Annotated in this window: 49 protein-coding genes, 2 tRNA genes, 1 pseudogene and 2 riboswitches; of the genes and pseudogenes, 25 read left to right on the top strand and 27 right to left on the bottom strand. The window is 61.3% G+C overall.

Annotation, left to right across the window (positions count from 1 at the left end):
• Positions 1 to 183 (top strand): integrase core domain-containing protein (locus GGQ85_RS10340; protein ID WP_309774431.1); only part of this gene is annotated, 183 nt, incomplete at its 5' end.
• A gap of 307 nt (positions 184 to 490) precedes the next feature.
• On the opposite strand, the gene GGQ85_RS10335 is transcribed toward GGQ85_RS10340, so the two are convergent.
• Positions 491 to 718 (bottom strand): hypothetical protein, encoded by a 228-nt coding sequence (locus GGQ85_RS10335; RefSeq protein WP_309774430.1) that lies wholly within the window; start codon positions 716 to 718, stop codon positions 491 to 493.
• A 162-nt stretch (positions 719 to 880) separates the two neighbouring features.
• Positions 881 to 1,762, bottom strand: a complete 882-nt coding sequence (locus GGQ85_RS10330) for a ferritin-like domain-containing protein (protein WP_309774429.1) — start codon at positions 1,760 to 1,762, stop codon at positions 881 to 883.
• Between the two features lie 392 nt (positions 1,763 to 2,154).
• Here GGQ85_RS10330 and GGQ85_RS10325 point away from each other — a divergent pair, with 392 nt between their 5' ends.
• The 11 genes from GGQ85_RS10325 (at position 2,155) to GGQ85_RS10275 (ending at position 13,029) form a co-directional block, all read left to right on the top strand.
• Positions 2,155 to 4,449 carry a 4Fe-4S binding protein gene (locus GGQ85_RS10325; protein ID WP_374708874.1) on the top strand — a complete coding sequence of 765 codons (2,295 nt, stop codon included), beginning with the start codon at positions 2,155 to 2,157 and terminating at the stop codon, positions 4,447 to 4,449.
• A gap of 22 nt (positions 4,450 to 4,471) precedes the next feature.
• The gene (gene nosZ, locus GGQ85_RS10320) at positions 4,472 to 6,421 is read left to right on the top strand and encodes a TAT-dependent nitrous-oxide reductase (protein WP_309774427.1); all 1,950 of its coding nucleotides are present in this window, start codon (positions 4,472 to 4,474) and stop codon (positions 6,419 to 6,421) included.
• 14 nt (positions 6,422 to 6,435) lie between these two features.
• On the top strand, positions 6,436 to 7,794 hold the full coding sequence (locus GGQ85_RS10315) for a nitrous oxide reductase family maturation protein NosD (RefSeq protein WP_309774426.1): 1,359 nt from the start codon (positions 6,436 to 6,438) through the stop codon (positions 7,792 to 7,794).
• Positions 7,791 to 8,711: an ABC transporter ATP-binding protein gene (locus GGQ85_RS10310; protein ID WP_309774425.1), complete on the top strand. Its 921-nt coding sequence runs from the start codon at positions 7,791 to 7,793 to the stop codon at positions 8,709 to 8,711. Before GGQ85_RS10315 ends, GGQ85_RS10310 begins: the two co-directional genes overlap by 4 nt.
• On the top strand, positions 8,708 to 9,535 hold the full coding sequence (locus tag GGQ85_RS10305) for an ABC transporter permease subunit (RefSeq protein ID WP_309774424.1): 828 nt from the start codon (positions 8,708 to 8,710) through the stop codon (positions 9,533 to 9,535). The genes GGQ85_RS10310 and GGQ85_RS10305 overlap by 4 nt, the downstream gene beginning before the upstream one ends.
• The gene (locus GGQ85_RS10300; RefSeq protein WP_309774423.1) at positions 9,532 to 10,086 is read left to right on the top strand and encodes a nitrous oxide reductase accessory protein NosL; all 555 of its coding nucleotides are present in this window, start codon (positions 9,532 to 9,534) and stop codon (positions 10,084 to 10,086) included. Before GGQ85_RS10305 ends, GGQ85_RS10300 begins: the two co-directional genes overlap by 4 nt.
• Positions 10,087 to 10,095: 9 nt before the next feature.
• Positions 10,096 to 11,091 carry an FAD:protein FMN transferase gene (locus GGQ85_RS10295; RefSeq protein ID WP_309774421.1) on the top strand — a complete coding sequence of 332 codons (996 nt, stop codon included), beginning with the start codon at positions 10,096 to 10,098 and terminating at the stop codon, positions 11,089 to 11,091.
• Positions 11,092 to 11,207: 116 nt separating this feature from the next.
• Positions 11,208 to 11,552 carry a hypothetical protein gene (locus tag GGQ85_RS10290; RefSeq protein WP_309774420.1) on the top strand — a complete coding sequence of 115 codons (345 nt, stop codon included), beginning with the start codon at positions 11,208 to 11,210 and terminating at the stop codon, positions 11,550 to 11,552.
• Between the two features lie 73 nt (positions 11,553 to 11,625).
• Positions 11,626 to 12,318: a glutathione S-transferase C-terminal domain-containing protein gene (locus tag GGQ85_RS10285; protein ID WP_309774419.1), complete on the top strand. Its 693-nt coding sequence runs from the start codon at positions 11,626 to 11,628 to the stop codon at positions 12,316 to 12,318.
• Positions 12,319 to 12,461: 143 nt separating this feature from the next.
• Positions 12,462 to 12,728 carry a hypothetical protein gene (locus GGQ85_RS10280; RefSeq protein WP_309774418.1) on the top strand — a complete coding sequence of 89 codons (267 nt, stop codon included), beginning with the start codon at positions 12,462 to 12,464 and terminating at the stop codon, positions 12,726 to 12,728.
• Positions 12,715 to 13,029: an integrase core domain-containing protein gene (locus GGQ85_RS10275; protein WP_309774417.1), complete on the top strand. Its 315-nt coding sequence runs from the start codon at positions 12,715 to 12,717 to the stop codon at positions 13,027 to 13,029. The genes GGQ85_RS10280 and GGQ85_RS10275 overlap by 14 nt, the downstream gene beginning before the upstream one ends.
• 96 nt (positions 13,030 to 13,125) lie before the next feature.
• Here the strand turns inward: GGQ85_RS10275 and GGQ85_RS10270 are convergent, their stop codons facing one another.
• The 3 genes and pseudogenes from GGQ85_RS10270 to GGQ85_RS10265 form a co-directional block, all read right to left on the bottom strand.
• A complete protein-coding gene (locus GGQ85_RS10270) occupies positions 13,126 to 14,415 on the bottom strand; it encodes a site-specific integrase (protein ID WP_309774416.1) in 1,290 nt (429 codons plus the stop codon).
• Positions 14,416 to 14,487: 72 nt separating this feature from the next.
• A pseudogene (locus GGQ85_RS20835) lies at positions 14,488 to 14,664 on the bottom strand (DUF6538 domain-containing protein); the annotation flags it as partial.
• A 96-nt stretch (positions 14,665 to 14,760) separates the two neighbouring features.
• Positions 14,761 to 14,847, bottom strand: a tRNA-Leu gene (locus tag GGQ85_RS10265).
• 150 nt (positions 14,848 to 14,997) lie between these two features.
• On the opposite strand from GGQ85_RS10265, the gene GGQ85_RS10260 reads away from it, so the two are divergent.
• A complete protein-coding gene (locus tag GGQ85_RS10260) occupies positions 14,998 to 15,966 on the top strand; it encodes a complex I NDUFA9 subunit family protein (protein ID WP_079445239.1) in 969 nt (322 codons plus the stop codon).
• Between the two features lie 98 nt (positions 15,967 to 16,064).
• Here the strand turns inward: GGQ85_RS10260 and GGQ85_RS10255 are convergent, their stop codons facing one another.
• Positions 16,065 to 16,871, bottom strand: a complete 807-nt coding sequence (locus GGQ85_RS10255) for an undecaprenyl-diphosphate phosphatase (RefSeq protein WP_309774415.1) — start codon at positions 16,869 to 16,871, stop codon at positions 16,065 to 16,067.
• Positions 16,872 to 17,088: 217 nt separating this feature from the next.
• Here GGQ85_RS10255 and GGQ85_RS10250 point away from each other — a divergent pair, with 217 nt between their 5' ends.
• Positions 17,089 to 17,781, top strand: coding sequence for a glutathione S-transferase family protein (locus tag GGQ85_RS10250; protein WP_079445241.1), 693 nt, complete (start codon positions 17,089 to 17,091; stop codon positions 17,779 to 17,781).
• A 45-nt stretch (positions 17,782 to 17,826) separates the two neighbouring features.
• Here the strand turns inward: GGQ85_RS10250 and panE are convergent, their stop codons facing one another.
• The 3 genes from panE to ggt all read right to left on the bottom strand — a co-directional run bounded on the left by panE (position 17,827) and on the right by ggt (position 21,340).
• On the bottom strand, positions 17,827 to 18,747 hold the full coding sequence (gene panE / locus GGQ85_RS10245; protein WP_309774414.1) for a 2-dehydropantoate 2-reductase: 921 nt from the start codon (positions 18,745 to 18,747) through the stop codon (positions 17,827 to 17,829).
• Positions 18,748 to 18,868: 121 nt separating this feature from the next.
• Complete coding sequence (locus tag GGQ85_RS10240; protein ID WP_309774413.1) at positions 18,869 to 19,465, bottom strand: DUF2239 family protein; 597 nt, start codon at positions 19,463 to 19,465, stop codon at positions 18,869 to 18,871.
• Between the two features lie 117 nt (positions 19,466 to 19,582).
• A complete protein-coding gene (gene ggt / locus GGQ85_RS10235; protein ID WP_309774412.1) occupies positions 19,583 to 21,340 on the bottom strand; it encodes a gamma-glutamyltransferase in 1,758 nt (585 codons plus the stop codon).
• 106 nt (positions 21,341 to 21,446) lie between these two features.
• On the opposite strand from ggt, the gene GGQ85_RS10230 reads away from it, so the two are divergent.
• A complete protein-coding gene (locus GGQ85_RS10230; RefSeq protein WP_309774438.1) occupies positions 21,447 to 22,835 on the top strand; it encodes an MFS transporter in 1,389 nt (462 codons plus the stop codon).
• A 15-nt stretch (positions 22,836 to 22,850) separates the two neighbouring features.
• Here the strand turns inward: GGQ85_RS10230 and GGQ85_RS10225 are convergent, their stop codons facing one another.
• The 4 genes from GGQ85_RS10225 to GGQ85_RS10210 form a co-directional block, all read right to left on the bottom strand.
• Positions 22,851 to 23,507 (bottom strand): c-type cytochrome, encoded by a 657-nt coding sequence (locus tag GGQ85_RS10225; protein WP_309774411.1) that lies wholly within the window; start codon positions 23,505 to 23,507, stop codon positions 22,851 to 22,853.
• A gap of 156 nt (positions 23,508 to 23,663) precedes the next feature.
• Positions 23,664 to 25,256 carry a bifunctional phosphoribosylaminoimidazolecarboxamide formyltransferase/IMP cyclohydrolase gene (purH, locus tag GGQ85_RS10220; protein WP_309774410.1) on the bottom strand — a complete coding sequence of 531 codons (1,593 nt, stop codon included), beginning with the start codon at positions 25,254 to 25,256 and terminating at the stop codon, positions 23,664 to 23,666.
• 193 nt (positions 25,257 to 25,449) lie between these two features.
• Positions 25,450 to 27,204 carry a heparinase II/III family protein gene (locus tag GGQ85_RS10215; protein ID WP_309774437.1) on the bottom strand — a complete coding sequence of 585 codons (1,755 nt, stop codon included), beginning with the start codon at positions 27,202 to 27,204 and terminating at the stop codon, positions 25,450 to 25,452.
• A 127-nt stretch (positions 27,205 to 27,331) separates the two neighbouring features.
• Complete coding sequence (locus tag GGQ85_RS10210; RefSeq protein ID WP_309774409.1) at positions 27,332 to 28,684, bottom strand: RsmB/NOP family class I SAM-dependent RNA methyltransferase; 1,353 nt, start codon at positions 28,682 to 28,684, stop codon at positions 27,332 to 27,334.
• 190 nt (positions 28,685 to 28,874) lie between these two features.
• Here GGQ85_RS10210 and GGQ85_RS10205 point away from each other — a divergent pair, with 190 nt between their 5' ends.
• Together GGQ85_RS10205 and GGQ85_RS10200 are read left to right on the top strand one after the other, a co-directional pair.
• Positions 28,875 to 29,090, top strand: a complete 216-nt coding sequence (locus GGQ85_RS10205) for a DUF1674 domain-containing protein (protein WP_079445297.1) — start codon at positions 28,875 to 28,877, stop codon at positions 29,088 to 29,090.
• Between the two features lie 73 nt (positions 29,091 to 29,163).
• Positions 29,164 to 29,736, top strand: coding sequence for a thermonuclease family protein (locus GGQ85_RS10200; protein ID WP_309774408.1), 573 nt, complete (start codon positions 29,164 to 29,166; stop codon positions 29,734 to 29,736).
• A gap of 80 nt (positions 29,737 to 29,816) precedes the next feature.
• Here GGQ85_RS10200 and pyrE read toward each other — a convergent pair whose 3' ends face one another.
• The 4 genes from pyrE to GGQ85_RS10180 form a co-directional block, all read right to left on the bottom strand.
• Positions 29,817 to 30,380, bottom strand: coding sequence for an orotate phosphoribosyltransferase (gene pyrE / locus GGQ85_RS10195; protein WP_079445298.1), 564 nt, complete (start codon positions 30,378 to 30,380; stop codon positions 29,817 to 29,819).
• A 152-nt stretch (positions 30,381 to 30,532) separates the two neighbouring features.
• Positions 30,533 to 31,051, bottom strand: a complete 519-nt coding sequence (locus GGQ85_RS10190; RefSeq protein ID WP_374708873.1) for a L,D-transpeptidase — start codon at positions 31,049 to 31,051, stop codon at positions 30,533 to 30,535.
• An 88-nt stretch (positions 31,052 to 31,139) separates the two neighbouring features.
• Complete coding sequence (locus tag GGQ85_RS10185; RefSeq protein ID WP_309774406.1) at positions 31,140 to 32,771, bottom strand: lysine--tRNA ligase; 1,632 nt, start codon at positions 32,769 to 32,771, stop codon at positions 31,140 to 31,142.
• 56 nt (positions 32,772 to 32,827) lie between these two features.
• Positions 32,828 to 33,736 carry a transporter substrate-binding domain-containing protein gene (locus GGQ85_RS10180; protein WP_309774404.1) on the bottom strand — a complete coding sequence of 303 codons (909 nt, stop codon included), beginning with the start codon at positions 33,734 to 33,736 and terminating at the stop codon, positions 32,828 to 32,830.
• Positions 33,737 to 33,784: 48 nt separating this feature from the next.
• On the opposite strand from GGQ85_RS10180, the gene GGQ85_RS10175 reads away from it, so the two are divergent.
• Positions 33,785 to 35,851 (top strand): glycosyltransferase, encoded by a 2,067-nt coding sequence (locus GGQ85_RS10175; RefSeq protein WP_309774402.1) that lies wholly within the window; start codon positions 33,785 to 33,787, stop codon positions 35,849 to 35,851.
• Here the strand turns inward: GGQ85_RS10175 and GGQ85_RS10170 are convergent.
• The gene (locus tag GGQ85_RS10170) at positions 35,842 to 36,438 is read right to left on the bottom strand and encodes an SCO family protein (RefSeq protein WP_309774400.1); all 597 of its coding nucleotides are present in this window, start codon (positions 36,436 to 36,438) and stop codon (positions 35,842 to 35,844) included. The genes GGQ85_RS10175 and GGQ85_RS10170 overlap by 10 nt on opposite strands.
• 361 nt (positions 36,439 to 36,799) lie before the next feature.
• Positions 36,800 to 37,258, bottom strand: a complete 459-nt coding sequence (locus GGQ85_RS10165) for a hypothetical protein (RefSeq protein WP_079445299.1) — start codon at positions 37,256 to 37,258, stop codon at positions 36,800 to 36,802.
• Positions 37,259 to 37,630: 372 nt separating this feature from the next.
• On the opposite strand from GGQ85_RS10165, the gene GGQ85_RS10160 reads away from it, so the two are divergent.
• From GGQ85_RS10160 to GGQ85_RS10150, 3 genes are all read left to right on the top strand, one after another.
• The gene (locus tag GGQ85_RS10160; RefSeq protein WP_309774397.1) at positions 37,631 to 38,323 is read left to right on the top strand and encodes an RNA polymerase sigma factor; all 693 of its coding nucleotides are present in this window, start codon (positions 37,631 to 37,633) and stop codon (positions 38,321 to 38,323) included.
• 95 nt (positions 38,324 to 38,418) lie between these two features.
• A complete protein-coding gene (locus GGQ85_RS10155; RefSeq protein WP_309774395.1) occupies positions 38,419 to 38,940 on the top strand; it encodes a DUF4142 domain-containing protein in 522 nt (173 codons plus the stop codon).
• Positions 38,941 to 38,948: 8 nt separating this feature from the next.
• Positions 38,949 to 39,305 (top strand): cupredoxin domain-containing protein, encoded by a 357-nt coding sequence (locus GGQ85_RS10150; protein ID WP_309774393.1) that lies wholly within the window; start codon positions 38,949 to 38,951, stop codon positions 39,303 to 39,305.
• Between the two features lie 53 nt (positions 39,306 to 39,358).
• Here GGQ85_RS10150 and GGQ85_RS10145 read toward each other — a convergent pair.
• From GGQ85_RS10145 to GGQ85_RS10130, 4 genes are all read right to left on the bottom strand, one after another.
• A tRNA-Gly gene (locus tag GGQ85_RS10145) sits at positions 39,359 to 39,432 on the bottom strand.
• Between the two features lie 103 nt (positions 39,433 to 39,535).
• Positions 39,536 to 39,916 (bottom strand): fluoride efflux transporter CrcB, encoded by a 381-nt coding sequence (gene crcB, locus GGQ85_RS10140; RefSeq protein ID WP_087881084.1) that lies wholly within the window; start codon positions 39,914 to 39,916, stop codon positions 39,536 to 39,538.
• Positions 39,913 to 40,122, bottom strand: a complete 210-nt coding sequence (locus GGQ85_RS10135; RefSeq protein ID WP_079445257.1) for a hypothetical protein — start codon at positions 40,120 to 40,122, stop codon at positions 39,913 to 39,915. The genes crcB and GGQ85_RS10135 overlap by 4 nt, the downstream gene beginning before the upstream one ends.
• Before the next feature lie 56 nt (positions 40,123 to 40,178).
• Positions 40,179 to 40,238, bottom strand: a riboswitch (Fluoride riboswitch).
• A 122-nt stretch (positions 40,239 to 40,360) separates the two neighbouring features.
• On the bottom strand, positions 40,361 to 41,467 hold the full coding sequence (locus tag GGQ85_RS10130; RefSeq protein WP_309774389.1) for a 2'-deoxycytidine 5'-triphosphate deaminase: 1,107 nt from the start codon (positions 41,465 to 41,467) through the stop codon (positions 40,361 to 40,363).
• Positions 41,468 to 41,639: 172 nt separating this feature from the next.
• A riboswitch (SAM riboswitch) is annotated at positions 41,640 to 41,719 on the top strand.
• Between the two features lie 71 nt (positions 41,720 to 41,790).
• On the opposite strand from GGQ85_RS10130, the gene GGQ85_RS10125 reads away from it, so the two are divergent.
• Complete coding sequence (locus tag GGQ85_RS10125; RefSeq protein ID WP_309774387.1) at positions 41,791 to 42,984, top strand: O-succinylhomoserine sulfhydrylase; 1,194 nt, start codon at positions 41,791 to 41,793, stop codon at positions 42,982 to 42,984.
• 39 nt (positions 42,985 to 43,023) lie between these two features.
• Here GGQ85_RS10125 and GGQ85_RS10120 read toward each other — a convergent pair whose 3' ends face one another.
• Genes GGQ85_RS10120 through GGQ85_RS10110 form a run of 3 tightly spaced genes read right to left on the bottom strand, consistent with a single transcriptional unit; the run spans position 43,024 to position 45,994 of the window.
• On the bottom strand, positions 43,024 to 43,986 hold the full coding sequence (locus GGQ85_RS10120) for an SGNH/GDSL hydrolase family protein (RefSeq protein ID WP_374708875.1): 963 nt from the start codon (positions 43,984 to 43,986) through the stop codon (positions 43,024 to 43,026).
• A 2-nt stretch (positions 43,987 to 43,988) separates the two neighbouring features.
• On the bottom strand, positions 43,989 to 44,750 hold the full coding sequence (locus tag GGQ85_RS10115) for an SGNH/GDSL hydrolase family protein (protein WP_309774384.1): 762 nt from the start codon (positions 44,748 to 44,750) through the stop codon (positions 43,989 to 43,991).
• Positions 44,747 to 45,994: an OpgC domain-containing protein gene (locus tag GGQ85_RS10110; protein ID WP_309774382.1), complete on the bottom strand. Its 1,248-nt coding sequence runs from the start codon at positions 45,992 to 45,994 to the stop codon at positions 44,747 to 44,749. Before GGQ85_RS10110 ends, GGQ85_RS10115 begins: the two co-directional genes overlap by 4 nt.
• A 204-nt stretch (positions 45,995 to 46,198) precedes the next feature.
• On the opposite strand from GGQ85_RS10110, the gene apaG reads away from it, so the two are divergent.
• Positions 46,199 to 46,594 carry a Co2+/Mg2+ efflux facilitator ApaG/CorD gene (gene apaG / locus GGQ85_RS10105; RefSeq protein ID WP_079445262.1) on the top strand — a complete coding sequence of 132 codons (396 nt, stop codon included), beginning with the start codon at positions 46,199 to 46,201 and terminating at the stop codon, positions 46,592 to 46,594.
• A gap of 18 nt (positions 46,595 to 46,612) precedes the next feature.
• Here the strand turns inward: apaG and GGQ85_RS10100 are convergent, their stop codons facing one another.
• Positions 46,613 to 47,617 (bottom strand): Hsp33 family molecular chaperone, encoded by a 1,005-nt coding sequence (locus GGQ85_RS10100; protein WP_079445263.1) that lies wholly within the window; start codon positions 47,615 to 47,617, stop codon positions 46,613 to 46,615.
• 288 nt (positions 47,618 to 47,905) lie between these two features.
• Here GGQ85_RS10100 and GGQ85_RS10095 point away from each other — a divergent pair, with 288 nt between their 5' ends.
• Positions 47,906 to 50,680 carry a [protein-PII] uridylyltransferase gene (locus GGQ85_RS10095; RefSeq protein WP_079445264.1) on the top strand — a complete coding sequence of 925 codons (2,775 nt, stop codon included), beginning with the start codon at positions 47,906 to 47,908 and terminating at the stop codon, positions 50,678 to 50,680.
• A gap of 297 nt (positions 50,681 to 50,977) precedes the next feature.
• On the top strand, positions 50,978 to 53,161 hold the full coding sequence (locus tag GGQ85_RS10090; RefSeq protein ID WP_309774375.1) for a transglycosylase domain-containing protein: 2,184 nt from the start codon (positions 50,978 to 50,980) through the stop codon (positions 53,159 to 53,161).
• The last annotated feature ends 15 nt before the right edge of the window (positions 53,162 to 53,176 follow it).

Genomic DNA, 53,176 nt, shown 5'->3' with positions numbered 1-53,176 from the left:
TTCAACGGTCGCGTCCGGGCGGAGTGCCTGAATGCCTCATGGTTCCTGTCGATGGCCGACGCTATCGAACGGATCGAGGAATGGAGGTGCCACTACAACAATGATCGGCCCCACACCTCGCTCGGCAACTTGACGCCGAACGAGTTCGCACGACAAACTCAAACAGCTCGAGAAATTGCCTGACATCTGGACCACAAAACGGGGCAGCTCCAATGCCCGAAAAAATTGCCTTCAACATGGACCAGCTTCCTGGGTCAGGATCAATGACAGGTTCACCCGAAATATCCGGCCACAATGCAGGCGAACACGATCGCTAGCGCCACAATCCAGCCGGCTCGTTGAATAATCCTCCGATCACGCAACGGCAGACGGCTGAAGTCGCGTTCGTTTATCAGTTCGTAGTTTTTTGCGAACGCCAGCCCATCACCACAGTTCCGTCTTGACCCGGTAAGGATCACGTTCCTATTCTGTTCTCATGGAGTCAAGCAGTTTAAAAAGGCGTTTTCCACCGCCCAGGCGGGTTGAGCGGACGCAACATTGTTTTGAAGTACTGGACGCCAATGGGATACGGCTGGCCCATATCTACGCTCGCGACGATCTTCATCAGACCCGTTTCGGTCAGTACCTTCAACAACTGACCACGGACGAGGCCAGACGCATAGCCAATGGCATCGCGCGACTGCCGGAATTCATGGTGCAGCGAAAGGACTTTCACCAACGTGGTGAATATCGGTGGTAGAGATCACGGCCATACCACGTCGCGCTTGAAGACAGCTACACTTGGGAGGAATTGTTGTCCGAGCCAGGCGTCGGATCCGTGACGGCATCGGAAATCAGACTTTGGCTTGAGGAACGAGGGGCTGCGCTAAGCATTCTGAGTTCAGTCAGCCATGGACTGTAACCAGGCCAATCTGGCTATCGCTTTCATCGCGAGGCGCTGTAACAGATCGACGCGCTCCTCATCGCCGGCATTTTCCGCCTCCGTCAAGTACGCATCCGCAAGTGCCTCGGCGAGGGCTTGGGCGTCGAGTTCTGCGAACTCCGCTCGGAGATTAACGATTGCTGATTCCTCGGCCATGAGGAGCGTCTCTTCGCGAAGCTCGAGCAGGCGACCTCCAACAGCTCCCGAGGAGCGATGCGTCAGGCCGTCCAGGTGCGCGGCGAGCCGAAGTTCGAGTATCCGGGCGTTCACCCTGCTTTCCGCACCGCCGGCAGGCTGCAGCCCTGTCTGGCATTTCGCGCGTGAGCGCTCTCGATGATAGGCCCGGCGACGCTCTCGTCTGAGAGTGGCGACATGCCCGAGTTCTTCGCGCGCCATTGCTTCGGAAGCGCTCTTGATGTCAGGGCCTTTCGCGGATGCCGCCATGTATGACCAGAATGCGAAGGCGCGCTCTTCGTTCCGAACCGCCATAGCCAGGGCCTGATAGGGCGTGATGAGACGCGATGCCTTGATTTCGGCGGTCGCCTCCGCATCGAATGTGTCCGGCGCTCGCCAGCGGACGAGACTCGGATCCGGCGGCTTGCCGAGCCGCGATAGCGACCACCGGTTCAGGCTATCCACATGCTCGCGCTCCGCCACGGCGAGATTGGCGAAGACAGCAGACAGGTCGCGCAAGCCCTGCTCTTGCATGGCTGTTGCAAGCTCATCGTATTTGCGAGCCGCCTCCTGCTCCATCGCGTGGGCCAGCGCGAACATTTCCTCAAGCGAGTACAGAATCCCCTTAGGATGGTCTTTCAGCCGAAGCGTTTGCGACAGCAGCATGACGTACCTGAAATAGGTTCCTCAATAGTCTGATCGCGGTTTGCGCGCTGTCGCTCTCCGATTGCGAGATTCGCTCGGTTCCTTCGAAAGCGTGTGTCGTTCGCGACCATGAGACGCCGACCAATCGGTCTTTCAGATTCAGCCCTTCCCGTCTGAAGTCACGCCGAACGTCATAAATCGTCAATCGATTGATCTTTTAGACGGCACGGGTGGCGTCCCTTTGATCTAGGTCAACTGAACCACCGTCTCTGTTTATAGATTGTGCCTAATAAATGAGGGGAAGCTGCAACTGTGAGCGGTGAACTCGCTAACATCTGGCCCACTCCAACGGTGTCCTGTTCCGAGGACGAAGTGGAGCACCTTCCGAGGCGGCTTCAACGCGAAGGCTTTCCGTGCGGGGAATATTCTACGTGAGTCGGAATGTCTTTCGAGCGATCGTCGCAGCGATCGTCTTGACATCGGTGCCTCTGTTCGCGCGCGGTGCCCACGCGGCACAAGACCTCGCATCGTATATATCGAAAGTTTCACCGGCCGACTTCTTTCCGGAGGCCGATCGCTTCGGCCCGCCGCAGGGTGATCCCCCCGTTGTCCCTGCCTACCGCGGCGACCGGTTGCAAGGATTCGTCTATCTCAATTCCGACTTCGTCAACGCCACCGGTTATTCGGGAAAGCCGATCCGGCTTCTGGTTGGAATCGATCCCGAGGGCGTCCTCACCGCTTTCAAGCTCGTCGAGCATAGAGAACCGATCGTGCTGGTCGGCATCCCGGAGAAACGGATTCTGGAGGCCGTCAACAAGTTGACCGGCGTCGATATGAGAGACGTGACGCGCGGAGTCGCGCCGGCGCCCCAGGTCGATATCATCAGCGGTGCAACCGTTACGCTGTTGGTGATCGGGGACAGCATCGTGCGTTCCGCGATGAAGTTGATCAGGAGCGGGCGACTTGGCTTGCAAAGCAATGCAACCGCCATAGCGGCACCACAAGCGTTGAAAGCCATCGATCCAAGCAAGAGCGAGATTCGCGACTGGCAAAGTCTCGTGGCGGATGGTTCGGTTCGGCAACTATTCCTTACGGTAGCGGACATCAACAGAGCTTTCGAGAGTTCAGGCAATGCCGCAGCGGTCGCGCACCCGGAGCAAGGCGAGCCGGACGACACGTTCATCGATCTGTATGTCGCCGATGTAGCTGTCCCTACTATCGGCCGTAGTTTGCTCGGCGACGAAGGCTACAACCGCCTGGCCGGACGGCTAAAGCCGGGACAACAGGCGCTCGTCGTCGTTGGGGCCAGTCGATACTCGTTCAAAGGGGCGGCCTACGTCCGCGGGGGGATCTTCGATCGGATCGAACTAATCCAGGAGACTAATAGCGTTCGCTTTCGGGACCGTGATCACACCCGGCTGGGCAGTCTTGCCGCCGAAGGAGCACCCAAGTCCCCCGAAATCGCGCTGTTCACGGTACCGCCGGAGATGCCACTCGATCCGACCCAACCGTGGATACTGCAACTGTTGGTTCAGCGCGTGGTCGGCGCCCGGGACAAGGCTTTGGTCAAATTCGATCTGGGGTACACATTACCCGACGTTTATCTCAAGCGCCAGGCGCAGCCGGCACAAGCCGCACCAGCGAAAACGCCGGCGTCCATGATCGTCGAGCAGCGCGAAGTCGGCACACCGCCCGACGCTTCCGACGAGGAACCGCTCTGGATGCGGATCTGGCGCGCGAATGTCGTGAAGATCGCAATCGTCGCCGCGGCGTTGGGCGCGCTCACCTTGATCTTCTTCTTTCAAAACTTCCTGGTGTGTCGCCCGACAATGTTCACGTGGGTTCGCCGGGGGTACTTGCTCTTCATCCTCGTTTGGCTGGGTTGGTACGCAAACGCTCAGCTCTCGGTGGTCAATGTGCTGACCTTCGTGAACTCGTTGCTGACCGACTTCAATTGGGAATACTTCCTATCTGCACCGCTGATCTTCATTCTGTGGGCCTCGATAGCGGCGGGACTGCTGTTCTGGGGGCGCGGTCCATTTTGTGGCTGGCTTTGCCCGTTTGGTGCCCTGCAGGAGTTGCTGAACAACGTCGCACAGGCCTTCAAAGTCCCGCAGTACCGCGTTCCTTGGGGTCTTCATGAACGGCTTTGGCCGATCAAGTATATCTTGTTCCTCGGCCTGTTCGGCATGTCGCTCTACTCCACAGCGTTCGCGGAACAACTCGCCGAGGTCGAACCGTTCAAGACATCGATTGTTCTGAAGTTCGCGCGGGAGTGGCCGTTCGTTGTTTACGCCCTAACCCTTCTCGCAGCGGGCCTCTTCGTCGAGCGCTTCTTCTGCCGCTACATATGCCCGCTTGGAGCGGCGCTGGCGATTCCTGGCCGTATCCGCATGTTCGAATGGTTGCGGCGCTGGCGAGAATGCGGCTCACCCTGTCAGCGTTGCGCCAACGAGTGCCCAGTCCAGGCGATTCATCTGGATGGGCACATCAACGTCAACGAATGCATCTACTGCATGCACTGTCAGGAACTCTATTTCGATGATCACCGCTGCCCGCACATGATCCAGGTGCGGTTGAAGCGAGAGAAGCGTCAAGCGCTGTCGCCGCCTTCGATTGGCGCGGGTGGCAACGTTCCCGCTCCCGACATTTCCGCCGACGGCAAGCGCGTCGGCGCATCGCCCGCCGTCATTCCACCCGCAACCTGAACCGAAAGCCGAGGAGGCATTCATGAGCCAGAACGAAAAAGCAAAGGTGGTCAGTCGACGAACCGTGCTGGGAACAACGGTGGCGGCAGCGGGGGTTGGCTTGGCTGGCGGAGCTGCGATGAAAGACCACGGCGACTTCGTCTCGCCTGCGGCCGCGCAGACAAAGGCGACTGCGCCGACAGCCCAGGCGGCCCGGCCGGCTGTGCACAAAACGGAGGTCGCGCCCGGCGAGCTTGATGAATACTACGTGTTCTTCTCGAGCGGCCAGTCCGGCGAGATGCGGATCGTCGGACTTCCTTCAATGCGCGAACTCATGCGGGTCCCCGTCTTCAACCGCTGCAGCGCCACCGGCTGGGGCCAAACCAACGAGAGCCTGAAGGTACTGACTGAGGGAATGCAGCCGGCAACGCGAGAGCTCCTCAAGAGCCGCGGCGGCACTTACATGAATGGCGACCTGCACCATCCTCACATTTCATTCACGGACGGCACCTACGACGGCCGCTACGCATTCATGAATGACAAGGCGAACAGCCGCGTCGCGCGGGTGCGGCTCGACGTTATGAAGTGCGACAAGATCATCGAATTGCCGAACCAGCACACGGTTCATGGCCTGCGGCTGCAGAAATATCCCCGCACCGGATACGTATTCTGCAACGGCGAAGACGGCGTTCCGCTGCCGAACGACGGCACGGTTCTGGACAATCCGAAGGAATACCGCTCCATTTTCACCGCGCTCGACGGCGACACGATGAAGGTAGCCTGGCAGGTCATGGTGAGCGGAAATCTCGACAATGTCGATTCCGACTACCAAGGCAAGTACTGCTTCTCGACCTGCTACAACTCCGAGGAAGGGGTAACCGCGGCTGACATGACCGCCAACGAGCAGGACTGGGTGGTTATCTTCAACCTCAAGCGGATCGAGGAGGCGGTCAAGAAAGGCGACTTCAAGGAAATGAACGGAGTGCCGGTGATCGACGGCCGGAAGAGCTCGCCCTATACCCGCTACGTTCCGGTCTCGAACAATCCTCACGGTATGAATACGGCTCCCGACGGAATCCACATCGTGGCGGCCGGAAAGCTCTCACCCACCGTGACGGTGATGGACGTGCGCCTGTTCGACCAGTTGTTCGACGACAAGATCAAGCCCCGTGACGTCGTCGTAGCCGAGCCGGAGCTTGGCCTCGGCCCGCTGCATACTGCTTATGACGGCAAGGGCAATGCCTACACGACGCTGTTCCTCGATAGCCAAGTCTGTAAATGGAACATCGAGCTGGCCAAACGAGCGTTCAAGGGCGAGAAAGTCAATCCGATCATCCAGAAACTCGATGTGCACTACCAGCCGGGTCACAACCATTCGTCGATGGGGCAGACGAAGGAGGCCGACGGGAAATGGCTGATCTCGCTAAATAAGTTTTCCAAGGATCGTTTTCTTAATGTCGGTCCACTGAAGCCCGAGAATGACCAACTCATCGACATCTCCGGCGAGAAGATGATCCTGGTCCACGATGGCCCGAGCTTTGCCGAGCCGCACGATGCCACCATCGTCCACCACTCCAAGATCAACCCGATATCGATCTGGAACCGTGCGGATCCGATGTTTGCGGATGCGGTCAAACAGGCCAAGGCCGACGGCATCGATCTCGAGGCAGATTCCAAGCTCATTCGAGATGGCAGAAAGGTGCGCGTCTACATGACGTCGATCGCGCCAACGTTTGGGCTCCAACAATTCCAGGTCAAGCAAGGCGACGAGGTCACCGTGTTCGTCACCAATCTCGATGCGGTCGAGGATCTGACACACGGCTTCTGCATCGTGAACTACGGCATCAACATGGAGATCGGCCCGCAAGCGACCGCGTCGGTCTCGTTCACGGCCGATAAAGCCGGTGTCTACTGGTATTACTGCTCCTGGTTCTGCCATGCCATGCACATGGAGATGAAAGGTCGCATGTTCGTCGAGCCGAAATCGGTCTGAGCGGGAGCTGCGTCGTGCGTCTTCCGCTGCGTATGCTTTTGGCGGCGCTGGTCGCGGCTGAATTCGCCGGCTTCGCCCGCGCGGAGACGCTGACCGCCGCGCCCGATCGGCCGCTGCAGACGGTTCTCGATCGCGCCAGAGACGGTGACGTCGTCGAACTCGTTCCTGGCGAGTACAATGGCGCGATCCGGATCGATCGATCTCTCGTATTGATCGGACGCCCCGGCACGGTGATCGATGGCGGCGGCGTCGGCAACGCGGTCACGGTGACGGCGCCCGATGTCACCGTCCGCGGCGTGACTGTCCGCGGATCGGGGCGCGATCTGCAGGCAATGAATTCCGGAATCTTTCTCCAGAAGACCGCCGTTCGTGCGACGATTGAGAACAACCGCCTGACCGGGAACCTGTTCGGCATTTACGTGCACGGAGCGGCTGGGTCGCGGGTCGCCGGCAACGTCATCGAGGGGCTTCGAGGCGGCCGGCTCAGCGAGGCCGGCAACGGCGTCTCCCTTTGGAATGCACCCGACGTCACGATTGCGGATAATACGTTCCGCTACGGTCGCGACGGAATCTTCACGATCTCCAGCCGGAAGGACCGCTTCGTCAACAATCGCTTCGAGCAGGTACGCTTCGCGGTCCACTATATGTACACCGACGATAGCGAAGTCAGCGGCAACGTTTCGATCGGAAGCCATGTCGGTTACGCGATCATGTATTCGAATCGCCTGGTGATCCGCGGCAACATCTCCGATCACGACCGCGACCACGGGTTTCTGTTTAACTACGCGAACTACGCCGAGATCGACGGCAACCGGGTAACGGGTGGCCCACTGAATGCGGTGATGGACCAGTCGGAGTCCAGTCCGAACGACGAGCGCGACATGCTTCCGGAGCCGAAGCGGGAACGAGCCCTTCGCAGCGGTCCGGAAAAATGCGTGTTCATCTACAACACCAATCACAATAGGTTCCGCGACAACTGGTTCGAACGCTGCGCCATTGGAGTGCACTTCACCGCCGGCTCCGAAGGCAACGAAATTGTCGGCAACGCCTTCGTCAACAACGCCAACCAAGTGAAATACGTTGGCACCCGACACTTGGACTGGTCGACCGGCGGGCGCGGCAATTATTGGAGCGACAATCCAGCGTTCGACCTCAACGGAGACGGAATCGCCGATACGGCGTACCGGCCGAACGACCTCATCGATCGCGTGCTATGGACGGCGCCCTCTGCGAAGCTCCTCATCAACAGCCCTGCCGTCCAGGTGATCCGCTGGGCGCAGGCGCAATTTCCGGCCCTGCTTCCGGGAGGGGTGATCGACAGTCACCCTCTCATATCTCCGCCCGCGCGCCCTGCGGCCGAGGAGGTGCGATGACGAAGACTGTGAGCGTATCCGAAGTCACAAAAGACTATGGCCGGGTCGAAGCCGTCCGCGGCGCTTCGTTCGATCTGGACCAAGGCGAAGTGGTGGCGCTCATCGGCCACAATGGCGCGGGCAAGACCACGCTGATGAAGCTCATGCTCGGATTGATTCGCCCGACCGGCGGAAGGATCGAGGTGCTCGGCGATAATCCTGCGGCGGGACAGTTCGCCGGCCGACGGCGGCTCGGTTATCTTCCAGAAAGCGTCTCTTTCGATACCGCCCTCACTGGGCGCGAAACCCAGGAGTTCTACGCGCGGCTCAAGCGGGAGCCCGTCGCCCGGGCTTTCGAGCTACTCGACGCCGTCGGCTTAGGCGACGCCTCCCATCGACGTGTGGGCACCTACTCCAAGGGTATGCGCCAACGCTTAGGACTTGCTCAGGCGCTCATCGGCCATCCTCAGGTGCTTCTACTGGACGAGCCGACTACAGGACTGGACCCCGAACTGCGCCAAACCTTCTACGAGGCGATTCAACAACTCGCAACCACAGGCACCACCGTTCTGTTGTCCTCACACGTCTTGACCGAACTCGAGGAGCGGGCCGGGCGCGTCATCATCATGAATCGCGGCGTCAAGGTCGCCGATGGATCAATCGAGCGGTTGCGCACCATTGCCCGGCTGCCGACTAAGATTCGGTTGAAGGTCGTCGGCCTCGCGCCCGGCGAATTGCCGTCCTGGCTGCCGGCCGATGCACCCTCTCGGCGCGTGAACGGCCGCATTGTCGAGATCGACGCGGAGCCCGAACGCAAAATCGAACTTCTACATAAGGCCACCTCGTCGAAAACGGCAGTGGAAGATCTCGATGTGATCCCGCCGTCGCTCGACGAACTTTATGCGCACTTCTTGCGGAAAGCGGAGCTGACGCCATGACGGTCCTCATCATTGCACGTAAGGAGATCCACCAGGCGGTCCGAAACCGATGGGTACTCGCTTCGACCTTGCTGCTTGCAGCCTTGGCGCTGTCGCTGACGTTTCTCGGCAGTGCTCCGACAGGCACGGTCGGTGTTCGTGCGCTGGACGTCGTCATCGTTAGCCTTTCCAGCTTGACCATTTTCCTGATCCCCTTGATCGGGCTTTTGATCTCCCACGATGCCATCGTCGGCGACATGGAGCGCGGGACCATGCTCCTGCTGCTGAGTTACCCGGTAGCTCGCTGGCAGGTTCTCCTCGGGAAATTTCTCGGTCATTTAGGGGTCCTCGCGTTCGCGACCTGCTTGGGCTACGGAATTGCGGCCGCTGCTCTGTTGGTTACTGGCAGCCAGATCGATTCCGACCGCCTCACTGCCTTTGCCGCCATGATCGGCTCGTCGGTACTGTTGGGCGCGGCATTCGTGTCCATCGGCTATCTCGTCAGCACACTGGTGCGAGATCGCGGGACCGCCGCTGGCGTCTGCATTGGTCTATGGCTGCTCCTGGTCCTGATTTACGACATGTCGCTTCTCGGTCTGCTGGCGGTGGATCAGGGGCACACCCTTTCGGCGGCCGGGCTCGACGCCTTGCTCCTGCTGAATCCCACGGACGTGTATCGGTTGTTCAACCTGACAGGGTTCGCCAACGTGAGTACGTTCGCGGGCATGGCGGGCTTGGCCCAGAGCACGTCCTTAACATCCCGGATACTCCTAATTGCGCTCATTTGCTGGACGTCCATCCCGCTCGCCTTGGCCGCGATCGCTTTTTCTCGGAGGGAGCTATGAAACGCTCGATCCTCGCAGTTGTTTTATTGGTACCGCTCGCGCTTCTCGGCTGTGACGACAAGCCGGCAGCCCGGCTGCCGTCGCCACACAGTCTGACGGCGGAATTGATCGGTCACTACTGCGGCATGAACGTACTCGAGCACCCGGGACCGAAAGGGCAGATTTTCGTCGCCAGCCGGATCGATCCGGTCTGGTTTTCCTCGGCGCGCGACACCATCGCTTTCACCCTGCTGCCGGACGAGCCGAAGGATATCCAGGCGATCTACGTGTCCGACATGGGCAAGGCCCCGAGTTGGGACAAGCCCGGGCCGGACAATTGGGTCGAGGCCCGAAAAACATTGTTTGTCATCGACAGTCGCGCAAAGGGGGGAATGGGGGGCGACGAGGCTGTGCCATTTTCGGAGCGCGCAGCGGCCGAGAAGTTCGTCGCCGAAAATGGCGGCCGCATTGTTTCTCTCGCGGAAGTGCCGCGCGAATACGTTCTCGGTTCGGAGGAAACGAAGTTCGGGGCGGCTCCGGAAAGCGCGCCAGGGCGCGTTTCGCTCGATTGAGAGGGCACCATGGCGCGCGCGATCTCGCGACGACGTTTCATCCGGATTAGCGGTGCGGCGGCGGGCTTGGCGCTTGGAGTGCCTGTCCACGCCTCGACTTCAGAGGCAGATCTGACGGTCTGGCACGGCACCTTGTTGGGCGCCGTCGCCACAATGACGATCCATCATCGTGATCGCGACCAGGCCGAACGATTGATCTCGATGGCTCGCGCGGAAGCACGAAGGCTCGAACGTCTGTTCAGCCTCTATGTAGAAGACTCCGACCTGGTGCAGTTGAACCGCAGCGGCGTCCTCGTGAACCCGGCCCCAGAATTTGTGGAGCTTCTTCAAACGTCACTCGGGTATGCAGAGCTGACGGGCGGCATGTTCGATCCGACGGTACAGCCATTGTGGGAGCTTTATGCAAACCATTTCACGAAAGTGGATCCTGATCCCGCAGGACCCGACCAGTCATCCGTCGAAGCGGCGCTTGCACGCGTAGGATATCACCGCCTGTTGATCAGCAGGGATCGTATCGTCGCGCCCAAAGGAACCGCGCTCACGTTCAACGGAATCGCACAAGGATACATCACCGACAGAGTAGTCGACTTGTTGTGCTCGCAAGGCATCGCTCACAGTCTCGTGGATATGGGCGAGATACGCGCGATCGGCGCGCGTCCGGATGGCTGCCCCTGGGGGGTCGGGATCGCCGATCCTGACTCCTCAGCGCGAATCCAGAGCGAGATTCCGATCGTCGACCGCGCCGTCTCGACCTCCGGTGCGTACGGCTTTCAGTTTGATCCAGCAGGCCGCTTCAATCATCTCTTCAATCCGGTGTTGGGGACTTGCGGCCATCTCTATCGGAGCGTCACCACCATTGCAAAAACCGCCACGGCTGCGGATGCGTTGTCCACGGCCTTCAGCCTAATGGATCAATCGCGGATACGAACGTTGATGTCCCGGGCCGGCATCGAACGGACTCATCTGATTGATGCCGGAGGAGCCGTTGTCGACATCATCGCCTGACGTCCATAGCCTGTTCGTTGCGTTAATGCCGCTGAGAACCGCGTTCGAGGATGATTGCAAATGATCTGGTGTCTTGAGAGGGGATAACGGTTGGGCCAAGCATGGAGGACGAACCTATGGGATCTGCAACCGCTAGTCGTTCCGGAGTCAACTCGTCCGGCCCGATCGCTCTCACGAACGTTCGCACCGGACTCGGTGCGGATGCGATCGCCGCAGCCTTAATCGAGAATTTGCACTGCCTTCTTGGGAAACTGCCAAGATATGCGACACGGAACGACTGGTACATGTGCCTCGCGTACACTGTTCGCGATCGCATGATGGAGCGCTACGTAGCAACGTTAGAATCCATTACCGAAACGAACCCGGACGCCAATCGGCTGATGCTGTCGCGTAATGTTGGACCTGTGCAGACTGATCTGGCGGATGTTCACGGATCTTTTCCGGTCGCGAGCTACGCTTGAGGCCGAGATTTTGGTATTGAGGCAACAAATCAATGTGCTTCGGCGAGGGCCACCTTGAACGTGACGGGCCATCATGCTCACGCTCTATTCCTATCCGCCGCTGTTCGGCGTCGCCGACAACAATGGCTATGGTCTGAAGGTATTCGCTTTTCTGAAGCTTGCCGGTGTACCGTTCCGGCACGAACACATTTTCGATGCGTCGAAGGCGCCGCGCGGGCAATTGCCCTATATAGTCGACGGCCATGACTGCGTCGGCGATAGCGAGACCATCCTTGTCTATATCACCGGAAAATATAGCGTGACGCTGGATGGGGCGCTGACGCCGGCGCAGCGCACAACCAATCTCCTGATTACTCGCACGCTCGACGATCTCTACTGGGTAATGTCATATTCGCGCTGGAAGGACGAGCGCTACTGGCCCCAGTTCCGTGATGCGCTCAAGCGCGAACATCCGAACCTTACCGATGACGGATTGATGAAGGCCAAGGAGTTCAACGCCCAGCGATATTACTACCAGGGCATTGGCCGATTCGAGGCTGACGCTGCAATGGATAGAGGGCTCGCCGATCTCGCCGCACTCGCGAACCAGATCCCGCGGCAAGGCTATGTGCATGGGGACAGACCGACGACCATCGACGCCGCCATCTATGGCTTCATCGCCAACATTTACTTTTACGACATCGAGACGCCATTGAAACAATTCGTGGTCTCGCACGAAGGTTTGGCACAACATTGCCGTACCATCCACTCAGCGGTCAGTATGTGAGAAATAAGGTAAGGCCGATTGTGGCGCGCCGGGTGCCTGCATACAAACCCAGACATACTGATGGTGCAGTCCGCCAAGGATGGGAGCAACTGGCGCATCGGCCCAATCGCGAAAAAAGTCCGCCACCCTTGGCTTGGCGGTCCTTGGGCGGATCTCATGCGCCCGAGCCAGTCGGGATCAAATCCGCGACGTTGCCGGACGGCACAACTCTTCAGTATGTCGCCGATTCACTCAGTAGCACCATCAGTATCAACGATCGCCTAGTTGCGGTCGAGCACCGTCATGTATCGAACGCGTTGCTGGATTCAACCACTTATCTTCATGAGAATACCGATTTTTCCTATCACGTCACCGGCATCAAGGATGCATCTAATACGCGACGCTGGACGGTCGAGTATGACAGTCGGTGATGTCGCCAACGTTTCCATCGGTATTCGCGATCGCCCGACGTCTCCTCGCTCACCGTGGCAAAATGCATACGCCGAACGGCTGATCGGATCGATCCGCAGGGAATGCCTTGATCATATCGTGGTATTCGGCAAACGCCATCTGCGCCACGTGCTGCTCTTGTACATGAGCTACTACAACGGCACACGCACCCATCTGTCATTGAACAAGGACGCGCCGATATCACGTGCCGTCGAGACAGCCGGACGCATTCTCTGTCGACCGATTCTGGGCGGACTGCACCATCAATATGTTCGGATTTAATTTGCGGTAGGCACAACCCGAAATCACTGGCGCGCCCGAAGAGATTCGAACCCCTGACCCCCAGATTCGTAGTCAGGAGTCTTCTCTCAACAAGTGTCACAGCTTTTTTAGCGACAGCGACAACACAGGTATCTTATCGAGCTCACGTTTGAGGGCGCGCATCGGGAATTCTCCGTACCCGTCGGCAACAGTTCTCTTTCGATGGCCCGTAATGGCATCAATGAGGTCTGGCTGCAGCATATAGTCCCGTGCAAGCGTACGCATCCGATGGCGCCATGAGTGATTGGGGGCTAACCGGGTGTCCTTGAGGCCCAAAGATCGAACCCACCGACCGAGAACCTTGGTACCTGTGCCACCCCGGCTGCCGAACTTGTCAGGCTTCAATTGAACGAACAGAGGACCACTCTCGATACTGGCCACGAACTCCAAGAAACCAGCATCGATAATGGCTGTGTGAATAGGTATCGTACGCTCGGAGCTCTCCGTCTTGAGGGGACCAGCCTCGGCAGTGAAACTCATGCAGTGGATCCCATCAATCTCCGTAATGTCCTGTACCCGCAGCTGACAGATCTCAGCAACTCTGGCCCCCGAATAAGCACCCAACATCGGAACCCAACGGCGAACCGGATCACGTGCCTCCGCGGCTGCTGCAAGCACGATCCGGGCTTCTGCATTGGTATAACCGCGGCGTCCTTGCCCCGGCTTTGCCTTCAGTTTTATGGGAAGGTTTGCCGCCGGATTGATTGGAAGAAGCTGATTGTCAACCGCGACTTGGAAGATGGCACGAAGGGGAGCCAGCTTTGCATCACGGATGGTTTTGGTCGAACCTCCCGCGTCGACAAGACTGTTTTTCCAGCTAACGACGTCTTCGCGGGTGACGAGGCACGCGTCATCGTGTTGCACGTGCCGGCGAAACTCATTGAACACACGCGTCCATTCGTATCGGGTCTTTTCCGCGGGCTTGCGCTCTGCGACCCACCGATCCAATAGGACGTTGAATGAGACGGGCTTTTTCGGCTCATTGGGCCGGGTTCCCAAACCCCACGAACCGGGACCGATCGCCTCGAATTCCCCGCGTTTTAAGCGAGCAAGCACCAGGCTCGCGCGCTGAAGCGCGACGGCTACCGCCTTCTCCAGTTTGATTTCGCTAGTCGGATCGAGGATGAGGCCCTGCTGTTCGAGGACGTCGCCAGCATACATCAGGCACAAGCTCTGCTGGAGAACCGCTCGCTCATCGTCCTTTTCGTGTTGTCGAACGGCTTGAGAGTCGGGCTCAAAAAGGTCCGCGACAATCTCCTCGCGTGTGGGGACATGCCACATGCGTTCAAAGACTTCGGTGTGCCAGGTATTACCGCTCGGGTTGTCGCGGTGTTTGGCGAGCCACAAATCATAAATCGGAGCTGCCAATTCGTGAGCCTCGCGCTCAGTCAGCTGCCTAGCTCCGGCGCGCAAATTCCCCCATCTGGCCTCAAGTTCAGCCAGGGCTTTGGCATGCAGCCGCTTTGCTTCCGCGGGGTCTTTCGTTCGAAGCGTCTGCTTCTCTTCGCGCTTACCGATCAGCCGCCTTAAGTCGGCCGGCACGGCGCGACGTAGCCAATAGACACCACTCTTGGGATGCTTCCAGGGACGTGACATAGCAAGGGGCATTGTACCAACCTTTTGTACCAGGCGGGTAGCGTCAACTCCTTGATTTTGCTTATTTGCTTTCGAAACAAAGATTTGAAAGCATCGTGGTGCCCAGGAAAGGACTCGAACCTTCACGACCTTGCAGCCACTGGCACCTGAAGCCAGCGCGTCTACCAATTCCGCCACCTGGGCCCGGCCGGGTTAGTAGGCATCGGCCGCGCGCTTGTCAAATCCTTGAAGGCGTCCTCAATAGGTGGCTGAGCGGTCCGCCGGTTGACGTGCCGCGGAACGGCGGAATATCCATTCTCTAGACCTGAAATTATCGCCCTTGAGGACCGCATCATGGCATCGCATTCGGACACGCTCGTCACGGTTTTCGGAGGCTCGGGCTTCCTCGGCCGGTATGTGGTGCGCGCTCTCGCCAAGCGGGATTACCGCATTCGGGTCGGTGTTCGGCGCCCCGAACTGGCCGGACATTTGCAGCCGCTCGGCAAGGTCGGCCAGATCCATGCCGTGCAGGTCAATCTGCGCCATCCGGGGTCGGTCGGTGCGGCCATGCGGGGGTCCCATGTGGCCGTCAATCTGGTCGGCATCCTGACCAAGAACGGCCGGCAGACTTTCGATGCCGTGGTGGCCAAAGGCGCCGCCACCATTGCGGAGGCAGCCGCGGCGGCCGGCGCGCGCATGGTGCACGTCTCGGCCATCGGCGCCGATGCGACATCGGCTTCGGCCTACGCCCGCGCCAAGGCTTCCGGGGAAAGGGCGGTACTGGCGGCGGTGCCGTCTGCGACCGTCCTGCGGCCGTCGGTGATGTTCGGCCCCGAGGACCAGTTCACCAACCGGTTTGCCGCGCTGGCGCGGATGTCACCCCTGCTGCCGCTGATTGGCGGCGGCGCGACCCGGATGCAGCCGGTCTATGTCGGCGACGTCGCAACCGCCGTGGCCGACGCGGTCGACGGCTGGACCAAAGCGGGCGCCGTCTATGAACTCGGCGGCCCCGAGGTGCTCTCGATGCGCGAGATCATGCAGATCATTCTCCGCGTCATCGAACGGGAGAGGATGCTGGTGCCGCTGCCGTTCGCGATTGCCCGGCTCAAGGCGATGGTCCTGCAGTTCGCGCCGGGGCCGCTGAAGCTGACGCCGGATCAGGTCACGCTGCTCAAGACCGACAATGTCGTTTCCGATGCGGCGACGGCCGCGGGCTTGACGCTGCAAGGGCTGGGGATCGCGCCGGACTCCATGGAGGCGGTGGTGCCGCAATATCTCTGGCGCTTCCGCAAGGCCGGTCAGTTCGCGCCGAAGGGGGCGTGACCTTTTTATCGTTGAGAGAGTTATGAGCGACGAAGCGGTTAGCTTCGTGGATTTCCGAGTTGATCCTGCGCTCGCGATGATGATGGTCCGGTGGGACTCTACCGCCCCAGCGCCAGCGCGATCAGACCGAGCGTGCCGACGATCACCCGCCACCAGGCGAAGAACGTAAAGCCGTTGCGCGTGACGTAGCTCAGGAATGCTTTGACCACGATGATCGCCGTGACGAACGATGCCACGAAGCCGATCGCAACGATTCCGAGATTGTCGGTCGTCATGTCGGCGCGGTTCTTGTAGAAATCATAGGCGAAGGCTCCGATCATGGTGGGGATCGCGAGGAAGAATGAAAACTCCGCCGCCGCGCGCTTGTCGGCGCCGAGCAGCATCGCGGAGACAATGGTGGCGCCGGAGCGCGATACGCCGGGAATCATCGCAACGCATTGTGCGATGCCGATCCAGATATACATCGGCAGCGGAAAGGCCGTGGCGTCGTGTTCGCGCGGCCGGTGATCGAGTTGATCGACCCACATTAAAGCCGCGCCGCCGACGATCAGCGAGAAGCACACCACCCACGGATTGAATAGTAGTTCCTTGATGTACTTGCCGGCGATCAGGCCGACGATCACAGCCGGCAGAAAGGCCGCCAGCACGCCGATGACGAAGCGCCGATCCTCGGCGTTGGAGAACATGCCGAGCGCGATCGGCCACAGTTTCGCAAAATAGATGACCACAATCGCCAAAATTGCGCCAAGCTGGATCAACACCGTGAATGTGTTCCAGAAGTTCCCCGAACCGAGATCGAAGAAGCGCTCCGCCAGTAGCAGATGGCCGGTTGAGGACACCGGCAGGAATTCGGTGACGCCCTCAATGATGCCGAGAATCACGGCTCTGATCACATCGGAAATCATGGGAAGGGCCTACCCTGAATTCTAGTCGACTGCGAACGATGCGTCCTTCTCGCTTATTCGCCGCAGGGCAGCAATGCCCAAATCCATGAATCTGGCCCGGGCGAACGCAGTTTCACCCGCTACTCGACAGCTCAGCGGAGGCGCGCGTGCCGCTAACGCTCTGCCGTTAACGCTTTGGAGATAGTTTCTTAAGCATCGCAAACTTATCAAGGGCCCCATGTTCACGTTGCTTCACCATCCATTCTGTCCGCAATCGCGCTTTATTCGCCTGATTCTCGGCGAACACGGACTCGATGTCCGACCGGTGGAAGAGCGGGTGTGGGAGCGGCGTGAAGCTTTCCTGACACTCAATCCGGCCGGCACCACGCCGGTGCTGATCGCCGAAGGCATCCCCGCGGTTCCCGGCGCCGGTATCATTGCGGACTATCTCGACGAGACCTACGGCGAGCGCGTCGGCGAGCGTCGGTTGTTGCCGACGTCAATGCCCGAGCGCATCGAGGTGCGTCGTCTGATGGCCTGGTTCAACGAGAAATTCTTCGAGGAGGTTTCCGGTCCGCTGGTGACCGAACGCATCTACAAGCGCTTCATGGGAGAGGAGATCGGCGGCGGTCCGCCGGAGACCGACGTGATGCGCGCTGCCCGGACCAATGTGCGCTATCATCTGGCCTATATCGGCTGGCTGGCGCGAACGCGGAATTATCTGGCCGGCGATCGGTTGACCTATGCCGATCTCGCCGCGGCGGCTCATCTGTCGGCGATCGATTATCTCGGCGACGTGCCGTGGGTCGAGGACGAGGCGGCGAAGGCGTGGTATGCGCGGATCAAGTCGCGGCCGTCGTTCCGTCCGTTGCTAAGCGAATGGCTGGCGGGCGTGCCGGCATCGCGCACTTATGTCGACCTTGATTTTTGAAGATCTGGATTTTTGAAGACGGCGGGGCGGTCGCGGATGCGGCAATCATTCCCGCTGGTTCTCGTACGCCTTCAAATGCGTATAGATGGTGCGAAGTTTCGGTATCGGCAGCTTTGCGGCCTCGGCTCGGGTGATGAGATCGCCGATGATATGATCGGCTTCGACCCGCGCGCCGGCCTCGATATCGCGGAACATGGATGCGGTCAGCGGCGATTCCTTCGCCGTCAGCATTGCCGACGCGCTGCTCAGGAAATCTTCGCGCGGCGCGTGACCTGCCGCGCTCGCAAGAGCGGCAACTTCGGCCAGCACGGCAAGGATGAAATCGTGTCCGCCAGGTGCGGCGACGATCTGGCCGATGGATGCGCGCATCATGCAGGTCGTGCCGGCGAGCGTCGCTAGAAACACCCACTTTTCCCACATGTCCTGAATGATGGTTTCGGATGCCTGTGCTCCGCAACTGGCGCCGGCGAAAGCTTCGGCTATCACCCGAACGCGTTCGCTTGTGCCGCCGTTGCGCTCGCCGAAACGGAGCGACTGCATTGGCGCGAGGTGGACGACTTCGCGCTTCTCGTTGAGCGTGACCGCGAGCGAACACAGGCCGCCGAGCACGCGCTCGCGGTCGAATGTTGCGTCGAGCATCTCCAGGTGCCGCATCCCGTTGAGCAGCGGGAGGGTCGCCGTGCGCGGCCCCACCGCCGGCGCGAACGATGTGATCGCGCCTTCGAGATCAAACGCCTTGCAGCTCAGCAGAACCAGATCGAATGTCTGCTTCAAGCCAGTAGCCTGGACTGTCGGCGGATTGCGGAGCGTCAACTCGCCGTGCGGACTCTTGATGACAAGACCGGTGCTTGCCAGCTCAGCGGCGCGTTTGGGACGCACCAGGAAGGTCACATCCTGACCCGCCTGCAGCAGCCTGCCGCCGAAATAGCCACCGGTCGCGCCGGCCCCGACAACGAGAATGCGCATCGCTCTTTTCTGTTTTGCCTTTTAAGTTTCTTCGACACAGGTTCGCGGGGCGCAAGGCTCGTTCCTGTTTCGTCAGATCAGCCGCTCGATCTTCTGTTTGCGCCAGACCATGGAGCGAATGTCAAATCCGCTCCACCAGCTTGACGATGTGATCGCGGATGTCGTCTGGCCAGCCGGCGATCAGGGCTGCTAGCCGCCGCCGGTCGTTGGCGAACAGCGCGCGTGCGGCTTCCTCGAAGTTTGCAAAATCGCCCGCCATCGCAGACATGAAGTAATAGGCAGCGTCGCGTGCCGCGCGGCTGCGATCCCTGTCGCTATTTGCGCGGCGCGCCTCGTCGACCAGCTTGCGCAAGGCGACCGACGCCCCGCCGGGTTGCGCGCTCAGCCACTCCCAGTGCCGCGGCAGCAGCGTCACCTCGCGCGCGACCACGCCGAGTTTCGGCCGGCCGCGGCCGCGCGGTTCGCCCGGTTTGGAGGCCCCGCTGGCTATGATCGTTTCCACCGGCAAGGTCTGCCGCAGGCGAGCCGCGATCTCATCGTCGGACCCACGCAAATCGAGGTCGATCGGGCGCCCGGTCTCGTCGCTGTAGATTGCGATCGGAGCAGTCGTGCGCGTGCCTGCGTGTTTGACGGCGAGCGCGACATCGGTGAGCGGGCCAGATGCGATCCGCCGCTGGCCCTCGAAAGCGGTAAAATAGGAGGTCTGGTCATGCATCATGGGAGGTGTCCGGCTGCGGGTTGGCTGGCATTTATTACCCGGATATAATTAGTCCGTCAATATTACCCGGATAAATATTACGAGCCATATCGTTCGGCTCCAAACGACGTGCGCGCCTCAATATCCCGCAGCATGCGACCCGCGGGTACGCGGGTCCGGCGCACCGAACAACCCGTCCGGGGTGATGGCGATGGAGTTGGCCGAAGTCTGTCCCATCGGTACGACAACGGCGTGGCCTCGCGCCTGCAATCCCGCGATGATGCCATCGGGGAATCCCTGTTCGGCGCGGACCTCGTCCGGCAGCCACTGATGATGCAGCCGAGGCGCGTGGACCGCGGCTGCAATGTTCATATCGTAGTCGAGCACGTTGACGATCACCTGAAGAACCGTGGAGACGATGCGGCTGCCGCCCGGCGATCCCGTCACCAGCACCGGTTTTCTGTCCTTCAGAACGATCGTCGGAGTCATCGAAGACAGTGGTCGCTTGCCGGGGCCGGGCAGGTTGGCCTCGAATCCGACCAGGCCGAAGGCGTTCGCCGCGCCCGGCGCGGCGGTAAAATCGTCAAGCTCATTGTTGAGCAGAATGCCGGTGCCCTCCGCCACCAGCCCGACGCCGTAGCTGAAGTTCAGCGTATAGGTGTTGCTGACGACATTGCCGAAGGCGTCGGCCACGGAAAAATGCGTGGTGTTGTCTCCCTCGCGCTGCGGCCGCACGGGCACGGCGGCCGCAGGCGTCGCATGCATCATGTCGATCGACGCGCGCTGTTTCGTTGCATAGTCCTTCGCAAGCAGGGTTTGAATCGGGGCGTTGACAAAAGCGGGATCTCCGAGATAGCGCGCGCGATCCGCATAAGCGCGCTTCATCGCCTCGACCAGCACGTGCAGTGAATCCAGCGATCCCTGATGCAGATCGCGCATCGGAAAGCCTTCGAGGATGTTCAGCGATTCGAGCAGTACGGTGCCGCCCGACGAGGACAGCGGCATCGAAACGACGTCGTAGCCCCGATATCTGCCACGCACCGGCTCTCGGATCAGCGGCCGATAGGACTTGAGGTCTTCAAGCGTCATGATCCCGCCGGCTGCGTCGATCGCTTTCACCAGGTTCGAGGCCACCGAACCTTCATAGAATCCTTGCGGCCCGTACTCGGCGATTGCGGTCAGGGTCGCGGCCAGATCGGTCTGGACCAGCCGGTCGCCCTCGCGCAGCGGAGTGCCGTCAGGATGCGCGAAAATCTTCATCGAGGACGGCCAACGCACAAAACGGTCATGCGATTGCGACAGCGTATCGGCGTTGTCGTCGGCGATTTCGAGTCCGTAGCGTGCCAGCGTGATCGCAGGCTTGAGAAGACGGGCGAGGGTGAACTTGCCCGAGCCGTATTTGTCGAGCGCCAGCGCGAGCCCCGCGACGGTGCCGGGCACGCCGATGCCGAGCGCGGAATCGCGCGACTTCGCCGGGTCGGGCGCGCCGTCTGCGCCGAGGAAGATGTCGCGTCTGATCGCATCGGGTGCGGTCTCGCGATAATCGATGGCGATGTCGCGTCTGGAATCGGCGAGGTGTATCAGCATGAACCCGCCGCCGCCGATGTTTCCGGCGCGCGGGTAGGTGACCGCCAGGGCGAAGCCGGTCGCGACCGCTGCATCGACGGCATTGCCGCCCTGCGCAAGCACCTCCGCTCCGATCTTGGCCGCGAGCCGCTCCTGCGCCACCACCATGCCGTGTTTGGCGGCAACCGGACGGGCCGCATCGGAGGTCGTGGTCGGAGCCGTGCCGCGTGCATCCTGCGCGACGGCGGGCCATGACAGCGGCGCAAATGCTATGATCACGCAGAAGGCGATCACGGAAAATATGGACCGACGCGGCTCGCGGTGGATCATCCATTCGGTTCCGGATCTGGAGGAGTCGCTCTGTTGATGGGAGCAATGCTATAGGAACTCAGGCGCAAGGTCAGACGCCCACATGATTCGACACAACATATCGGGCATGACGGTGACGACAGCCTTACCGGCGGCCAGTGCGAATCTCGGAGAGGGCTATGCCTCTCGCGCCGCCATTGCCAGCTGGATCATGTTCGACTGGGCGGCGCAGCCCTATTTCACGCTGATTACGACCTTCGTATTCGCGCCGTATTTCGCGACTTTCGTGGCGGCGACACCGGCCGAGGGGCAATCGCTTTGGGGATTTGCGACCGGCGCGGCTGGCATCGTGATCGCGCTCGCCTCGCCGGTGCTGGGCGCCATCGCCGACGCCAGCGGCCGGCGCAAGCCGTGGATCGCGGCCTTCGGCGCGCTATTGGTCATCGGCTCCAGCCTGATGTGGATCGGCAAGCCCGGTGACGCCAGCCTGATCCTGCCGCTGTTGATCGCCTACGGCATCGCTACCGTCGGCGTCGAATTCGCCACCGTGTTCAACAATGCGATGATGCCGTCGCTGGTGCCGCCGCACAAGATCGGTCGCCTGTCGGGGACCGGATGGGCCACCGGCTATATCGGCGGCATCCTCAGCCTGATCCTGGTGCTGGGTTTCCTCGCCGCCAATCGCGCCACCGGCAAGACGCTGTTCGGCGTGACGCCGTTGTTCGGTCTCGATCCCGCAACCCACCAGGGCGATCGCATCACAGGCCCGCTGACAGGCCTCTGGTTCGTCGTCTTCGTCCTGCCGATGTTTTTGCTGACACCGGATTTCCCGGCCAAGCGTCCGGTGCGAGCGGCGCTGCGCGAAGGGTTGATCGAGTTGCGCGGCACGCTCCGCGAATTGCCGAAACGACGGTCGCTGGCGACCTTCCTGCTCGCCAACATGATCTACACCGACGGGCTGGTGTCGCTGTTCGCGTTCGGCGGGATCTATGCCGCAGGCACCTTCGGCTGGCATACCATCGAGATCGGAACGTTCGGGATACTGCTGGCGATAGCCGGCGCGCTCGGCGCGTGGATCGGCGGCAAGCTCGACGACCGGGTGGGTCCAAAATTCGTCATCGCCGCGAGCATGACTGTTTTATTGTTGGCGATCGTGGCGATCCTGATGGTCGACAAGGATTCGATCCTGTTCGTGAAGGTCGCGCCGCCCGTGCCCGGCGGCGGGTTGTTCGCAGCACCCGCGGAAAAAGCCTATCTCATCCTCGGCTGTCTGATTGGCGGCGCCGGCGGTCCATTGCAGGCGGCCTCGCGCACGTTGCTGATCCGGCTGGCGCCGAAGGATCGCATTGCGCAGTTTTTCGGATTGTTCGCGCTGACCGGAAAGGTGACCTCGTTCGTTGGCCCGCTGCTGGTCGGCTTCATCACCGCGATCACCGCTAGCCAGAAGGCGGGCATGGCGGTGCTGGTGTTGTTCTTCGTCGCGGGGCTTGCACTGCTGTCGCGCGTGCGGGAGTAACCGTCTGCATGCGGATCATGGCCTGGATTCCGGAGTCGGGGCCGATGCTGCCACAGGCAAACTCTCGTAATACGCGGCCACGCTTTTGATTTGATCGTCGGTCAGCTTGTTTGCGACATTGGCCATCACCCCCATGGGATCGACCTTGCGATCACCGGCTTTCCACGACCGGAGTGCTTTCTCGATATAAAGTGCTGATTGTCCCGCGAGGCGGGGAAAGTTCGCTCCCGCGTCAAGGCCCGCTGCACCGTGGCACTGTCCGCAACCGGGCAAGTCGTTCGAGGGATCGCCGGTCGCGGCAATCTTCGCTCCGGCCGCGATCACGGCTTGATCAGCGGGAGCAGTTTCGGGCTTCGGTGTCGTCATGCCCGCATAGTAGTTGGCCAGCGCCTTTCTTTCGTCGTTGGACAGATCCGATGCGATCATCAGCATGACACGGTTCTTGCGCGCGCCGTTATTGAAACCATCGAGCTGACGTTCAAGGTATTCCGCATTGAGACCAGCAAGGCGTGGAATGCCCCTTGCCGGCTGGCCCTCTCCATTCCGGCCGTGACACGGTGTGCAGGTTGTCGCTCTGCCCGGCGGCTTGGTGATACCCTCACCGTTGCCCGCGAGCACGGGTAGCGACGACACGCCCAGCAGCAGAAGCGCTCCGCCTATCACCGGTCTCATCCGTTCTGCCCGCATCCATCTCAACGTGTAGTATCTCGCTTTAAAGCGGGATGAGGAAAAGTGTGAAGCGGTTTTCCGCTCGCATCCCGCTTCTCAGAATACTGGAATCGATCACGTTCATGATTTTGGATCGATTCGATTCAAAATCATCGTGATCTAATGACGGAAATGCCTGATGCCGGTGAACACCATGGCGATGCCGTGCTCGTCGGCGGCCTTGATCACCTCTTCGTCGCGCATGGAACCGCCGGGTTGAATGACCGCGGTGGCGCCGGCCTCGACGCAGGCGAGCATTCCGTCGGCGAATGGGAAGAACGCATCCGACGCCACGACCGAGCCTTTGGTCAGCGGCTCGGTGAGGTTCAGCTCGCGCGCCGCATCTTCCGCCTTGCGTGCTGCGATGCGCGCGGAATCGACGCGGCTCATCTGTCCCGCGCCAATGCCAACGGTGGCCAGATCCCTGGCATAGACAATGGTGTTTGACTTGACGTGCTTCGCGACGCGGAAAGCAAAGCGCAGGTCGCGCATCTCAGCCTCGGTCGGCGCGCGCTTGGTTGCGACCTTGAGCGACATGTCGTCGACAACAGCGTTGTCGCGACCCTGCACTAAAAGTCCGCCAGCGACGGTCTTCGCAGTCAGGCCGCGCGCGCGCGGATCGGGCAGGCTACCGGCCAGCAGCAACCGCAGTTTTTTGCGCTTACCGATGATCGCAATCGCTTCCTCGGTCGCATCGGGCGCGATGATGACTTCAGTGAAGATGCCGGCTACCGCATTGGCGGCGTCGGCATCGATCGTGCGATTGAACGCGATAATGCCGCCAAAGGCCGAAGTCTGGTCGCAAGCGAGCGCTTTGCGATAGGCCTCGGTGAGGCTTGAGCCTTCAGCGACGCCGCAGGGGTTCGCATGCTTAATGATGACGCAGGCCGCGGTGCGCGCCGCGTCAAATTCGGCGACGCATTCATAGGCCGCGTCGGTGTCGTTAATGTTGTTGTAGGATAATTCCTTGCCCTGCAATTGCCGCGCGGTGGAGACGCCGGCGCGCCGCTCCGGCGTGCGGTAGAATGCGGCGGTCTGGTGCGGGTTCTCTCCGTAACGCAACGTCTGCGCGAGACGTCCGCCGACGGCGCGATAGTCGGGGGTATCGGTCTCAAGCTGCAGCGCGAACCAGTTGGAGATCGCGGCATCATAGGCGGCGGTCCGGGCGTAAGCTTTCGCGGCGAGGCGCTTGCGCAAGCTCAACGTGGTCGCACCCGCGTTGGCGTTGAGCTCGTCGAGCACCGCCTGATAATCCTGCGGTTCGACCACGACCGCGACGTCATCATGGTTTTTCGCGGCGGCGCGGATCATCGCGGGGCCGCCGATGTCGATATTCTCGACGCAGTCCTCGTAAGCAGCGCCTTTGTCGACCGTCGACTCGAACGGATAGAGATTGACGACCAGCAGGTCGATCGGAACGATGCCGTGGTCCTTCATGGCTTTTGCATGATCGGCATGGTCGCGGATGGCGAGCAGGCCGCCGTGTACCTTTGGATGCAGCGTCTTGACCCTGCCGTCCATCATTTCCGGAAAGCCCGTCAGGTCGGAGACGTCGCTGACCTTCAATCCTGCCGCTGCGATCGCCTTGGCGGTGCCGCCGGTCGACACCAGATCAATGCCAAGGCTGGCAAGCGCGCGGGCGAACTCGGTCAAGCCGGTCTTGTCGGAAACGGAAAGCAATGCGCGGGTCACGCGGCGCGGTCGGTCGGTCATGATTGTCGATCCTGGAAGGTCATAGCGTTTTCGAGCGAGGAGGGTATCGGTTCGCGTCAAGAAAACGCGTCAAAACGGAAGCCCGGTGCCGACTTTGATTCCATCAAAGCCGACAACTTTAGCGCAGCCGGTTAGCATGAATTTGCCGGTGATGAAACCGGCCTGCTCTGGCAAGGCCGCCGGCACATTTCGTCTACAGCGGCAATTCCGGTTCGCGCCGCGCATTACGGCGGGCGTTGGTGACCGCGGCCGACGTCGTCGAACGCACGAAACCCCAACGCACTCGGGGGACTTCCCGGGCATTCTGGTGAATCACGATCTGTGCGGACCGTCGCGGACCGTCGTTGCCGGCGAGAAAAACGCTGTCTTCGAGCTCGACCCGGTTGTCGGCCGCTTCGAACGTCCAGACCTCGCGGTTTGGCAAAACCAGCATCACGGCATGCGCATCATCGAGGCGGCTGGCCTTGACGGACGGATGCAGGTGAAAACGCAATGCGTAACGAATCTGGCCGCCTTTGATGCGGCCGCCCGGGGCAGGCGCTAGCATGTCCTCGCCCTCCAGCCGCGAGCCGTCCGGTGCCATCGTCAGCACACGGCGATGGATCAGACCAAACCGGGCGAGATAGCCGTCATGCGAAGCCGTCAGCCGCTCGCCGTCGTCATTGGTTTCGCGAAAAGTTTCGACGTGGGCCGGACCGCTGACAATCGGCGCCCCCTGGAGCAGCCGCTTCATCGCCGATTGTTCGACGAACTGGCACGAGGATGTTTGATGGCAGACCAGTGTGGAATGCGCTGCTGTCGAGCGCGCGAAGACGCGCCACGTCTCGCGGCTGGTCGAGGACATTCCGCAATTCGTGACGACCCGGTTCAAGCCGGAAGACAGCTCGAACGACAGGCAGCCGGCATGCGCTTCCTCGCTGAGGTTCGGTGGTGGCGGCGGACCGGCATCGACGATCAGGATTGTCGCGCCGGCGTCGATCCGCTGGAAGCCCGTGTGCGGCATGCTGGCCATCGGTATGCCGCGGGTGTCGTCATAGGCCAGGAGCGTCGCCAAAAGGTCGGACGGTGTGCTGCTCATGCCGTTGAACAGCGCAAAGCCGCCGTCGCCGTGACGGAAGAAGCGCAGCATCGGCATCACGCGGTCGATGGCGTTCAGCAGCGCCGGCGGCGGTGCGATGTTGCGTGCGGCGAAGGTTTGCCGGAGCGGCAGCAGGTCGATCAGCAGTTCGATTAAAGCTCCCGGATTGCGCGAGACATGTCCGCCGTCGGGCAGGATTTGCCGCCGCAATTCCTCGGAGAGCTTGCGGGTCGCGTTGCGGATGGTGCGGGCCTGGTTGGCAAGACACAGCGAGGCGTAGCACAGCGCGATCAGAACCTGCAGCCGTGACACGCCGTCAGGCGCGTCGTGCAGGCCGAAACGTAACAGACGGATGTCTCGGGCAAGCGCGCGCAGATAGCGGCGGTAGAATTTTCCATCCGCATCGCCGAGCACAAGCGGGGCCTGCGACAGCAGCGAGATCACGCGCCTCGACATGACGTCGGCGCGCCGACCTACAGGCCGCCTGCGCGTGGGATTCGAGATCCAGTCTTCCATCAGCGATCGCGCATTGGCGCGCGTAATCGCCGTATCGGCGGCGCGGAGATGCCGCAGCCAGCCGAAGCCGAGCAGGGCGGCTTCCCAATCCTCGGACGGCGGTTCGAGGTCGAAAATGGAGCGGGAGTGACAGGTGACGATCTTGCCCGCGAATACGAAGCGGCCCGCATAAATTTCGGCGGCGCGGGTGGCGTCGGCCGTACGAAGGTCGTGTGGCGCGATGGTCAGGCGGTCGGCGCGGCCGGGCCATAGCCGCGAAAGCGCCGCAGGCCCGTCGCTGGCGCGCGCAATCGTCCGACGAGCGAAACGGCGGACGATCAGAATTGAAATGCGTCTGCGATGAGCGACCGACACGCGCGCCTTCGGTGTGAGGATTCTCGCGAATCCCTTTGCAGTGATGAGGACTGAGTCCTTGTAATCCGGAAAGGCCGGCAACGCACCATCTTGAAATGCCGCGAATCTCTCGCCCTTGCTTTGCGAATCAGGACTTGGTCAATCGTGCCGCATAGAAGCCGTCTAGTCCGCCCAGCGTGGGATCATCGTGTGGCAGATGGCAGGGCAGAGTGCGCAGATCCCCCGCGGGCGTCACGATATCAGACAGTCCGGCCACTTCGGCGTCGCTGACTGGCACGCGCCGGATGCCTGGTTCGGATGCAAGCAGCGTGGCAACGACCTGTTCGCCCTCCTCGGGTTCCAGCGAGCAGGTGCAATAGACCAGTGTTCCGCCGGGCTTGAGCAGTGTGATCGCCTTTTTCAGCAGCCTTTGTTGCAGGGTGGTCAGCGCCGCGATATCCGATTCTTGCTTGAGCCAGGCCACGTCCGGATGACGGCGGATGGTGCCGGTTGCGGAGCAGGGCGCATCGACGAGCACGCCGTCGAAGCCGTCGCTGGCGACATCATCGTACCAGTCGATGGCATCGGCGACGAGTGACCGCGCGTTCAGCGATAGACGGCCAAGATTTTCGCGTAGCCGCGCTACCCGATTTGGTGATCGGTCGATCGCGGTTACGTCTGCACCGGCCTGCGCGAGTTGGGCTGTCTTGCCGCCCGGCGCCGCGCAGAGGTCGATGACCCGCTGTCCGGTGACATCGCCGAACAGTCGCGCGGGCAGCGCGGCGGCGGCGTCCTGTACCCACCATTGCCCCTCGGAGAATCCCGGCAGCATCGTCACAGGACCTTGCAGCGAGGTGCGAACGGTCCCGGTCGGCAAGGCCTCGCCGTGCAGTCGTGTCGCCCAGTGTGCCGCGTCGGCTTTGATGGTGAGATCGAGGGCGGGCTCGTGGTTGATCGCGTCGGCAATCGCTTTCGCGGTGCTTTCGCCGTAGTGTCCGCACCAACGTGCCAATAGCCATGGCGGGATATCAAGCGACTCGGAACGGACCTCATCGATCAGGGACTGGCCTTCGCGCGCGCAGCGGCGGAGCACCGCGTTGACAAGTCCGGCATATTTCGCCGCGCGGCGGTCGGATTGCACCAGCCGTACTGACAGATCGACAGCGGCATGATCCGGCACGTCCATCCAGAGAATCTGCGCCGCGCCGATCAAAAGCGCGCTTTGCGCGCGCGGCGCATCGGTCGGAATGCCGCGATCGAGCAACCGTGACAGCAAATGGCCGAGGGTTCCGAGCCGGCGCAGGATCGTCGCCACCAGACGCCGCATCAAGGCACGGTCGCGGTCGGCAAGCGATTTCAGCGCGGGATGCGCGGTGGGACCCTCGAGCTGTTCATCGAGGGTGCGACGCTTATGAAGGACGCCGTCGAGGATATCCGCTGCGATGCGCCGGGCCGCAAGGCCCGGAGCCTCGGTCGGCGGTGCGAATCTGGTGGACGGCATGAGGCAGGCACATCGCTTAAGGGGATCAGGGGATGGCGGACGCATCTGCTGTGCGTCCGTCGCGGCGGATCCAGATTTATGACATGCGAATAAGCCAAATATAAGAATCGCCACCATCTTCACGCATTTGCATGATCTGTGGAAACGGTTTCATACGCTTCCGCTTCGTCTCGCTGACCGGAGAATATGCATGACCGACGAGCCGTCCGCGTCGCTGCGGAGCGCAGAGATGGACCCGCGCAAGTCGCCGACGCCTGCGGCTCAGCGCGCGCTTGCCGAGGCCGAGGCTCGCCGCGCCGCGCAGACCGATGCATCTGCATGGGTTAAAGAGGTTTTGGGGCCGAAGGGTCCCGAACCGACGCGGTTCGGCGATTGGGAACGCAACGGCATCGCATCGGATTTCTGAGCGGCGCGCTTTTTCCTCCTGCCACCGCTTGCGTGGGCTTGCCGGGTGACCCGACTCGCTCTATGCTAGGAATATGTACCCATATACCAGAATAAATGCATTGCCCGGGCCGCGCTGGCGCCACCGATTGTCGCCGGTTCTGCCCTGGATCTTTATTGTGGGCGTGGTGGCCGGAACCATGCTCCCGATCCGGAGCTGGATTGGCTGGCCGCAGGTCGTTAACTCCCAAACGCCGACGGAGACGCGGGCGATCTGGGCTCGCGCCGCTGGTTCGGCGGGACGGCACCAGGTCGACGTGATCAGGACGATCGATGGCGATACCTTCGAGGCGCTGGTTCATTTGTGGCCCGGCCTCGATATGACGACGCGGGTGCGGCTACGCGGCATCGACACAGCGGAAATGAAGGCCTCATGTTCCGAGGAATTTCGGCTAGCGAAAGCCGCCAGCGCCCGGCTGCGGGATCTGCTCGGCGAGGGCGGCGTCACGATCGCCAATATCGGCCCCGACAAATATAACGGACGGGTGGTTGCCGATGCCGCGACGGCGCGAACCTCCGACATCGCAGCGGCGATGGTAGCGAGCGGTCTTGCCCGCGCCTATCATGGTGGTCATCGCGAAAGCTGGTGCAACAGTGTGGGCCGGTAGTCACCGCAAAAAAGCCGCGTGAGCCGCGGCTTTTTTTTGTCTGTAACGATTCGCTGCCGCGTTGTGATCGCCTCAGAAGCTTAAGAATCCAGGAATTCGCTCGCGGTGAACAGGGAGTCGAATTCAATATTTCTCCCTTTATAAACGGCCACGGCCCCCTCGCCTCTGTCGACGATCGATAACACCATCGCGACTTCGGCGCCTGCAGCTTGGGCGGCCGACACCGCGATCATGGCTGACTCGCCGCTTGTCGTGACGTCTTCCAGGATGACCACCTTCTTGCCGGAGAGGCCGCCGTTGGGAACCCCTTCGATGAGCTTTTGGGTTCCGTGTTTTTTGACTTCTTTCCGAACGAAGAAGCCGGGAAGCGGTTCATTCTTGATGTGGCTGAGAAGGCTAACGGTCGAAATCAGCGGGACCGCTCCCATCTCCAATCCACCGATAAAATCTATGCTCTTGCCGAAAAGGCGAGCGAGAATGAGTTCGGACAGCGCATGGGCTCCTTCGGGAAACAACATCGTCGGCTTCATATCGAAGTAAAACGTGCTGCTTTTCCCGGAAGACAATTTGATGTCGCCGCGACCGAACGATCGGGCCTTGATAATCTCAAAAGCCCTTTGGCGGACTTTGCTGTCTTCAGCCATGGCTTCGGGCTCAGTCGATGTGGCGAATTGACGGGCCATCGTGTCCTATCAGCGTATGGGAAAGAAGCCGGTCTATACGCTCAACCAGTCGCCGTGACAATGATTCCTCAGATAGTAGACCGATGTCGAGCATATTCGCGACTCGTCGCGATCTATTGTTGCGTTACCACCACGGGCGTGCCGACTGACACGCGCCGGTAGAGATCGTCAATGTCGTTATTGTACATGCGGATGCAGCCGTATGACACGAAGCGGCCGATCGTCCCCGGCCGGTTGGTGCCGTGAATGGCGTATTGCCCGCCGCCGGAGAGCGTCATCGCCGCGACGCCCATCGGATTCGCAGGCGAACCGCCAGCGATCACGTCCGCGATTTTCGGATTGTCGCGTTTTACATCGTCCGGGGGCGCCCATGCCGGGTCGCGATACTTGCCCTCGATGCGCGCGGTGCCTGTCCATTGCTTGCCGGCTTTGCCGACGCCAACGGGATATCGCAGCGCGCGATTCGAATCGATGATCAGATACAGCCGGCGCTCGTTGGTTTTCACGACGATGGTACCGGGCGCATAGTCGCCCTGATAGCCGACCATATCAGGCCGCGCTTCGGCTGATGGGATGCCGGAAAAGCCCATTGTGATCATGGCGGCAAACACCGTCGCAACCCGCCTCAACATTTTTCGCTCCAATCCGCTTCAAAACGAGTCCGCTTCAAAAAAAGTCCTGCTTCAAATCTGTTTGCAAATGAGCGGAGGGAGAAAGATGCTAACCCGCCCGCGCCAAGGTGCCGTCTATCATCGCGATGGCATTCTGCGCGCCGTAGACCGCGACGAACGAGCCGAAGCGCGGTCCCTTCTCCTGACCCAGCAACACCTGATAGAGCATATTGAACCAGTCGAGCGAGACGCCGGGCCGTCCGTCCTTGGCGAGCTTTTTGTGGTTGAGAAAAGGTTCGCGGCGGCCGATCTCGTAGACCGTGTTCTGGATGTCTTCTGCCGAGACGTCTGCGGGCAGTTGTGACAACGCATCGCGCAGGTCTTGCAAGGCGGCTCGTTCGCTCGCGGTCGGCTCGCGGAACGTTTTGGTCGGTGCCACGAAATCGCGGTAATAGTTGATGGCATAGCCGACCAGTGCGTCAAGCTTCGGATGGGTGGTCGGCGTGACGCCCGGCCGATAGCGGCCGATGAAACCCCACAGGGTTTCGGCATTCTCCGCGTTCGAGGACGAGACCAGCGTCAGCAGCAACTGGAACGTGACCGGCATGTCGGCCGCGGGCGGATGGCCGGCATGAATATGCCACACCGGATTGACCAGCTGCTGCCTCGCATCCTGACGCGGATAACCTTCGAGGAATTGCTGATAGTCGTCGACATTGCGCGGGATCACGTCGAAATGCAGCCGCTTCGCCGCCTTCGGTTCGCGGTACATGAACAGCGACAGCGATTCCGGCGAGGCATAGCGCAGCCACTCGTCGATAGTCAGGCCGTTGCCTTTCGACTTGGAAATCTTCTGGCCCTTGTCGTCGAGGAACAGTTCGTAGTTGAAGCCTTCCGGAGGCGTGCCGCCGAGCGCCGAACAGATTTTGCCGGACAGTTTGACCGAATCGATCAGGTCCTTGCCGGCCATCTCGTAATCGACGCCGAGCGCGGTCCAGCGCATCGCCCAGTCCGGCTTCCATTGCAATTTGCAGTGCCCGCCGGTGACGGGGACTGTGACCCGCTCTCCGGTTTCGGGGTCGTCGTAGGAAACCGTGCCGGCTGCCGCGTCATGCGCGACAATCGGCACCTGCAGCACCACGCCGGTGCGCGGGCAGATCGGCAAAAACGGCGAATAACTCGCCGCGCGCTCCTCGCGCAAGGATGGCAGCATGATCGCCATCACCTTGTCGATCTTTTCGAGCACCTTCAGAAGTGTCGCATCGAAGCGGCCCGACGTGTAGTAGGCGGTCGAACTGGCGAACTCGTAGTCGAAACCGAAGGTGTCGAGGAAAGCGCGCAGCCGGGCGTTGTTGTGCTCGCCGAAGCTCGGATGAGTGCCGAAGGGATCGCGGACTTTCGTCAGCGGCTTGCCGAGATCCAGCGCCAGCAGCTCTTTGTTGGGCACATTGTCCGGCACCTTGCGCAAGCCGTCCATGTCGTCGGAAAACGCCAGCAGCCGCGTCTTGATTTTATCTTCGGTCAGCACGCGAAAGGCGTGACGCACCATCGTGGTGCGCGCGACCTCGCCGAAGGTGCCGATATGCGGCAGGCCGGAGGGGCCGTAGCCTGTCTCGAACAGCACCTCATTCTTCGGCGCCTTCTTCAGGCGAGCGACGATCGCCTTGGCCTGTTCGAACGGCCACGCATTAGATTGATCGGCGAGTTCACGAAGGTCGCTCGCTGATGGGACGTCAGACATTCTGCTCTCCATGGCGCGGCGTCTTCCGCTGCGCCACATTTTTTCAGGATCGTGCTCTAAAACGGACTGACGGAAAAATACCGCAGCCACAGATCGGTATACCGGCCTTTCTCCCAGATCCGGAATAGCGCCCAGTTCAGTGTCTGGCGCAGCACGTCATTGCCCTTTTTCACAGCAATGCCGATGCCCTCGCCGAAATAGCGGCTCTCGATAAAGGGGCCGCCGCTGAATGCGCAGCAGCTTTCCGAATCGGTGCCGTTGATCCAGAACGCCAGTGAGATGGCGTCACCGAAAATAAAGTCGACTTCGTTCCGGCGCAGCGCCTGCCGCAGCGTCTCGTCGTTCGGATAGCCGTGGAGTTCGGCGTCGGTGAAGAAAACCTTGAGGTAGGCCTCGTGCGCGGACCCCCCGATGACGCCAACCTTCTTACCCTCGAGATACTCCGGACGCACCTCGGACATGACGACGTCGCGCCGTGACACGAAGCGGGCAGGTGTTCGATAGTAAGGGTCGGTGAAATCCACACGCTTGCGTAATTCCGGAGTGACCGCGAGAGAGGCGATGATGGCATCGCCCCGGTTACTGGAAAGCGCGTCTACCAGCGTCTCGAATCGCCGCATCTGTACCGTGCAGGTGACCTTGATCTCCTCGCACAGGGTGCGCGCCAGATCGACATTGAAGCCGGCCGGGTTGCCGTCGGGACCGGTATAGTTGAAGGGCGGATAGTCGGTTTCCGTCAAAAAGCGAATCACGGTGAGGCGGGACAGATCGGGCCGGTCCGGACGGTGGCGCGGATCCCAGAAGCCCGGCACGGCCTGCGGCGCGACGGTTGCGGTCTGCGCGCGCGCGCAGCCGGTCGCTGCTCCGGCAACCAGTATCCAGCCGGCGGCGAGCAAACAACCCAGCGTGGCCGCGCCGCGGCGGATCAATCTTTCGTTGTCGGAAACTGTAATCTGTGGTTGCATTGACGGGGGCTTTTCGAACGGAGGGTTTTATAGACCATCCGGAACGGGATGCGAGTATCGTTTGCGTGGGGACGCGACTTGCCGGGGCGGAATCGTGTAGAGGATGGCGGCCGGGCCGACGCGCTCCGCCGTGCTGTGCCTGAGAGTTCGGCGCTTGCGCCCGGCTTCATTTGCATCCCCCGGTCGAGCAACGATAACTGGCTGGGCGACCCCGAGCCCGGTCCGGCGAGCGAACTGGATTGCCTGCGGCATGTTCTCGCTCCGGCGCTGCTGAGCGCTGCCGAGGCGCGCGGCCGGGAAGTGGGCACCGGCGCGGATCAAGCGCTGATCCGGTCGGGCGTCATTGATGAAGATGCTTATCTGCAAGCACTTTCCTTTCAAACCGGTCTTGCGATCGAGACGTTCGCCGAGATTTCCCGCTCCGATTGCCCCTTGCCCGATCGTTACTTATCCCGCGTCGCACAACACGGGCTGCTTCCGCTGCGCCAGCGAGGACAGTTGCTTTGGGTTGTCGCGCCGCGCGGGTTCACGGCACGGCGACTCTGCCGTCTCGCCGCCGCCTATCCATCTTTACGCGACCGGGTTCTGCTGACATCGAAGCAAAACCTCGATCACTTTCTGCTGCGGCAGGAAGCGGGCGACGTGCTCGGCCGCTCCGCCGCCAATACGCTCGGCCGACGATTCCCGGCCCTGTCCGCTGCGCCGGCTGCCGACGACACCTCCCGCGGACGCCGGCTGCGCACAATGCGACGGCTTGCTCAGACTGTCCTCCTGAGCGTTATGATGACGCTGACGCCGACGGTCGTCCCGGACATCTGGAGCAGCGCGCTGGCGCTGTGGTTCCTCGCATTTATCGGCTTGCGGCTCGCGGCCAGCTTGACGCCGCGGCGCTCGGTCCGGAGCCCGCCACGCATTCCCGATAATTGTTTGCCGGTCTACACGGTGATTGCGGCGCTTTATCGCGAGGCCTCATCGGTCGCGTCGCTCTTACAAGCCATCGGAGCCTTGGACTACCCGCGCGAAAAGCTCGACGTTATCATCGTGATCGAGCTTGACGATCTCGAAACCCGCGCCGCTCTGGCAAGACTTGGGCCGATGCCGCAAGTCCAGGTCCTGCTCGCTCCAACGGAAGGGCCGCGCACCAAACCGAAGGCGTTGAACTGCGCGCTGCCGTTCGCGCGCGGCAGCTTCACCGCCGTATTCGATGCCGAAGATCGTCCTGATCCCGGCCAGTTACGCGCCGCGCTCGATGCCTTCCGTACTCAAGGCGTCGATGTCGCCTGCGTGCAGGCCAGCCTTTGCATCGAAAACCAGTCGGACAGCTGGCTCTCGCGCATGTTTGCCGCCGAATATGCCGGACAGTTCGACGTCTTCCTTCCCGGGCTCGCGTCCTTCGGCGTGCCGCTGCCGCTCGGCGGATCGTCGAACCACTTCCGCACCGCGGTCCTTCGCGAGGTGGGCGCCTGGGATGCTTACAACGTCACCGAGGATGCCGACCTCGGCTTTCGGCTGGCGCGCTTCGGCTATCGATCGAGCACCTTCGCGTCGACGACTTTCGAGGAGGCGCCGGCGCGTTTCGGCGGATGGTTGCGCCAGCGCTCGCGCTGGATGAAGGGTTGGATGCAGACCTGGAGCGTGCATATGCGCCGGCCCCGGCGGTTATGGAAGGACGCGGGCGCAAAGGGGTTTTTCACGCTGAATGCCATCATCGGGGGCAACGTGCTGACGGCGCTGACCTTTCCGATCCTCGTCGTCGATATGACGTTGCGCTTGCTGGCGGATGCCGGCGCCATCAGCGGCGGATTTGCCACGGGCGCGGTCACGCCGCTGCATCTGACCACAATCGCCGCCGGCTTCGTCTCCACGATCGTGGTTGGCCTGATGGGCCTTGCGCGGCGCGGGCAGTTGCATCAGGGCTGGATCCTGGCGTTGACGCCGATCTATTGGGCTTGTCTTTCGATTGCGGCGTGGCGCGCGCTGTATCAACTGCTGAGCGAACCATATAAATGGGAAAAGACCGAGCATGGCCTTTCCCCGCAAATCCGATCAGCCGCCGCCTCGCGGATGCTCGTCCCCCGCGACACGGCTGCGCAACGGTGGCAGCGCTACAGATAACGCTTGAGATCGGCGGCGGCCGCTTCCGCCGAACGTTTGAGATCGAACGGCGAGACGAAGCGGCCCTCGCGATCCATCAGATAGATCAGCGCCGTGTGATCCATCGAATAGGCACCATCCTTCAGCGGGACTTTTTTTGCGTAAACCCGAAAGGCGGCCAGGGCTTTCTGGACAGCCGCCGGATCGCCGGTCAAGCCTTTCAGATGTGGATCGAAGCTGGAAAGATAACTTGCCATCGTTTCCTGCGTATCGCGTTCCGGATCGACCGTGACGAAATAGGCGTTGATGCGGTCGGCGTCCGACCCCATCGCCCGCAACACCTCCGACATCTCGAACAGCGAGGTCGGGCAGACGTCGGGGCAGTGGGTATAGCCGAAGAAAATAATTGTCGGCCTGCCGACCATGCTCTTTTCGGTGACAGTCTGACCGGTCTGGTCGGTCAGTTTGAATGGGCCGCCGCCGATCGACGTTGCGGTGCGCGTGCCGGCGAGCCCGCCGAGCAGCCAGAGCACCACCGTGAGACCGACGACGAGACTACCGGCGAAGGCCGCAAACAGGATCAGCGGACGGGCGAATCTATTTGACATCGGGTATCCTTGGTATCGCGCCTTCCGAAGGCCGCGTCCTCGCTATCAAGCCTTCGTAACTTGCGGAAAAGCCTAGAGCATTTTCGCTTCTGACGAATCAGAGGCGAAGCTCTAGATTGTTGTTTGACGCGTTTTCTTCACGCGAACAGGTCACCACTTCGCTCGAAAACGCTATGGAAGCGGGCGGCGAGGCCGGAAGCGTGCGTCGCGAAGACCCAGTGGTTCCGTAGCGCGCCCACAGCGCCCTGCCGACACGGCGAGGCTTCAGATAAGGCCAGTCTCGCCCTTAAGGCAAGCGCAACCGGGTGCGATCACGTGGTGATGAATTGGCCACTTTTGACGATGAATTGGCAATGTCAGATCAGCGCGCCGACGACGCCTGCGCGTCAAGGTAGCATGGACGATACATGTCAGCGAGTTGGCGGCCACGAAGAAAGATCATGCGCCGCGTCAAACCACCGCGCTCTTTGATCCAGCGCTGGATTGCGGAAGGGTACATCGAATACAGCATAAGGGTCGCCTCGGAATTGGTGACGGCGCGGCCGTTCGATCCGAGATCCCAAGCGGCATGAAACCCGAGAGCAGCGTGGGACGTCACGCAAATCTTGTCATGCGGGACCGTACCGAGAACGATGGTGCAAGCTGATGCACATAGACCGTCGATGATGACGGACTGGCCAGAATTGCGAACGGCCTCATATTTATCAAGATAGGTTCCGATCCGGCCGCCCCGATCCTCTCCGATCCGAACCACGGCATGACTTGCAGCAACATGTCCCAGCAGGAATATCACTGCAAGCAATCCCGTCACGACCCTCATCATCTGCCCCGTGTCGATTTCGAATCGGCGGTGATCTTTGTGCGGCTCCAAGTCCGTAGCCTCTGGTGAGATTGGCGTTTTGTCCAGATCGCCTTGATCACTCAAATAAGATTCGAATTCAGTGTTGCCGACGCGCTGCACTTACCCGAGCGTGTTCGGCTTAAGGAGAACCCAGGTCGCGTGAAGAAATGCTTGATCAATTTGCTCGGATACCGAGGCAAAACCGGTATCTACTTTTTCTCACGCCGCTCGAACGGGACGATTCATCGGGACAGCGGAATTATGGTTAACAAACCAATGCAGGGAACCTGGCCGACTTTGCCGCATCTATTCCTCTAACGGTGGAGTATCCCGAGATCCGGAGTGAGGCGCATGCAACAGGTTCAGTCCCGGCTCGTCGCCGGCCCGTGCGATGACGATCTAGAACTGGTTCGCCGCGCTCGTGCGCGCGACGAAGGCGCAATCCGCGCCATCATGCAGGCGAATAATCGCAAACTGTACCGGATCGCGCGTGGCATCCTGCGCAACGATAGCGAGGCCGAGGACGTCGTGCAGGAAACCTACGTTCGTGCCTTCACGCATCTTGAGAGCTTTCGTGGCGACTCCCGTCTCGCAACCTGGCTGGCGCGTATCGCCATCAACGAGGCGCTTGGCCGGAGGCGACGCCTGCGCCCCACCGTCGACTGGACCACGCTGGAGCCGGGTGTGCTGAACGCCCAGATCATCCAGTTTCCCGTGTCCGCCGTTTCCGATGACCCCGAAAAAACCATGGCCCAGCGCGAAATACAGCACATCGTCGAGCAGGCGGTTGACGAACTGCCCGAGGCATTCCGCATCGTCTTCATCACCCGCGTGATCGAGGGAATGAACGTGGAGGAGACCGCTGAGCTCCTCGATCTCAAGCCGGAAACCGTGAAGACGCGGCTTCATCGTGCTCGCACGATGCTGCGTGCGAACGTGGAAAAGAAGGTCGGCCCGGTCATGATGGAGGCCTTTCCCTTCGCCGGCAAACGATGCGCGCGCCTGACCGATGCGGTTCTCGGCCGGCTTGGTCTGACTAAATAATTCGGGAACCTGTTCCGCGGGGCCGCATCCAATCCTGTGTATCGCAACAAAACGTCCGGCGATTTTCGAATCGCGGCGTCACAGGAGTATCAAGAATGTTCGTTCGACTGAGCACGGCGATCGCCGCCGCAGCACTGCTAAGCAGCGGTGCCTTCGCGCAGGGCGCGAAACCCACCGATCCGCAGATCGCGCATATCGCCTACACCGCCGGCGTCATCGATGTCACCGCTGCGAAGCAGGCGCTGGAGAAATCCACCAACAAGGACGTGAAGGCCTTTGCCGCCGATATGGTGCGGGATCATGAGGCGGTGAACGAGAAGGCGCTCGCACTGGTCAAGAAGCTGAAGGTCACCCCTGAAGACAACGACACCAGCCGCACGCTGTCCAAGAACGCCGCCGCCAAACTCAAGGAGTTGTCGAAACTGAAGGGCGCCGCGTTCGACAAGGCCTATGTCGACAACGAGGTCGCCTATCACAAGGCGGTCGACAACGCCCTTGAAACCCTGCTCATTCCGTCGGCCAGCAATGACGAGCTGAAGAGCCTGCTGCAGACGGGGCTGAAGATCTTCCAGGGCCACGAGCAACATGCCGAACAAGTCGCGGCCGAACTGAAGTAGGGCGCGCCATGAAGCCGGACGGATATCTCCCGATTGCCGCAGCCTTGGGAATCTCAGCCCTAAGCATCGTGGGCATGGGGGTCGCGACCTTGGGACTATCCGCCGCGGCCCGCGCGGCGACGGTTCGAGTTTCGATGCAGGACCTCGCTTTCATGCCGGTCGAGATGGAGGCCAAGGTCGGCGACACCGTCGAATGGGTCAACGAGGACATCTTCGCACATACCGCGACGGCCCGAAACGGCGACTGGGACGTGACGCTGCCGCCGAACAAAACCGTCAAGCTCGTTCTGAAAAAGGCGGGAATGATCGACTACTACTGCCGCTTCCATCCCAATATGAAAGCCAGGCTGACGATCGCGCCGTAATCCTTGGGAGACGGAAGCGCACGGTCGGGCGGCAGGAGACCGCCGGACGACGTTGGAGCGGGCGAAGGGAATCGAACCCTCGTATGCAGCTTGGGAAGCTGCCGTTCTACCATTGAACTACGCCCGCTTATCGGCTCTCCACCCCTGATGTAACCGATGGCGCTCAGCCCGCCAAGACGTCAAGCGAGCGAACCGCTCCGCAACAGCGGGGAAATGTCCGAAGGATCGTTCTAAAGCACCCGCACAATCTGTAAGCCCGCGATCACCGCGCCAACCGATAGCACGACGGAAACGATCATGTAAAAGGCGGCGGCAGCCACTTCGCCCCGCTGGATCAGATAGAATGAATCGAGCGAGAACGTGGAGAACGTGGTGTAGCCGCCGCAGATTCCGACGATAAGGAAGATGCGTACGGCTTGAGGCAGACTCCATCGGACAGCGAACAGGCCGGCGAACAGTCCGATCAGAAGCGACCCCGTGACATTGATGACGAGCGTTCCCCACGGAAACTTCGGGCCCAGCAATTTGCCGAAACCGATGGCGACGAGATAGCGGGCCACCGATCCCAGCGACCCGCCGGCTGCGACGGCCAGGATATACGTCCACTTCAAGGCTTTTGCTCCTTCTGCGGCCATTCGGCCATACCGCCCAAGACGCCGATGACCACCAGAGGGATCGCCAGAAGAACCGCCAGAGAGATCAATAGGGAAATCACCGGGAGCGTCTCGGAATCCATCAGGTAGCCGATCGCAACGGCCACCCAGCAAACGCCGACGCCCCACAACGAGACCGATAGCGAACTCGGAAGTCTGTTCATCACGCGCCCTTTCTCGGGCGCAGCGGGGAAGGAAATAGCTCCTACCGACGCAAAGGCGCCCGGTAGGAGTCATCAGCCTGCGGCGGTTGTCGGGGGACTCCATCCCCATCGATTTCGGTTATGCTAGAGCATGATCCCGAAAAGGGAAAGCCGGTTTTCGGATAAGATCATGCTCAATCAAAGGATGAGGCTAGTGCCTTTCCGCTTCTGATGGAATCAGCAGCAGGCCTTTACGATCTTACAACCGGAAATGCTTTGACAACTTGAGGCCCTGGGCCTGGTAGTTGGAGCCGATGCGCTGGCCGTACATCGCGTCGGGCCGCGACAGCATCTTCTCATAGACGAGGCGGCCGACGATCTGGCCGTGCTCGAGAATGAACGGCACCTCGCGCGAGCGCACCTCGAGCACCGCACGTGAACCCTGTCCGCCCGCGCCGGCATAGCCGAAGCCGGGATCGAAGAAGCCTGCGTAGTGCACGCGGAACTCGCCGACCAGCGGATCGAACGGCACCATTTCCGCGGCGTAGTCCGGCGGCACCTGAACAGCTTCCTTCGAGGCGAGAATATAGAACTCGCCAGGATCCAGGATCAGGCTGCCGTCCGGCCGCGCCGCGATCGGCTCCCAGAACTCACCGACCGCATAGCCGCCGCGGCGATCGATATCGACCACTCCGGTATGGCGCTTGGCGCGATAGCCGACAAAGCCGTTGGCATAGTCGCCCGAAAGATCGACGCTGAGCGCCACGCCGTTGACGAGATCGGCGTCGTCGACATCGACGAGCCGCTCCCGTCCGTGCAGGGCTTCGAGCTCGTGGGCATCGAGAACGGCCTCTCCGGTGCGGAAGCGGACCTGCGACAGCCGCGATCCCTCGCGCAGGAGCACTGGAAACGTCTTGGGACTGATCTCCGCATAGAGCGGCCCGTGATAGCCGGCGCCGATCATGTCGAAGCGCCGGGTGCCGTCGGCGATCACGCGCGTGAACACGTCGAGGCGGCCGGTCGAGCTTTTTGGATTAGCGGCGGCGATGATTTCGGGCGGCAGGGCCAGGCTCTCCAGCAGCGGCACGATGTAAACGCAGTTGGTCTCCAGCACCGCGCCGTCGGAAAGATCGACTTCGTGCAGCTTGAGCTCGTCGATGCGTTCAGCGACGGTTGCGTCCGGCCCCGGCAGAAAGCTGGCGCGCACCCGATAAGCCATGGCGCCGAGCCGCAGATCGAGGCTTGCCGGCTGGATCTGGCTCTCGACAAACGGATATTCCGGCAGGATCAGGCCTGCGTCGGCCATCGCCGCGATCATGCGGTCGGGCAGAATGCCGTTGGCGTCGGGAGGGAGCGAGAATGACACGATGTCGTCTTTACGGCCTGGGCGATATCGACCCGAAAACAGGAGCAGGGGCTTTTAGTGCTTGTCCGTCGGCGAGAGGCAGGGTTCTGGCGTCTGAATCCGGATTTGCAGCCAGCCGATTGCGATTGTCAATTGATTGGCTTGACGGACGGGAGAGGCGGGATTAGGCATGACAGCGTTCCGTGGTGATTTGAGCCGGCCGGCTTGCAGCCACGTTAAATAAGTCGCTAAACAGGCCGGGGACAATGTGATCCCGGCTTGTGGAGTTCTTCCAGGCCGGTTTTTTTGTGGCCGCTGTCCGCAGCGGACACGCAGGAGATCATATGTCCGAGACCAAGTCCGCATCCCGCTATCACCCTGAAACCCGGCTGGTTCATTCCGGCACGCTACGTTCGCAGTTCGCCGAGACCTCGGAAGCCCTGTTCCTGACTCAAGGTTACGTCTACGACACCGCCGAACAGTGTGAGGCGCGATTCAAGGGCGAAGATCCCGGCTTCATCTACTCGCGCTACTCCAACCCGACGGTCGCGATGTTCGAGCAGCGCATGGCTGCGCTCGAAGGCGCGGAGACCGCGCGCGCCCTCGCGACGGGCATGGCCGCGGTGACCACCGCGATGCTGGCGCCGCTGAAGGCGGGCGATCATGTGGTGGCGGCAAAGGCCTTGTTCGGCTCCTGCCGCTATGTGGTCGAAGACCTGCTGCCCCGCTACGGCATCGAATCCACGCTGGTTGACGGCCTTGATCTCGATCAATGGCGCAAGGCGATGCGGCCGAACACCAAAACCTGCTTCATCGAAAGCCCGACCAACCCGACGCTCGACGTGCTCGACATCGGTGGCATCGCCGAGATCGCGCATCAGGCTGGCGCTCGGCTGATCGTCGACAATGTGTTCGCGACACCGATCTGGCAAAGCCCGCTGGAGCTCGGCGCCGACGTTGTAGTGTATTCGGCTACCAAGCACATCGATGGCCAGGGACGGACCCTCGGCGGCGTCATCCTGTCGTCGAACGCTTTCGTCCAGGATCATCTCCAGACCTTTATACGCCAGACCGGACCGTCGATCTCGCCGTTCAACGCCTGGATTCTCCTGAAGGGATTGGAGACGCTCAGCGTCCGCGTGCGCCAGCAAACCGAGAGCGCCGCGGCGATCGCGGAGGTGCTGGCGTCGCATCCGAAAGTGTCCCGCCTCATCTATCCGGGCCGGCCGGACCATCCGCAGGCGGCGCTGGTGAAAAAGCAGATGCGCGCCGGCTCGACGCTGATCGGCTTCGATGTCAAGGGTGGCAAGGCGGCGGCGTTTCGGTGTCTCAACGCGTTGAAGCTCGCGCGCATCTCGAACAACCTCGGCGACGCCAAGAGTCTCGTCACCCATCCGGCAACCACCACCCACCAGCGCCTTGCCCCGGAAGTCCGCGCCGGGCTCGGGATCGGCGAAGGCTTCATCCGCTATTCGGCCGGTCTCGAACACAAGGACGACCTGATCGAGGATCTTGTTGCCGCACTGGACAAGGTGTGAGGCTTTCTTCCCTTTCCAACAGGGAAAGGTGGTAAAGTCTCACAAAGGCCGATTGACAGTCGCGGCCGCCGGTAAACTGGCGCCAGCCTGGACCTGATCCACCGACTTGATGATGTTGTCGCCGAGCAACTGGGCGAAACAGGCATAACCCCAGTCGTTCATGTGAAGGCCGTCCTTGGTCACGAAGGTGTCGAACGGTAGCGACTGCCGGTCGTGCCAGTCGCGCATGACCTCGAAGCGCGGGAAAATCCCCACATGCCTGTAGTGCGCGACCCGGTTCAGCAGACCGACCATTCTGCCGGCATTCTCGCCCCTGGCATTGACGGCGGGCGCGTATTGCGGATCGATCAGGACCAGATCGGCGCCGGAGGCCTGAATGGTCGCGACGCCGTCTTCGACGGTTTTTGCGGTGCTCGCGGGATCGAGATTGCGTAGCACCGCGTTGGTGCCGACCTGCCAGATCACCATGTCCGGCTTGGCATCGATCACTTCCGTTCGCAGCCGCTTTATCATCTCGGGCGCGTCCTCGCCGCCCTTGCCGCGATTGAGCACGGTGATGGCGGCGGCCGGATATTTGCGGTGCAACTGGGCCGCCAGCCGGTTCGGATAATTGAATTCTGGCGACGTCGCGCCGTAACCCTGCGTCGAGGACGAACCGAAGGCGACGATGACAACCGGTTTGTTGGCGGCAAGCTTGGCCGCCACATGAGGCAGTGATCCCACCGACTGCGAGACACCCTTCGGCGGCAGGCAAGGGACGCGATTGAAGATGTCGCGCGCGCGAGCAGCAATTGTCGCTACCTTGTCGATCGCCCTTCCGGACAGGCTCTGCGTCGGCGTGCCGGATTGCGCGGTTGCGACCGAAGAAACGGGTGCGGTGCTGCCTGTCGACAGCGCGGAGGCGTTGGCCGGCGCCGTTTGTGCGAGCGCGGTGGAGGCCGATACTGCCGCCAGTATGACCGCCGCGGCCGGGCCGAGGGTTCTGCGGAAGCGAAGGATCATCATCAACGCTTGGTCCCGAGTTCGGTGGGGTTGATGCGAGCGGTCTCGATCACGAAGGTCGATAAGGCGCTACCGAGACAACTGTGAACGCGTTTGGCAAGGCTTACTCCCCGCACTGGGCTGAATAGATCGAATTCACCGCTCTCGTTCCACTTACTCATGATTGTAAAGCGGTCGAACACTGGTACGTCGCGCTGCTGCGCGACGACGCGCATGTTGTCGATGTAAGATGTCATTGAAACCATGGTTTCCGTGCGCGGGCTGTACTGCATGTTCATCAGCACGACATCCGCTCCCGCTTTCTGCAATGAGGTCACGCCTTGGTCGAGGGCCTCGCGAAAGTCGTCGATGTCGACGGACCGGATGGCATCGACAATGCCGGTCTGCCACACCACCAGAGTTGATTTTTTCGCCTCCGCGAGCTTGCCGAGGCCGGGCGCGACATCCTCGGCGGTCTTGCGCAGAGCCAGTTCCACGGACACGTTCACGAGAATGCCCGGCAATTTCTCGCGAAGTGCAGCCTGCAATTTCGCCGGATAGGCTTCCTCCTCGGCTCCGGATATTGATGAGGAACGGCTGCCCACCACCAGAATGTTGAGCGGGCCGCCCGCCCTGACCGCCGAGGCGACCCGGGATAGTGTACTATCGCTGGTCAGCAGATAGGCCGGCACGGCGCAGTTTTTGGTCACATCGTCAGCACACGCGGAGACGCTGGCCGATGAAGCGGCCAGCGCGATCAAGACCGACGCCAAGCCGGTCCTCATGCTCCTCCTCCCGCAAGATCCGAGTCGCCATCGGCAGGTTTGGCGCGGCTTCCGCCCTTGCCCGCAACCCTCTTGTACCACGAAAACACCCATGCGGCGGCGGACATGATCAGGATTCCGCAAATGCTGATAATGAGGTGAATCGTGGCGCCGCCGGAACACTCTGCGAGGATGAACTGCCCGGCGAAGGCCAGAAAGACCCCGATACAGAAGATCTGGAGCGAACTCTGGCCGCACAGGATCAGCGGCTTAAGCCAGGGGGACGCCAATCCCGGCCAGTTCCTGGGCAGGAAGCGGACGGCCAGCGCGGCGAGCGCCAAAAAGTGGCTGATGCGCAGCACGTCGAGATTGGTCTTGTCGATCGGATACATCCACTGTTCGGCGATGTCCGGCATCAAATGATTGAGCTGCGGCACATGCCAGGTCAGCGTGGTGTAGAAAGCGAACAGCAGATAGGTGACGCAAATCCAAAGTGTTGCCGGCAAAGACAGGATGCGCGAGATGCGCTTGGCGCCTCCGAGCGCGCACCATGCGCCAAACACGAACAGCAGTTGCCAGGCGAACGGATTGAAGAACCAGACCCCGTTGGGATAGGCGGGCAGTGCCAGATCGAACCACCGGGTGAGTGCATAAAAACCGACCGACAGCGCTAGCCCCAGATCAGCCTTGCGCTGCATCACCAGCAACACCGGCGGAAAAAAGAGCATCAGCGCGACGTAGAGCGGCAGCACGTCCATGTTGACGGGGCGGAATTTCAGAAGCAGCGCCTGCACGATCGTGACGTCGGGCTGCTTGAGAAAATCGAGGATGCCCATTTCCTCGGTGTAAAGCGGGTTCTCAAAGCTGCTCGCGACGTAGGAAATTTCCGCGAGGAAAATCGTGAATAGAAAGATATGTGCTACGTAGATTTGCCAGACTCGCCTGAGAATGCGCGCGGCGGCGACGACAAATCCGCGCTCGCGCATCGCGCGTCCGTAAACGAGGGCGGCGGTATAGCCCGAGATGAAGATGAAAATCTCCGTGGCGTCACTGAAGCCATAGTTGCGGAGAGTGAGCCAGGTCAGGAGGTTCTGCGGCAGATGGTCAATGAAAATCAACCATAGCGCGAGCCCGCGAAACAGATCGAGCCTCAGCTCGCGCTCGCGCGGCGGGGTCGGAATCAAAACGGCCGGCGCATCGCGCGTGACGCCCGCAGGGGTTGCCCTCGTGCGCGCTCCGACAATCTGATCGGTAACTGGCGGCATACGCTCGGCTTCGATAAGGCCATCTCAATCGCCTGCGCGATCGAGATGGATTTACGGGAGGACAGCTTCACGCTAACGGTGGCAAAAAATCAATATTGCCGCCGGGATCATAGTGTGGAACCAGGCTGACGCACGATCACAACGAAGGGGGCTGGTTCATGCGCCTGTTTTGGCTATGATCGCTCGAATACTAGAGAGTTTGCGATGTACCGTGCCGTTACCCGCCAGATCGAAGTCACCGTTGAACCGAATTTCATGCCGGAGAGGTCGTCCGCCGAGCGAGGCCATTTTTTCTGGTCCTATACGGTGGTTATCATAAACGCCGGTCCCGAGACCGTGCAGTTGCGCACCCGGCATTGGATCATCACCGATGCCTCGGGAAGGAAGCAGGAAGTCCGCGGCGAGGGCGTCGTGGGCGAGCAGCCGGTGCTTGCGCCCGGCGAGCGCTTCGAATACACGAGCGGGGTTCCTCTGCCGACCGCCACCGGCTTCATGAGTGGCCGCTACCAGATGATCTCGATCCGAAGCGGCGAACCCTTCGAAATAGACGTTCCGACCTTCTCGCTCGACAGCCCCGACAGCAAGCGCGTGCTGAACTAAGGTCGCGTCCAATCGCGCCTACTCCACGCCGGCTTCCTGCGGGGTAAATTCGTACACCGAATTGCAGAACTCGCAGGTCACGGCAACCTTGCCATCCTGCACCATGCCCGAGCGGTCCTCCGGCGTGAAGCTCTTCAGCATGGCCGCCACGGCGTCACGCGAGCATGAACACCGCGCGTGCAGCGCTTGCGGCGAAAACACCCTGACGCCGCGCTCATGGAACAGGCGATAAAGCAGACGTTCACCGGACAAGTCGGGATCGATCAGTTCGAGGTCCTCGACGGTGCCGATCAGCGACTGACCCTCGGCCCAGGCATCATCCTCGCTCACCGTATGCACGGCGCCACCGTCGGGGGCATCGCCGGGATGGAGATCGGCCTGGCGCGCGCGCTCCAGCGCCTTGGGCAGGAATTGCAGCAGCATGCCGCCGCCACGCCAGCCGCGCTTCGGTCCATCCCCCTCCCGGCGCCACTCCTCGCCGACCGCGAGCCGGACCCGCGTCGGAATCTGTTCCGAGCGCAGAAAATACTCATGCGCCGCATCTTCGAGGTTGCCGCCTTCCAGTGCCACAAGACCCTGATAGCGGTTCATGTCCGGACCCTGATCGATGGTCATCGCGAGATGGCCGCGGCCCAGCAGCGCGCCCGAGTCGGAAGCATCGCCGAGCCGGGCCTTGTCGAAACGGGCATAGGCTCGCAGCCCGGCCGGGGCCCGAAAGTCGACAATCAGGAACGACACCGGTCCATCGGTCTGGGTTTGCAGGATGAACCGGCCCTCGAACTTGAGCGATGAACCGAGCAGCGTCGTCAGCACGATCGCCTCGCCGAGCAGCTTGGCGACCGGTGCGGGATAGTCGTGCCGGACCAGCAACTCGTCGAGCGCCGGCCCTAGCCGGGTCAGTCGTCCGCGCAGGTCGAGTGTGCTCACCTCAAACGGAATCACGGCGTCGTCGACCGGAATGGATGAGGGCGCACGCACGGGGGTTTCACGCGACGTGGCGGGGTCGGGCATTTGTGAGGTCATGCCCTCTATCTGGGGTCGACTGGTCGGGATCGAAACCCCATGAGAGGGAGGAGCGTCATATAAAGCTCCGTTTGAGGATGGGCTGCGGAATATCGGCGCGGCAGCGGAGAAATAAAAGTCACGCGTTTCAAATATTTAGGGGATTTCCGTCAACGAGAAAACAGATATTCTGGAGACGCCGGCTGGAGCGCATCATTGCTCAAACCGGTGGGTTGAAGCATGGATCCGTCACATGCAGTTCACAAACTGCGGTGACAGCGCGCGCGGCCTCCGTTATCCGGATAAGCGATGGACCTCGCAACGACAAAAGAAGCGGCGGACGGCGCCGGTTTCGATACCGTCCGGATCATCGGCGAAATTGATGCGCTGGCCGAAAAGCACGCTGGGCACGGGGACGTTTTCCGTTCTGCCGTGTCCAGGTTGTTGAAGGTCGAACTCGCGAAAGTGCGCGATGCGGCGCAGGCGAGGCTTCTGCGTGACCGCCACGGGCGGCGCTGCGCCGAATGGCTTTGCTTCGTTCAAGACGAAATCATCCGTCTGGCGTTTTCGGCCGCGACCCGTCATCTCTATCATTCCCCCATTCCGTCCGACGGCGAGCGCATGGCCGTGGTGGCGACCGGCGGCTACGGGCGCGGTCTGATGGCGCCGGACTCGGATATCGATCTGCTGTTCATTCTGCCTTACAAACAGACGGCGTGGGGTGAACAGGTCGCCGAGGCTATCCTGTATTGTCTATGGGACATGGGCTTGAATGTCGGTCACGCGACGCGCTCGGTCAATGAATCGATCCGGCAGGCGCGGGGCGACATGACCGTCCGCACCGGAATTCTGGAAGCCCGCTTCGTCACCGGCGACCGGGCGCTTTACGACGAACTGGTTAGCCGCTTCGACACCGAAGTGGTGCGGGGAACAGCGGCGGAATTCGTCGCTGCCAAGCTTGCCGAGCGCGAGGAGCGCCATCACCGCGCCGGCCAGTCGCGCTATCTGGTCGAGCCTAACGTCAAGGATGGCAAAGGGGGATTACGCGACCTGCATACGTTGTTCTGGATCGCGAAGTATGTCTATCGGGTGCGTGAAAGCCACGAATTGCTCCAGTGCAATGTGTTCGATGTTCGCGAATACCGGACCTTTAGCCGCTGCGCCGATTTTCTATGGTCGGTACGCTGTAACCTGCACTTCGCGACAGGGAGGGCGGAGGAACGGCTGTCGTTCGACTTGCAGCGGGAGATCGCGGTCCGGCTCGGATATACGTCTCATCCGGGGATGCAGGATGTCGAACGCTTCATGAAGCACTACTTCCTGACCGCCAAGGATGTCGGCGACCTCACCGCAATTCTATGCGCGAAGCTCGAGGATCAGCAGGCCAAGCCGGCACCGGTTCTCAGCCGCGTGATGTTGTGGCCGCGGGGCACGGAGGTTCGGCGGGTTCCGGACAACGACGACTTCATCATCGACAACAACCGCATCAATCTCGCGACGCCCGATCTCTTCAAGCGCGACCCTGTCAATCTGATCCGTTTGTTCCGCCTCGCGCAGAAGAACAACCTGGCTTTTCATCCGGACGCCTTGCGGCTGGTGACGCGGTCGCGACGGCTGATCAACGCGGAGCTTCGCGAAAACCCGGAAGCCAACCGGCTGTTCATGGAGATCCTGACCTCGAATGACGCGGAGACCGTGCTGCGCAGGATGAACGAGACCGGGGTGCTAGGTCAGTTCATCCGCGCCTTTGGCACGATCGTCTCGATGATGCAGTTCAATATGTACCATCACTACACGGTGGACGAGCATCTGATTCGCTGCATCGGCATCCTTCAGGATATCGAGCGCGGCGACAATGACGAGGTCGCGCTCGCCAGCGAGCTGATGCGCAAGATTCTTCCCGAACACCGGCCTGTCATCTACATCACCACACTGCTTCATGATGTTGCAAAAGGCCGGCCCGAGGATCATTCGATCGCGGGCGCCAAGGTAGCGCGCAGATTGTGCCCGCGCCTTGGCTTCAACGCAGCCGACACCGAACTGGTCGCGTGGCTGATCGAACAGCATCTGACGATGTCCAAAGTGGCCCAGTCTCGCGACCTGTCCGATCGCAAGACCATCGAGAACTTCGCGGCCGTGGTCCAGTCGGTCGAGCGGATGAAGCTCTTGACCATCCTGACGACCGCAGACATTCGTGGCGTCGGCCCCGGCGTCTGGAATGGCTGGAAGGCCCAGCTGCTCCGCACTCTTTATTATGAGACAGAACCCGTGCTGACCGGCGGCTTCTCCGAGGTCAATCGCGCGCAGCGCATGGCGGCGGCTGAGGCCGAGTTCCGTGCCGCTTTCACCGAATGGCCCGACCATGAGCTTGATGCCTACATTGTCCGGCATTATCCGGCCTACTGGCTCAAGGTCGATCTCGAGCACAAGATCAGGCACGCGCGCTTCCTGCGCGCCAGCGAAGGAAGCGGCAAGAAGCTTAACATCAACGTCGGCTTCGATGAGGGGCGCGGCGTCACGGAGCTGACGATCCTTACCGCCGATCATCCGTGGCTGCTGTCGATCATTGCCGGCGCATGCGCGTCGGCCGGCGCCAATATCGTCGATGCCCAGATCTATACGACCATCGACGGGCAGGCGCTCGATACCATCGCGATCTCACGCGAATATGAGCGCGACGAGGACGAAGGCAGGCGCGCCGGCCGCATCGCCGAGATCATCGAGCAGGTGCTCGAAGGCCGGTTGCGCCTGCCCGACGTGATACCGAGCCGCGCCGGGGGAAAGAGGCTGCGGCCGTTTGTGGTCGAACCCAAGGTCACCATCAACAATCAATGGTCGGACCGCCACACCATGATCGAGGTTTCAGGGCTTGATCGACCTGGGCTTCTGTTTCAGCTCACCACGGCGATCTCGAAGCTCAACCTCAACATCGCCTCGGCCCACGTGGCGACATTCGGCGAGCGCGCGCGCGACGTGTTCTACGTCACCGACCTGCTCGGCGCCCGGATCACCGCTCCGACACGGCAGACCGCGATCAAGCGCGCGCTGGTCCATCTGCTCGCTAACGGCAGCACTGCGAAATAATTCGCCGTCGGGAGGCAGCGTCTTGCAAACGCCGCCTTGCAAATGGGTTTGGCCTTCATTCTGGCCGGACCAGCCGGTCGGGCTGCGAACGTCGCGCGGATGACAGGACGCGGCTTGTTCGACTTGGGTCGGCGGTTCCAGCCCTAATGTTGCATTAACTTTCAGGTAACCGCGCCTTAAAGCCCGGCCGCTAGGGTCCCGTCTGATTTTGACGTTCGCATCAACGGTTGCTGCAAGAACATGCGAACTTCGAAATCGGCACACTGGCGTGCAGGGTCGGCGTGAGCGTTGTTGCGTATGGCGTGGGGACAAAAAAAGCGTAGCGGGCGCAAAGAGCCGGTATTCAGCGGGTTCGCAGCTTCGCTTTCGGAGTTGCGCATCAATCCGCTCGACCGCGTTACGATCGCTGACGACAAGCCGCCGGACAGGCGAGCCCGCCCGCGCAAAGCAGCCGCTCCGAATACTGAAGGCCCGCGCAGGCCTCCGGGTGAGGGTGGACGGCGAGCGAAGAAGCGTACACGCGCGCGTCTCTCGCGGCTGTTTTATTGGGGCGCCGTACTCGCATTGTGGGCGGTTATCGCCGTCGTCGGCCTGCTGATCTATATCGGCGCGCATCTGCCCCCAATCCAGTCGCTCGAAATTCCAAAACGTCCGCCGACCATTCAGGTTGTCGCTGCGGACGGCAGCGTGCTGGCGACGCGCGGCGAAATGGCCGGAAACAACGTCTTGCTCAAGGACGTGCCGTCCTATTTGCCGAACGCCTTCATCGCGATCGAGGATCGCCGGTTCTATTCGCATTACGGCGTCGATCCGATCGGCATCCTGCGCGCAGCCGTTGCCAACGTGCTGCACTTCGGCGTATCGCAGGGCGGCTCGACGCTGACCCAGCAACTTGCCAAGAATCTGTTCCTGACCCAGGAACGCACGCTTGAGCGGAAGCTCCAGGAAGTCGAACTCGCGCTTTGGCTGGAGCGCAAGCACACCAAAGCGCAAATTCTCGAGCTTTACCTCAACCGCGTTTACTTCGGGTCTGGCGCGTATGGTGTCGAAGCGGCGGCGCAGAAGTATTTCGGAAAGCCCGCGAAGAACGTCACGCTCGCCGAGGCCGCCATGCTGGCCGGTCTCGTCAAGTCGCCGTCGCGGCTCGCGCCGGATCGCAACCCGGAAGGTGCCGAAGCCCGCGCAAAGATCGTGCTCGCGGCAATGGCGGACGCTCACCTCATCACGGCGCAACAGGCGCACGCCTCGGCCGCCCAACCCTCCTACGCCGTGAAGCCGGCCAGCGCCGGTACCACCAACTACGTTGCTGACTGGGTCGGCGATGTCCTCGATGATCTGGTGGGCCAGGTCGATCAGAACATTGTCGTCGAAACGACCATCGATCCGAAATTGCAGAGCGTGGCGGAAGCCGCCCTGATCGACGAACTGGCCGCGAAAAGCGTCAAGTTCAATGTCAGCCAGGGCGCATTGGTGGCGATGACGCCCGACGGCGCGGTCCGCGCCATGGTCGGCGGCCGCAACTACGCCGACAGCCAGTTCAATCGGGCGACCATGGCAAAGCGTCAGCCCGGCTCCGCGTTCAAACCGTTTGTGTATCTGGCCGCGATCGAGGCTGGGCTCACGCCCGAGACGATCCGTCAGGACGCTCCGCTCGATGTCAAAGGCTGGCGGCCGGAGAACTACTCTCATGAATATTTCGGCGCGGTGACGCTAACCCAGGCGCTCGCAATGTCTCTCAATACCGTCGCCGTCCGGCTCGGACTGGAAGTCGGTGCTGCAAAAGTGGTGCGAACCGCGCACCGCCTCGGTATCACATCAAAACTTGAGACGAACGCATCAATTGCGCTTGGCACTTCAGAGGTGTCGCCGCTGGAGCTGGTCGGGGCCTACGCGCCGTTCGCAAACGGCGGATATGCCGCCAGTCCCCATATCGTCGAGCGCATCCGCACCGTCGACGGCAACAAGCTTCTCTATGCGCGCGGGAAGGAAGCACCCGACCGGGTGATCGATCCACGCGGGGTCGCCATGATGAATACGATGATGGAGCAGACGCTCATCAGCGGCACCGCGCGCAAGGCCGAGATTCCCGGATGGACAGCCGCCGGCAAGACCGGAACCAGTCAGGATTTTCGCGATGCATGGTTCATCGGTTATACCGCGCGGCTCGTGACCGGGATTTGGCTCGGCAACGACGACAATACGCCGACCCGCAAGGCGACCGGCGGCGGCCTGCCGGTGGAGGTCTGGACCCGCTTTATGCGCGCCGCTCACCAGGGCGTTCGGCCCGAGCCGATTCCCGGCACACAGCGGGGCGGCTTCCTGCCTGAAGTCGCGCAGTTCGGCCAACCCGTCGACGTACCGGTCCCGGCGGCTTCGCCTGCGGTCGAGCGCCAGCCGCAGCCGGTGCGGACCAATGTGCGGCCGGAAGCTGCTGGCGGTCTGGATGGCTGGCTCGTGGACCGGCTGTTCGGCGGTCACTGAGGCATGACAAAATAA

Origin of the sequence: Nitrobacter vulgaris (genome assembly GCF_031453995.1) — a bacterium.
Classification (GTDB): domain Bacteria; phylum Pseudomonadota; class Alphaproteobacteria; order Rhizobiales; family Xanthobacteraceae; genus Nitrobacter; species Nitrobacter vulgaris.
This window is presented reverse-complemented; position numbering and strand designations above follow the sequence as displayed.

What these genes read in the sequence shown, in the direction of transcription:
- GGQ85_RS10330 (WP_309774429.1), bottom strand. Translation starts at nt 1,762, where the DNA reads ATGCTGCTGTCGCAAACGCTTCGGCTGAAAGACCATCCTAAGGGGATT.
- nosZ (WP_309774427.1), top strand. Translation starts at nt 4,472, where the DNA reads ATGAGCCAGAACGAAAAAGCAAAGGTGGTCAGTCGACGAACCGTGCTG.
- GGQ85_RS10310 (WP_309774425.1), top strand. Translation starts at nt 7,791, where the DNA reads ATGACGAAGACTGTGAGCGTATCCGAAGTCACAAAAGACTATGGCCGG.
- GGQ85_RS10305 (WP_309774424.1), top strand. Translation starts at nt 8,708, where the DNA reads ATGACGGTCCTCATCATTGCACGTAAGGAGATCCACCAGGCGGTCCGA.
- GGQ85_RS10300 (WP_309774423.1), top strand. Translation starts at nt 9,532, where the DNA reads ATGAAACGCTCGATCCTCGCAGTTGTTTTATTGGTACCGCTCGCGCTT.
- GGQ85_RS10295 (WP_309774421.1), top strand. Translation starts at nt 10,096, where the DNA reads ATGGCGCGCGCGATCTCGCGACGACGTTTCATCCGGATTAGCGGTGCG.
- GGQ85_RS10290 (WP_309774420.1), top strand. Translation starts at nt 11,208, where the DNA reads ATGGGATCTGCAACCGCTAGTCGTTCCGGAGTCAACTCGTCCGGCCCG.
- GGQ85_RS10285 (WP_309774419.1), top strand. Translation starts at nt 11,626, where the DNA reads ATGCTCACGCTCTATTCCTATCCGCCGCTGTTCGGCGTCGCCGACAAC.
- GGQ85_RS10275 (WP_309774417.1), top strand. Translation starts at nt 12,715, where the DNA reads ATGACAGTCGGTGATGTCGCCAACGTTTCCATCGGTATTCGCGATCGC.
- GGQ85_RS10260 (WP_079445239.1), top strand. Translation starts at nt 14,998, where the DNA reads ATGGCATCGCATTCGGACACGCTCGTCACGGTTTTCGGAGGCTCGGGC.
- GGQ85_RS10255 (WP_309774415.1), bottom strand. Translation starts at nt 16,871, where the DNA reads ATGATTTCCGATGTGATCAGAGCCGTGATTCTCGGCATCATTGAGGGC.
- GGQ85_RS10250 (WP_079445241.1), top strand. Translation starts at nt 17,089, where the DNA reads ATGTTCACGTTGCTTCACCATCCATTCTGTCCGCAATCGCGCTTTATT.
- panE (WP_309774414.1), bottom strand. Translation starts at nt 18,747, where the DNA reads ATGCGCATTCTCGTTGTCGGGGCCGGCGCGACCGGTGGCTATTTCGGC.
- GGQ85_RS10240 (WP_309774413.1), bottom strand. Translation starts at nt 19,465, where the DNA reads ATGATGCATGACCAGACCTCCTATTTTACCGCTTTCGAGGGCCAGCGG.
- ggt (WP_309774412.1), bottom strand. Translation starts at nt 21,340, where the DNA reads ATGATCCACCGCGAGCCGCGTCGGTCCATATTTTCCGTGATCGCCTTC.
- GGQ85_RS10230 (WP_309774438.1), top strand. Translation starts at nt 21,447, where the DNA reads ATGACGGTGACGACAGCCTTACCGGCGGCCAGTGCGAATCTCGGAGAG.
- GGQ85_RS10225 (WP_309774411.1), bottom strand. Translation starts at nt 23,507, where the DNA reads ATGAGACCGGTGATAGGCGGAGCGCTTCTGCTGCTGGGCGTGTCGTCG.
- purH (WP_309774410.1), bottom strand. Translation starts at nt 25,256, where the DNA reads ATGACCGACCGACCGCGCCGCGTGACCCGCGCATTGCTTTCCGTTTCC.
- GGQ85_RS10210 (WP_309774409.1), bottom strand. Translation starts at nt 28,684, where the DNA reads ATGCCGTCCACCAGATTCGCACCGCCGACCGAGGCTCCGGGCCTTGCG.
- GGQ85_RS10205 (WP_079445297.1), top strand. Translation starts at nt 28,875, where the DNA reads ATGACCGACGAGCCGTCCGCGTCGCTGCGGAGCGCAGAGATGGACCCG.
- GGQ85_RS10200 (WP_309774408.1), top strand. Translation starts at nt 29,164, where the DNA reads ATGTACCCATATACCAGAATAAATGCATTGCCCGGGCCGCGCTGGCGC.
- pyrE (WP_079445298.1), bottom strand. Translation starts at nt 30,380, where the DNA reads ATGGCTGAAGACAGCAAAGTCCGCCAAAGGGCTTTTGAGATTATCAAG.
- GGQ85_RS10190 (WP_374708873.1), bottom strand. Translation starts at nt 31,051, where the DNA reads ATGTTGAGGCGGGTTGCGACGGTGTTTGCCGCCATGATCACAATGGGC.
- GGQ85_RS10185 (WP_309774406.1), bottom strand. Translation starts at nt 32,771, where the DNA reads ATGTCTGACGTCCCATCAGCGAGCGACCTTCGTGAACTCGCCGATCAA.
- GGQ85_RS10180 (WP_309774404.1), bottom strand. Translation starts at nt 33,736, where the DNA reads ATGCAACCACAGATTACAGTTTCCGACAACGAAAGATTGATCCGCCGC.
- GGQ85_RS10175 (WP_309774402.1), top strand. Translation starts at nt 33,785, where the DNA reads ATGCGAGTATCGTTTGCGTGGGGACGCGACTTGCCGGGGCGGAATCGT.
- GGQ85_RS10170 (WP_309774400.1), bottom strand. Translation starts at nt 36,438, where the DNA reads ATGTCAAATAGATTCGCCCGTCCGCTGATCCTGTTTGCGGCCTTCGCC.
- GGQ85_RS10165 (WP_079445299.1), bottom strand. Translation starts at nt 37,258, where the DNA reads ATGAGGGTCGTGACGGGATTGCTTGCAGTGATATTCCTGCTGGGACAT.
- GGQ85_RS10160 (WP_309774397.1), top strand. Translation starts at nt 37,631, where the DNA reads ATGCAACAGGTTCAGTCCCGGCTCGTCGCCGGCCCGTGCGATGACGAT.
- GGQ85_RS10155 (WP_309774395.1), top strand. Translation starts at nt 38,419, where the DNA reads ATGTTCGTTCGACTGAGCACGGCGATCGCCGCCGCAGCACTGCTAAGC.
- GGQ85_RS10150 (WP_309774393.1), top strand. Translation starts at nt 38,949, where the DNA reads ATGAAGCCGGACGGATATCTCCCGATTGCCGCAGCCTTGGGAATCTCA.
- GGQ85_RS10135 (WP_079445257.1), bottom strand. Translation starts at nt 40,122, where the DNA reads ATGAACAGACTTCCGAGTTCGCTATCGGTCTCGTTGTGGGGCGTCGGC.
- GGQ85_RS10125 (WP_309774387.1), top strand. Translation starts at nt 41,791, where the DNA reads ATGTCCGAGACCAAGTCCGCATCCCGCTATCACCCTGAAACCCGGCTG.
- GGQ85_RS10120 (WP_374708875.1), bottom strand. Translation starts at nt 43,986, where the DNA reads ATGATCCTTCGCTTCCGCAGAACCCTCGGCCCGGCCGCGGCGGTCATA.
- GGQ85_RS10115 (WP_309774384.1), bottom strand. Translation starts at nt 44,750, where the DNA reads ATGAGGACCGGCTTGGCGTCGGTCTTGATCGCGCTGGCCGCTTCATCG.
- GGQ85_RS10110 (WP_309774382.1), bottom strand. Translation starts at nt 45,994, where the DNA reads ATGCCGCCAGTTACCGATCAGATTGTCGGAGCGCGCACGAGGGCAACC.
- apaG (WP_079445262.1), top strand. Translation starts at nt 46,199, where the DNA reads ATGTACCGTGCCGTTACCCGCCAGATCGAAGTCACCGTTGAACCGAAT.
- GGQ85_RS10100 (WP_079445263.1), bottom strand. Translation starts at nt 47,617, where the DNA reads ATGACCTCACAAATGCCCGACCCCGCCACGTCGCGTGAAACCCCCGTG.
- GGQ85_RS10095 (WP_079445264.1), top strand. Translation starts at nt 47,906, where the DNA reads ATGGACCTCGCAACGACAAAAGAAGCGGCGGACGGCGCCGGTTTCGAT.
- GGQ85_RS10090 (WP_309774375.1), top strand. Translation starts at nt 50,978, where the DNA reads ATGGCGTGGGGACAAAAAAAGCGTAGCGGGCGCAAAGAGCCGGTATTC.